This window comes from Citrobacter sp. R56 (assembly GCF_016811995.1).
GTDB classification, from domain to species: domain Bacteria; phylum Pseudomonadota; class Gammaproteobacteria; order Enterobacterales; family Enterobacteriaceae; genus Citrobacter_D; species Citrobacter_D enshiensis.
Genome location: NZ_CP069159.1, coordinates 2,355,079 through 2,412,749 on the forward strand (window position 1 = coordinate 2,355,079; position 57,671 = coordinate 2,412,749).

Below are 57,671 nucleotides of genomic sequence, written 5' to 3' on the forward strand. Positions count from 1 at the left end.
AACCACGTTTGGTCAGGATGATTATCGAAGCCAGGTACCGCGCTTTGCCGCACAAGCGCTGGAAGCGAATGAAAAACTGGTCGTGTTACTGGGCAAACTGGCAGCTGAAAAAGGGGTGACATCTGCGCAAATTGCCCTTGCATGGCTGTTGGCACAAAAACCGTGGATTGTGCCCATCCCAGGAACCACCAAACTGCACCGACTGGAGGAGAATCTGGGTGCCGCAGACATCCCTCTTTCTCAGGATGATTTGCAGCAGATAACCCAGGCGCTTGAAACGGTGAAAATCGTCGGTAATCGTTACTCCCCGGAACATCAGGCTCGTGTAGATCGTTAAACGCAAGCGGGTCTGCTGTGCGCTGCAGACCCGTTATTCAGAGTACCGAAGCGCGTCGATCATCAGTGCGAAAGCTGGCGGATGCTGTTTGCGGTTGGGATAATAAAGGTAGTATCCGGGGAATAATGGACACCACGTCTGCAGAACCTGAATAAGTTCTCCTGATTTTACATACTCCTGAACCCTATCTCCAGGTACACAGGCAAGACCAAACCCGGATAACGCCGCATCAATGCGTTCTGACAACAAATTAAGTGTCAGTTGCCCTTCAACCCTGACGCGCAGCGGCTTCCCTTCCCTCTCGAATTCCCAATGATAAAGACCGCCGGCCGTTGGCAAGCGCATATTGATGCACCGATGATGTTGTAGTTCGTGCGGCGTTTCAGGTGCAGAGTTTGCGGCAAAATAAGCCGGTGCGCCGACCACTGCCATTCTCATATCCGGCCCAATTCTTACTGCGATCATATCCTTATCAACGCTTTCGCCAAGACGAACCCCGGCATCAAAACGCCCTTCAACAATATCGACAAAACTGTTATCAACCACCAATTCGACATTGATTTCCGGGTATTCTCTGAGGAAGGATTTCAGCTTTGGCCATACCAGACTCCGCGCGGCATGTTCACCGGCGGATAGTCGGATATTGCCTGAGGGGGTGCCGTTCATTTGAACGAGCGCCTCGAACTCTTGCTCAAGCTCGGCGATTCGTGGCTCCAGGCAGGCAATAATTCGCTCTCCGACTTCCGTTGGCGCAACGCTTCGGGTGGTTCGCGTTAAAAGACGGATATGTAAACGTTCCTCCAGCGCTTTCATCGCATGACTTAGCGCTGACTGCGAAACGCCAAGCTTAGCGGCCGCTTTAGTAAAACTCCGCTCTCTTGCCACCACCAGAAAAATTTGCAGTTCATTGAAGTTTTCTTTGAGCATTGGCCATTTCCTTATTCAGGAACCCCCTCAAAGAGAAATTATGAAGGGTGTTCATGGGGAAAATCATTTTAGCCCCATTACTAATAATAATGATAATTGATATTCTATATGTATCGAAAATCTTCCTGTATGAACAGAGGCGTGGACATTACTACGCCGATGCTTCACAAGGCAGTTGCAGAAGACGCCACCCTGCTCCATCATCGCTTATGCGATACTGAGTAATACGCCGTAACGAAACAGGTCTTATAGAAAGGGAATTTTTATGAATTCAGATGAGCGACAGTTTTATGAAGACGACGAAGGCATTGCTGTTGATTTAATTCTGCAGGCCTTCGGTCCTGAACCGGTTCAGTGCATAAATCTTGAGGCGGAGTTTGCGGATCAAAAAATGAAGGATGACATCGATTTTCTCGTCAAGACACAAAATGATTTCTGTCAGAAGATCACTGCAGAAGCTAAACAATATTGTGAACGCGTATACGGAGTCAGTGTGAAAAATCTGACACTGGTAAAAATATACCTTTCTCCTGAGAATAAGGATCAATTTGGCTTCATGCTTTCCACTTCCCTTGACCCGGAGCATGGGTTAGGGGTTAAATTTCATGGCATTGAAGTGAAAAAAACAGGAAGTAGTGAAACAGCATTTTTGTGAACCTTCAAACACATATTAAATATTAAATATTAAGGCAGTGATAATAAATGAATTTATCTTCCACCGACGCCACATCAGCCAGTCATACCCCGCCATTGGTCTGGCCAGAATTTACCAATGACAAGGCGCAACTAGAGTGGTGGCTTGCCTGCGTCAAGGCATATCGCGCGGAGTGGGCAAAACCTGCGAGCCTCACGCCAGTTAACGCCCAGGAAATTGATGCGCTTGAACAGCGTCTTGCTTGCCCACTTCCAACGCCGTTACGCACGTATCACGAAAACATTGGTGTACTGGATCTATCCGAAAGTTTGTGTAGCGTGACGCCTGTGAAATACAGCAATATTGAACCACTACTTGATGCTTATCCCGGTATTACAGATATTCTGGAGGATACGCCTGAATCAACCTCGCTATGGACGCTGGTTAATCAACTTATTGTCTTTGGCGACTATCTTGGCAACGGTAATTTATGGTGTTTTCACCGCAATACCGGCGAAGTCTGGTATTTTGATCATGACAGCTCACCTATGCTAACGAAAATGTTTACCGATGTGGGTCAGTACCTCGATATTCTGATGTTCATGTGCCTGTTGTTTATTCATGATGAGGAAGGAAATGAGGAACTACTGCGAGAGCGCCTGGGCGATGAAATCGTAGAAAAATGGATGTATTAGGGGTTCAACGCAGAAAACTATTTTGCTACGCCCCTTAACGACATAATTTGTCACACAGATACCGGTTGACGATCACTAACAACCAATGTGTCCCTACTGAAACGGCCAGGCGACACGTTCCGTTATTTTTGGCTGAGTTGATGCTTTTTCAACAAACGCGGGCCAGGTGTATGATTTAGTAATAAATTTCCATGAGTAATACTCTTTACCCTCATCAATAAACTTCAGGTTCAAAAGCGCCCAATCCTCATCATGGCAGTGTGAGGTTTTGGCATACTCTTCTGCGGTAAAACAGGCCCTGATCATCGCCTTTGATGAAAAAAGGACGTCTTTAAATGCCACCTGAGATGAGCCATCATCATTGAGCATAATAAAATCAGCATACTCTTCTTCACGGCTACCACCGGAATACAATGCCTGCCATTTCGTCACTAAAGCAATGGCCTGTTTTGTTTTGCTCAAGGGATATAAAGCCGGATAGATATAGACCTTATCTTTTATCAGGTCTTCACTCATCGCATTTTCATCGTTATTTTTAACGTCGAACTTCCATTGCCCTTCCTTGATGTAATCGTCATTTTTTTTGCGGAATTTTATCATCTCAAGTGTGGGTTCTATTAAGTAAAAAACATCCTCCAGACCTTTTGCTTTCCAGACCTTTGTTTCTTCCCCACAACGGTTTATAGCGGCCTTACATACACCAGTATACTGCTCACTGCTTTTTTTCAGTGCAATAAAAGCAGTGGGTTTTATTGTGTTGATATTCCCTTGCGCCGCCAGAGGGAAAGAAACTGCTGCAACGAATAAAACCACGCAATTCTTCATGATATTCTTCCTGAACTGAATATTTCACATGAAAGGAACTCCCTTTCACCCGGACGTTTATCGCCATGAACGCCTGGCGCAGATACGATGGTTGTCGATTTTACTATCAAATTGAATGAAAATCCCTTTTCATTTGTTAGAGAATTAAGCCCTTCACGGTTTAACCGGGTAGCTTTTAAATACCCCTGCGACGGCACGTTGGATATCGAGTTCACTGACCTCCTTCGCCTCACCGGGAGATACCTGACTGATGGTACCGCGCCAGACTTGCTGTTTTTTATGCGGGTCAACAACATCAATGTTCAGGCTGTTTTTGGTCCAGTCGCTGACGGACTGATCGTATGTTTGCCAGTCCCACGCGCCGCCCCAGCCAACAAAGGCTGGCGTAAAGGCGACCTCTTTTTCACCTTCCTGTGCAGGATGTGCATAGATCAGCAAATCGGGATTCTCACTCTTTTTATATCCGCGTTGGGTCATTTGCTGAGTTATCGCATCCTGAATATATTTTTGCTGTAGCGTCAGATAATACCCTTTAGCAGGTTTCACAAAATTGAATGTCTGGTACTGACTAAAATCCACGGCATGATCGTAATCGCTTTGAACCTCCGGTTTTCCTGCACAACCGGCAAGGACAACACACAGTAATGTCAGAGAGAAGATTTTGGTTAATCGCATAGTATTTTCCTCATAAAAAATGATGAAACCAGTCTCAGCAACCATTTGATGAGACGGCTTTTTTACTCTAAGGTTTTCAAACACCTTATTTCTTGAATATAGAGTGATGACTACACCAACAGCACCGCGCCCTGACGACAACTTTCAGCTCACGCTGAATAAAATCCTGGCACTCAAGCCGCAAGAAAGTATTCAGCGTTTACTGGATGCCCTGCATCCTGTCGCTGAACAGATGGTTGTTCGCCGCCCCCGTAGTTTTCATAAAAACGGACCCGAAATTTACCTGCTTACCGAGGGGCATTTCTGGCTACACCGTAAACAGGATAATCTGGAACTCAGCATGGCGGCGGCACCGCATATTTTTGGCCTCGCCGAACTGGTTTTGCCGTTTGGCGATACCACCTACGTCCGTTTCGCACCTGAAAGCGATGTGTTTGTCGTTTCCGGGCAGAAGGCGCAAAACGTGTTCCATCATCAGCCCTATCTCTGGGAAGATGTGACCAAAGTGCTCGCTTTTCATCTCCATTTTTCCACCTGGCGCGATCTCCACCTGTTGAATGACAGCGCGTACGATACGGTTCGCGGTAAGTTGCTGGAGCTGGAAAAACAAAATGACGCGTTTCGCCAGGACAATTCCATCCTTAACTATATTCTGTCCACGACAAAACTCTCCCGCAGTACGGTGTTACGGATCCTCAAGGACCTGACCGAAGGCGGTTATGTGGAAGCGCAGCGTGGAAAACTGGTCAGCATTGTTCACCTGCCGTTGCGCTATTAAGCGCTACTTTTTCTTCGCAAAACGGCGCATCACCACCACATAAAATACCGGCACGAAGAAGATGGCCAACAGCGTGGCGCTGATCATCCCGCCCATAACGCCAGTACCGACTGCGTTCTGCGCCCCGCTTCCCGCGCCGTTGCTGATAACCAGCGGCAACACCCCAAGAATAAATGCCAGCGACGTCATCAGGATGGGCCGTAAGCGCATTCGCACAGCTTCAAGCGTGGCGTCCAGCAACGGTTTCCCCTCTTTCACCATCAACTCCCTGGCGAATTCGACGATCAGAATGGCATTTTTGGCTGACAACCCCATCGTCGTTAATAGCCCGACCTGGAAGTAAACATCATTGTTCAACCCACGCAGTGTCGCGCCTGCCAGTGCGCCAATCACACCCAACGGGACAACCAACATCACGGCAAACGGCACAGACCAACTCTCATAGAGCGCCGCCAGACACAAAAACACGACAACCAGCGAGATGGCGTACAGGGCGGGTGCCTGATTTCCCGACTGTTGCTGCTGATACGACATACCGGTCCACTGATAGCCAAATCCCGGCGGCAGTTTTGCCGCGAGTTTTTCCATCAACATCATCGCCTGTCCCGAGCTACGACCCGGCGCGGGTTCTCCGAGGATCTCCATAGAGGACTGGCCGTTGTAGCGTTCAAGGCGGGGGGAGCCATATTCCCAGTGCGCATGGGCAAAGGCCGAAAACGGAACCATCTGGTTATGTTCACCCAGGACATACCAGCTGTTAATATCATCCGGCAACATACGGTAAGCCTGATCCGCCTGAACATAGACCTTCTTCACCCTTCCACGATCAAGAAAATCATTAACATACGTTCCCCCCAGCGCCGTGGAGATCGTGTTATTTATCGCGTCATTGGTGACCCCAAGCGCCTCCGCTTTCTGTTGATCAATATCCAGTTTCAGCTGTGGCGCGTCCTCCAGTCCGTTCGGGCGGACTTTGGTCACCACAGTCGGAAATTTATGCGTCATCATCAATAGCTGGTTACGCGCCTGGGTCAGCGCGGCATGTCCACGGTTAGCTTTGTCGATAAGCTCAAAGTCAAAACCTGTCGCCGTGCCTAAATCGGTGATCGCGGGCAGATTAAAGGCAAAGGCAACACCATCATGAATGGTGCGGGCAAAGGTTTTGTTAGCGCGCTGAATGATCGATTCCACACGGTTTGCCACCCCTTTTCGGGCTGACCAGTCTTTCAGGCTGACAAACGCCAGACCGTTGTTTTGCCCATTCCCATTGAAACCAAATCCCGCGACGGTGAAGACGGAATTCACATTGGCCGCTTCGGTATGCAAGTAATACTGCGTCACTTTATCCAGACTGGCCTGGGTTCGTGATTGCGTCGCTCCGGCGGGCAATTGCACCATATTCATAAATACCCCCTGATCCTCATCCGGTAAGAATGAGGTGGGCAGGAACACAAACATCGCCGTCATGCCAGCCACGATCAGCAGATAGATCGCCATCATGCGGCCGGTCTTACGTACAATTCGCCCGACGCTGTTCTGGTAATGGTCCGTACTGCGATCAAACATCCGGTTAAACCAGGCGAAAAAGCCGCGCTGCGGGGTGTGAGTACCAGGTTTTAGCAGCGTAGCGCACAAGGCTGGCGTCAGGATCATCGCCACGGTGACCGAAAGTACCATTGCGGAGACTATCGTCACTGAAAACTGGCGGTAAATCGCCCCGGTGGAGCCGCCAAAGAACGCCATCGGTACGAAGACGGCACAAAGCACCATTGTGATGCCGACCAGCGCCCCCTGAATCTGCCCCATGGATTTACGCGTGGCGTCCACCGGGGAAAGCCCCTCCTCCTTCATCACGCGCTCGACGTTTTCAACCACCACAATGGCATCATCCACCAATAGCCCTATCGCCAGCACCATACCGAACATGGTCAGCGTATTGATGGAAAATCCACAGGCGGCCAGCACGCCGAACGTTCCCAGCAGCACCACCGGAACCGCAATGGTTGGGATCAACGTAGCGCGGATGTTCTGCATGAACAGGTACATCACCAGGAAAACCAGCACGATCGCCTCAATCAGCGTCTTCACCACTTCGTGAATCGAGATTTTCACAAACGGCGTCGTGTCGTACGGATAGACCACCTTCATGCCCGCAGGGAAAAACGGCTTCAGGGTATTGATCTCCGCTTTGACGGCGCTGGCGGTATCCAGCGCGTTCGCGCCGGTCGCCAGTTTGATCCCCAATCCCGCCGCCGGGCGGCCATTGTATTCAGCGCTGGAACTGTAATTTTCGCTTCCCAGTTCAATGCGTGCGACATCACGTAAACGAACCTGTGAACCATCTTCATTGACGCGAAGAATGATATTGCCAAACTGCTGCGGCGTACTTAATCGGGTTTGTGCGATGATCGACGCGTTAAGACGCTGGGAAGATGGCGCAGGTAACGCCCCTAACTGACCGCCTGCAATCTGGTTGTTCTGCGATTTAATGGCCCTCACGACCTCATCGGTGGTGAGTTGATAGTTATTCAGCTTAGTCGGATCAAGCCACACGCGCATCGCATACTGGGCGCCAAAAAGTTGTACCTGGCCCACCCCCTGCGTCCGGCTAATGGGGTCCTGCACGGTCGAGGCGACATAGTCCGCGAGGTCAGCTTGCGTCAACGCACTGCCTTTCTCACCGGTAAACCCCACCACCATCAGAAAACTACTGCTCGCTTTCTGAACGTTAATTCCCATGCTTTGCACCGTGGCGGGCAGCAACGGCATCGCCAGTTGCAGCTTGTTCTGTACCTGGACCTGCGCAATATCCGGATCGGTGCCGTTGGTAAAGGTCAGCGTGAGGGTGGCATTTCCCATGGCGTCGCTGTTAGAGGACATGTACATCAGTCCATCCAGGCCATTCATTTTTTGTTCGATAACCTGAGTGACCGTGTCTTCCACCGTTTTAGCATCCGCGCCCGGATAGCTGGCGGTGATCTGCACCGCAGGCGGCGCAATGGTCGGATACTGCGACACCGGCAGTTTAAGGATCGAGAGTCCACCGGCCAGCATCAGGATAATCGCAATAACCCAGGCAAAAATCGGGCGGCTGATAAAGAAGTTCGACATCGTTTATCTCCCCGCTCCAGAACCCTGAGCCCACGCCGCCATGCTGTCGTCCTCGGTCGCTGTGACAGGCATACCCGGTCGCAACATCAGTTGCCCTGTAACGATCACCCGATCCCCGGCGGTTAATCCAGACGTGACCCGCCACTGATTACCCATCGCCTGGGCAGCCTGTACACGGCGAACCTGCGCATGGTTATGGCTGTCGACCACCATAGTAGTGGCGTCACCACGTGGGGTTCGGGTAATCGCCTGCTGCGGAACCAGCAGCGCATTCTCGCGCATGCCTTCCGTCAGATGTGCCCGCACGAACATGCCCGGCAACAGCGTATTGTCAGGATTGGGACACTCCGCACGCACAGTGATGGAGCCTGTGGTTTGATCGACAGTGACGTCAGAAAACTCCAGCCTGCATTGCTGGGGATAGAGCCGGCCATTGTCCAGTTGCAGCAACACCTCCGCGTTACCGTTCTGCTGTTTGATCTCCCCTTTTTCCATCTCACTTTTTAAATTAAGGAAGTCGTCGCTGGACTGAGTCACATCGATGTAGACCGGGTTCAACTGTTGCACTGTCGCCAGCGCTGAAGATTGGCTGTCGGTCACCAACGCCCCTTCCGTGACGTTCGATTTACCGATGATGCCGGAAATAGGCGACGTCACCTGGGTGTAATTAAGGTTAATTTGCGCCTGCTCGACGACCGCTTTTTGCGCGACCACCTGCGCGTCGGCCTGCTCCGCGTTGGCAACGGCGGTGTCATAATCTTGCTGGCTGACATAGTGCGTTTTAAGCAGCGCCCGATAGCGATTGGCCGTCAGGTGGGCCTGAGTGGCAGCGGCAGTCGCTTTCGCCAGATCACCTTTGGCGCTATTCAGCGCGGCCTGGTAGGTACTGGGGTCGATCTGATACAACGATTCCCCCGCAGTGACATGGCTGCCTTCAACGAAATGGCGCTTCAGGATGATCCCGTTCACCTGCGGGCGAACGTCGGCTACACGAAATGCCGACACGCGCCCGGGCAACTCGGTCTGGACGGCGAGTGGCTGCGTACGCAGCGTCACCACACCGACCGGATGAGGGGGCTGGGTGACAGACGTCGAAGCCGGGCGATCGCACGCCGTTAAAAGAAGCGAGCAGGAGATAACCAGCCCACCCAATATATACTGGTAACTGTTTTTCATTACATTCTGCCTTTAAGTCCGAAAAATGTTGTTTTAATTTCAGGCCAAAATATACGCCTCAAAATGAATGAATTAAGTTTCATTTTGGACTTCGCAGAATTTGACGAGGATAATTATTTGCGTTTAGAGTTTTTCGGGTGCCTGACCCTGGTAGTCAGGTTTTCTGCAAACCTAGAAAGTCCGATTCCTCTGCCACGGCATATTTGTGGCAGAGTTTTTTTGCGTTCAAAATTACCGACGCAAAAGTTTCATTTTGGACTTTTTAAGGACGATGTTTCGGATACAGTGGTATCCACACAAACACATGGAGAATCATCTGATGAAATTCCCGACCATCGCATTAGGCTTATCAACATTCATTTTTTCTGGTATGACGCTGGCTGCAGAGCCTATACCCCCACAGCCCGAAACCTTCGGGAGTGTTCTGCAACTTGATAAATCGCAGAAAAACCAATTGATACAATTGCACGCCAGTGCACAGGAATGCATGAATAATATTGATGCCAGTCAATTCCACCCGCAGGCATTTTTGAATATGGTAAAAGAAGGCAAAGTGGATGAACAATTATTTAAGCAACAAATGGCAGTACAGAGTAATTTACATGAGCAAGCCGCACGCTGTCGAATCACTTATTACACCAATGTCAGTAAAATGCTGACAAAAGAACAAAAACGGAAACTGGTGGATATGTATCAACAGCAACAGTCGGGGTGATATAAAAACAGGAATTTGTATTTTTATTTAGAGCAGCCTTTTCGGGCTGCTCTATTTGTTTTAGAAATTCGGTAAACCTTTAATCTGCCAGCGCAAAGTTCAGCGCCGCTTTCACCGCCTCAACCTGGGCAATGATACACTCTTCCGGATTTGTTTTTTCACTGTCCGGATACACTTCGGTCGTCGTGGTATAGCGCGCAGCGGTCATGGTTGCACAAAGATGGTAGTGACTATTCGGATATTCAACGACCCCTGGACTCGCGACCCGAAAGCCCAGCATCTTCCCTTCTGCATCGGACGGTGCGATGTGGGTCACTTTCTCAACGGCGGCAATGATCGCCCGTTGGAAATCCAGCTGAGAATTTTCTTCGTCGCTGACCAGGTAAAATCCATCCGGGACGATGTCCGGAATATATTGGCTGCCGTCTCTGGCTGCCAGAGCCGGACGGAATTCACTTTCGTCGCTATCCGTTGTCTCATGGAGATCGATATGTACGCGAAATTGTTCCCGCAGCGGTGCAATCAGCGACATAAGCGCCTGGGACTCTTCCGCTTTACCTTCGGCGTAGAAACTTCTGTTCGGATCGATGAGATGATAGTTCCAGCGTGAGATCCGTTCAAATGCCCACGGACTGACACAAGGCGCGACCAACAGATTCATTTTGCCTTTGTATTCTTGCCCATGTTCTTGTAAAAACCGCAGTGCGCCGAGCACGCCGCTGGTTTCATAGCCATGCACGCCACCGGTGATGAGCGCCGACGGTAAAGATTCATCCCAGTCAACGCTGCGCAGCGCCATTAAAGCATAGGTATCACTGGCACAAGTAATTTCACCGTACTTAACAATCTTATAGTCGTTGCCAAGCGCTCGGATTTGACTTAACACATCGTCATAGGACCGTGACGGTAACTGGTTCTTACGCCATTGCTCGCGCTCAGATTCTCCCCAGGGCTGTCCGGGAGTGCCAATTGGATAGAAATTCGCTGATGTCATGGTTTCTGCTCAATGATCGATAAAAAGTGAATGAGGTATGACGCCCTCTCAGACATCATGTCTTAATTGAACGGAATCACAATAAATCAACAATCGGCAACCATCAATCCCGAACGCCCCCAAAATGCCGATGAATGTTGTTAGCAATCAGTATGTTTGAACGCTCCTCGCCTTTTTTCCACTGAAGACTGGTTGCCTGACAGATCATCTGATAGTGTTTTGAGACACAAATTTCAGGAGATGGGCGATGACGAAAGTGTACACCGGCGGCTGCCTCTGCGGTTTTATCCGTATTAGTGCCCGCTCGCCCAGAAATCCTCACACCTGCTCATGCACGCTCTGTCAAAAGCACACGGGCGCGCACAGCGTCAGATGGTTAGAATTTGATACTCAGGATGTCCAATGGACAGGAAAAGGCGGTAAACCGGCGATGTGGCGCTCATCTGAATTCTCCAGCAGAGCTTTTTGCTCCCGTTGCGGAAGCTCGATAGGCGCGATTGATGATGCGCCCACCATTGCTCTCTTAACCGGCTGTTTTGATGATGCTGTCGATGCGGAATTTACGTCAGCTGATAATGCCGATCGGGGATGTGTTTGACCGGGATAGTTGCCTCATCGTTCATCTGCAACAAATCAATTTCGATGGCATTGCAAATGGCATCCAGCGGCAGATCGTTATTTTCAGTACCAAACGGATCTTCAAGCTCTTCGGCCAGCGTATCGAGCGAAATAAACGTATAGGAAATCAGCACTGAAATAAACGGCGTCATATAGTGCAAATCCATCACCAGCGCGAAGGGCAACATAATACAAAACAGATACACTGTGCGATGCAAAATGAGCGTGTACGCAAAAGGAATGGGCGTATTCGCGATGCGTTCACAGCCTGCCAGCACCGCCGACATATCGTTTAACCTATTGTTTAAACTGTGAAATAATATATCAGACAGTTGTCCTTCCCGCCGACGAACCGCCAGCCACTCCCCCATCAACAGTAAAATGCGGTTTGCCGGTGAATGGGAAGCAAAGACGCGCTGCAGATCCTCGGTACTGAGGTATTTCGCCAGCGGCTCTGCCTGCGGCTGTCGGCGTAACGTCATGCGTAAACAGTGTGCAAAGGCAATTTGCAAACGGACAAACTGCCCTAATTCACGATCGTCTGGCAACGTGGTTTTCACTTCACGCAGTAACGAGCGGGAAGCAATCATCAATTGCCCCCACAAATGCCGGGCCTCCACGTAACGCGCATAGCAGGCATTGTTACGAAAACCCAAAAATATGGCGATGGCGACACCGAGAATACTGAAAGGCGCAAGGGTAAATTTGATACCCAGCATCGTATACCACGGCAGCATGATGATAACCGCGATAGAGAGTATGAAATTCAGTAGCAGTCTGGAGAAGATTTTGGATAAAACGGAGCCGTGCCAGACGAATATCTGTCGGAGCCAGTGCTGTTGAGGTCGAACAATCATGATTATCTTCGGAAAATGGGAAAGCGGGGACATTAAACGTGATCGCGATCAATGTTGCAAGCTTCACTAAAAAGAGAACGCCCCCCTTTTCTTGCTGGCAGACGCCTTCAGCGCAGGTGCTACAAATCGGCTAAGTAAGATACACCATCATTGTATGTTGTAACTAATGATGGTTTATTAAAAAACCCGGCCGCAACCGGGTTAACACTTCAGCGAGGCGCAATTAGCACAGTGGTTTCACCGCGTCGCGCATCCCTTTCGTCAGAATGGCATCCAGGCAGGCACTGACCTGTTCTACCAGACCGGAGACCTGAGTCAGGTCCTGTTCCCAGTGTTCTTCCACCGCCAGCACGGTATTGACCAGCTCATGCGTACTGATCACACCATCGCGATGCTGATTCCACAGTTGCTGGTAACGTTCGATCCAGTGCGCATCGTCCTGAACCGGATAAGACTCCCCGTTACGTTCTGCGCGATAAAACGCAATCAGCGCGGCCAGCGCAAACGTCAGACGCGCAGGTAGTGTTCCTTCGGCCTGCTGCCCTGCCAGTAACTGAGGTAAAATTCGGGTGCGGAATTTCGTCATTCCGTTCAGCGCGATAGAAAGGAGCTGATGCTTGATGTACGGATTACGGAAACGCCCTGTCACCGCACTGGCAAAAGAAATCAGCTCATCACGCGGAAGATCGAGTACCGGGATAATTTCTTCATAAATGGCTTTTTCGACAAAAGCACAGATCTCTGCGTCATTCATCGCTTCGCCAACGGTATCCAGTCCTGCCTGGAATGCCACCGGAACCAGTGCCGTATGTGCGCCATTCAGAATGGCAACCTTACGCTCTTTGTAAGGCTTGATATCATCAACGATCAGTACATTCAGCGGGTATTTATCAAGACGTAACTCAGACGCCAGTGACTTCGGTCCCTGGATCACAAACAGGTAGAAATGTTCAGCGGTGTCGAGAAACGCATCGTGGTAACCCAGCGACTCTTCAAGTTGCGCCACTTCATCACGCGGGTAACCGGTCACGATGCGGTCCACCAGCGTCGAGCAGAAGGCGTTTGCCTGATCCAACCACAGCAAGAATGCCTCAGGAAGCGCCCACTCTTTTGCGTAGCGTTGAACCAGTTCTCGTAACGCATCGCCATTATAGTCAATCAGCTCGCATGGAATGATTATCCAGCCTTTATCAGACGCTCCAGCAAAGTGCGTGTAGCGCTCAAACAGCAGTCGGGTCAGTTTCGCCGGATAACTGACTGCAGGCGCGTCTTCGAATTTATCACCTGCGTGGTAGCTGATCCCGGCTTCTGTCGTGTTGGAGAAAACAAAGCGGATGTCAGGGTTATGCGCCAGTTTCAGGAACTCATCATATTCGCCATACACGCTGATTTCACGGTTCACTGAGCGGATCAGGCGGGCATCGCTGACCGCTTCGCCATTTTCGTTCAAACCGCGAATGATGGTGGTGTAGAGACCGTCTTGCGTACTGAGTGACGGTGGGAATGCGCTTTCGATGGGACGGACAATCACCACACCGGCATTCAAATCGGTATGCTCGTTCAGCAGATCAACTTGCCAGTCAACAAAGGCACGCAGGAAGTTCCCCTCGCCAAACTGAATGATACGCTCAGGATAATGGGCGCCAGGAAAATCGCGACGGTTTAGAGTTTTCACTATGGGTTCCCTTTTGGATTAGTCATACAACCTGATTGAATTGGTAGAACAGGTTAGCAAACTTTAATACAATGAACCCCTGTTTTGATCAACTCTCAAACACAAATCACAGGTATTTGTAGAAAACCGTGGTGCCAGTCAGCTTTCCGTCAGGCATCTGCGCGTAATCGGGTATCTCCCCCGCTTTCTGCCAGCCGCAATTTTGGTAGAACAACTCTGCGTTACTTCCCGTTGCGGTATCCAGCACCAGCAACGATTTCTGATTTTGCTTTGCGCAGTTTTCCAGCATCTCCATTAAACCCCTGGCGACACCACCCCGGCGCGCGGATGAGTGAACCAACAGTTTGGCCACGTCGGCGCGGTGTGGTTGATTTTCAGGTTGATCAAGCAAGAGTTGTACCGTACCGACGATCATCCCCGCGGCATTTTCAGCCGCCAGGACAATGCGCTCGCCACCAGCAACCCCTTGCGCGACGTTCGTCCAGAAAGACAGGGATTTTTCACGACCAAAGGGCAATACAAAACTGACGGACGCGCCTTGATTGACGCAATCCTCAAGCACATCGCTCAGTTCATTGATTCTGTTACGGATACGCTCAGCATCGAGGATAAAGTACGAATGAGTGGCAGCCATAGTGTCTCCTTGATTGACTGCACTACCCTGCACTGATCCTTTTTTCTCTACAAGCGCCACAACCATAGGATTACGTTATGTTTCACCTACACCGCATCATTACCGGGCACAATTTCTGCATTGTCGAACCTGGCGCTGGTTCGGTTACGCCCCTCTTTTTTCGAGCGATATAAACATTCGTCGGCTTCAACGATGAGGGTATTAAACAGATCAGCTAAAGCGTGTGATTCGGTTCTTCCGTTACCCAAACCGATACTCACGGTCAGATAAAGGGTTTGCTGCTGCCAGCTGAAGGGCTGTAATTCAACCGCTTTACGGATTTTTTCCGCCAGTTGTATTCCCTCATTGCTATCCACAGAAGAGGCAACCACAGCAAACTCTTCACCGCCCATTCGGGCCACCAGTCCTTTGTCGCCGACAATTTTTTGCACGTGGCGGGCAAAGGCGCTTAACACCTGATCGCCACACTCATGGCCGAAATTGTCATTAATCTGTTTGAAATAATCGATATCCAGCAGCATTACCGTCACGTGCTGCGGTTTCTGTTGTTCCTGTTTTTTAAGTGCTTCAAATAAACCGGAACGGGAATATACCCGCGTCAAATAGTCGAAATCGGCCCGTAAAGAGACTTGTCTTATCAGCGAATTGATTGCCGAAACGCTGACCGCAACCATCACCGGGCAAATCGCCATCGTGGCAATCCCCAGTCGTGCGGAGAACATGTGCGGCGCCGAAAGCGGTGAAGCCACAGAGATATTGATAATCGAATTAGCAACCAGGATTATCTCAACCGCCCCGGTCATAAAGGTCAACAGACAGGTAACCTGCGTAGGATAACGCACCGCACACCAGATAAGCGCGGGCAGCGGAAAGGCCAGGCTCCCTGCTCCACCAATGATCACCGAGGCCGCCACAGAGACTATTAACGCCACAACCGGCATTATCTGTTCCGGTTTAAACCGTGTAAATGTCCCTGGCAAAGAGAGCGTCAGCATACAGGGTATAATCAATACGCCAGTAGAGAATTGTTCGCTAAACCAATCGGCAAACAGCGGCCAGAATGATTGACGGTCAATGCCAGTCGATCCTGTCGCGCCTATTAACGCACACAGCAAAGCGGCAAACAGGCAATAATTGAACAGACGCAAGGCATTTATTGGTTCATACGTATTGTTACCCCGTCGTTTATCCCACAATATCAGTTGAGCAAAGGTAATAATAAAGGCCATATTAGATAAATTAATGACTAGCGACACCCGTCCCCATTCGGTCGTTATCGCATCATAAGCCAGCATGGCGACATAACATACTGCATAGTAATGAAGACGGTTAAGCCAGACGTAACGGGCAAACACCCCTGCCATCACGCCGTTGAGAGGCCAGAACAGCGATAACTCTTCAACGAGACGCAATTGCGCGCCAATAAAATAAAATAGCGTGGTGACCATAAAAATGGCGAAAGCATTACGTAACGGATTATTTTCCTGAAACAGACGAAATGAGGAGGTAACGAGTGCGTGCATTAAATATCTATCCATATAATTGCCACTGGCAATTATTTCGACATAATGGGGTAATCTAATTAAGCATAGCATGCTTTATTTGCAAAAGTGACTCACCCACGCAGGGGGGCATCACGTTATATTGTAAAATAGAGGAATTGTAACTATTTAAACCACAATATTTTCACGAGTTGTTTTGTGGTTATTACCGGCCCACCGGGAATCGTTTATTTTGTTATGACTGATTCATCTGGATAACTAACCAATGATGAATCACCGCCACAATATACGTTTGCTGCTCCTCGCTGAGCGGCTGCCCCTGAGGGATTTGGTGCCATTTTTCCAGACAGCCGCGACAACAGGTTGCCGTGGCATGCTGGGCAATGAAAACGGGATGACCGCGCATGGGCGTTTGCTTGCCATCATTGGCAGGCATCGCCGGGGCCAGACGTTTTGCCACAAAGTCTGCCGCATGTTGATCGATGACCTGCGCCCCTTTATCCCAACAATACTGTCTCTCTTTCGCGCCAAGATGAAACCGGGAACGAAATGTGGAACGAGATAGCCGGGTAAACAGAGTGTCTGGCACGTTCATCAGTAGACTGAGCGTCCTAATTGTTGAGTCAGTTGTTCAAGTACAGCGATACCTGCCAGGGAGTTTCCGGCGGTATCCAGCTCAGGACTCCAGACGGCGATCGCCATTTCATGCGGCACAATCGCAACAATACCGCCGCCGACGCCCGATTTCGCGGGTAGCCCTACTCGCCAGGCAAACTCCCCAGAGTTCTGATACATTCCGCTGGTTGCCATCAGCGCGTTGATTTGTCTGGCCTGCATCGGCGTCACCACCGGGTCATTAAGATGAAAAGCGTGTCCCTGGTTCGCCAGAAAAACAAACGTGCGGGCCAGTTCAACGCAATTCATTTTCAGCGCGCAATAGTGGAAATAATTCTGCAAAACCGTGGTGACATCATGCTGAAAATTACCGAATGATTTCATCAGCCAGGCAATCGCCGCATTACGCGCCGAATGCTCGAACTCCGAACGGGCCACGGTAGAATCATAGACAATATCAGGAACGCCGCTCAGTACGCGCACCACCTCAAGCATACGCTGACGCGGGGCGCTCAGCCGTCCTTGTAGCATGTCGCAGATAACCAACGCACCGGCGTTGATAAAAGGATTGCGTGGAATGCCCTGCTCCATCTCCAGCTGCACCAGCGAATTGAAGGGAGAACCCGAAGGATCTTTTCCCACCCGCTGCCAGATCTCATCTTCCTGGTAGTGACGCATAGCCACTGCCAGACTCAGCACCTTCGAAATAGACTGAATGGAAAAGCGTTCCTGCGAATCACCGGCCTGATAGAGTTGTCCATCAACGGTACAAATGGCGATACCCAGTTTTGATCCATCGACGGTGGCTAACGCAGGAATATAGTCGGCAACTTTTCCCTGACCAATTAACGGGCGAACCTGCGCCAGAATGGTCTCTAATACTGAATTGTCCATGGCCCTGGCCACACTATGCTCCTTGCCCGCAGGTCTGAATAGGTCTGCGAGTATAACAGAGCTGAATATGCGACGTCAGGCCGGGAGAGACATTTGCGCCTCCTGACGAGGCGCTTCATGCATCAGACGCGGTTTTTCCAGACCGTCTGGACGTTACAAAACTCATGCAAACCAAAATGGGAAAGCTCACGGCCAAAACCGCTTTTCTTCACCCCGCCAAATGCCACCCGCGCATCGCTGGCGCTATAGCCATTGATAAACACGCCGCCGCATTCCAGCTGGCTGGCCATTTCCTGCGCGCGCGTTTCATCGGCGGTGAAAATCGTCGCCGACAGACCGAAATCACTGTCATTGGCAAGTTGTAAGGCATGCCCGGCACTCTTCGCCACCGTGATTGCCGCCACCGGACCAAACAGCTCCTGGCGAAATGCCGTCATTTCAGGCGTCACATCACCCAGAACCGTTGCCGGATAGTAATTGCCTTCCCCGGCGATTTTTTCTCCGCCCAGCAATAAACGCGCACCTTCTGCGACCGACGCCATCACCTGTTGATGCAGTTCATCACGCAAATCAAGACGCGCCATCGGTCCGAGATCGTTTTCCTCGTCAAACGGATTCCCCATTTTCAAGGCGGCGGCAGCCGCAACGAAGCGTTCGGTAAACTCGCGGACAATGCCTTCTTCGACAATAAAACGTTTCGCGGCAGCACAAACCTGTCCGGTATTCTGATAACGGCCAGCAACGGCCGCTTTCACCGCCAGGTCCAGGTCGGCATCGTTCAACACAATAAACGGATCCGAACCGCCCAGTTCCAGCACGCACTTTTTCAGCGCCGCCCCTGCCTGAGCGCCAATAGCAGCGCCAGCGCGAACGCTGCCGGTGACTGTGACCGCCGCAATACGCGGATCATTAATCATCTGGCTGACGCCCGCATTGCTGGCGTTGAGCCAGCCGTAAACACCTTCAGGTATCCCCGCGTCGGCAAAAATATCGGCAATCAGCCCTGCACATCCCGTCACGTTCGGGGCATGCTTTAAGAGATAGCCATTACCCGCCAGCAGGATGGGGATCGCCCCACGCAGCACCTGCCAGAGCGGAAAGTTCCACGGCATCACCGCCAGAATGGTTCCCAGCGGGCGATACTCAATCACCGCTTGCTGATTTTCCACCAGCGTCGGCTCAGGTTTAAGCATTGCAGGACCGTGTTCCGCATACCAGTCGCACAGGCTGGCGGATTTTGCCACTTCGCCGCGCGCCTGGGCGATCGGTTTCCCCATCTCACGCGTAATGCATTGCGCCATCTCTTCAGCCCGCAGTCGCAATGCCTGCCCGACATTGCGCAGTTTCTGCGCCCGGTGCGCGACCGTCGTGCGCTTCCATGCGGCAAAACCACTGGCGGCCAGAGTGAGAGCCTGCTCAATGTCGCTGTCGCTACTCCAGGGCATAGCCGTCAAATGCGCGCCCGTTGCCGGGTCCACTGAAATGGCATGTGTCGCTGATGTCGGGTTCATAGGTTTCTCTCTTTATCACAGGGAATGGCGATATCATGACCCCGTTTACTCTTTCTGAAAATTGAATAATATTAACCACACCGTTCACAAAAAGAGAAAACCATGGATCTGACGCAACTGGAAATGTTCAATGCTGTCGCCCAGACGGGCAGCATTACCCAGGCCGCCGCGAAAGTGCATCGTGTCCCCTCTAACCTCACGACACGCATTCGCCAGCTTGAAGCCGATCTCGGGGTGGATCTGTTTATTCGCGAGAATCAGCGTCTGAGGCTTTCTCCGGCAGGCCATAATTTTTTGCGTTATAGCCAGCAGATCCTGGCATTGGTCGATGAAGCGCGGATGGTGGTTGCCGGTGATGAACCGCAAGGATTGTTCTCCCTCGGCGCGCTGGAAAGTACGGCGGCCGTGCGTATTCCCGCCACACTCGCCGAATATAACCAGCGTTATCCTAAGATCCAGTTTGCCTTATCGACCGGACCTTCCGGCACCATGCTGGAGGGCGTACTGGAGGGTAAACTGAATGCCGCCTTTGTGGATGGCCCCATTACCCACCCCGGTCTTGAAGGGATGCCTGTCTACCGTGAAGAGATGATGATTGTCACCCCGTGCGGTCACCGCGCCGTGCACCGTGCCAGTGATGTTAACGGCAGTAATATTTACGCGTTTCGCGCGAACTGCTCTTACCGCCGTCATTTTGAAAGCTGGTTTCATGCCGATCGCGCCACACCGGGTACGATTCACGAAATGGAGTCCTATCATGGGATGCTGGCATGCGTTATCGCCGGTGCGGGCATCGCGTTGATTCCTCGCACGATGTTAGAAAGTATGCCCGGACACCATCAGGTCGACGCATGGCCGTTAACTGAGGAGTGGCGCTGGCTGAATACCTGGCTGGTTTGGCGACGCGGCGCAATGACCCGACAACTTGAAGCTTTTATTGAACTGCTGCCTCCTCAAACGCGCTCATAGTATTAGCGTATCGCGGGTGTGCGCGGCACAGAGAGCAAGTCAATTTGTGACAACGTCACCACCAGCAATGCGTACACGGAGCGTTCAGAAGTGGTGTCACTTTTTTAGCGACTAAAAAACGTGACACTAATCACAAAGTGATTGTGTTTTCGCCAGAAAACGTTTTAAGATCCTGATCTAACCCTTTCGCAATAAGCCCCATTACTTTTTATGTCAACACGCATTGTTTCCCGTAAAGTCGCGTGGCTACGGGTCGTTACGCTTGCTATTGCGGCTTTTATCTTCAATACCACCGAGTTTGTCCCCGTCGGCTTACTCTCTGATATTGCGCAAAGCTTTCATATGCAGACGGCACAGGTCGGCATTATGCTGACTATCTACGCCTGGGTTGTGGCGCTGATGTCACTTCCCTTTATGCTACTGACAAGCCAGGTGGAACGACGCAAACTGCTGATCTGTTTGTTTGTGCTGTTTATTGCCAGCCATGTGCTCTCATTTCTGGCGTGGAATTTTACCGTTCTGCTCATCAGCCGTATCGGCATCGCCTTTGCGCACGCCATTTTCTGGTCGATCACCGCCTCACTCGCCATCCGCCTGGCCCCTGCCGGTAAACGTGCACAGGCATTGAGTCTGATCGCCACCGGAACCGCACTGGCAATGGTGCTCGGGATCCCTATAGGGCGCATTGTTGGGCAATATTTTGGCTGGCGTACAACTTTCCTGGCTATCGGCATGGGCGCGCTGGTCACGCTCGTGTGTCTGTTCAAGCTCCTGCCCACCTTGCCCAGCGAGCACTCTGGTTCGCTGAAAAGCCTGCCGTTACTGTTTCGCCGCCCTGCGCTGATGAGTCTTTATCTGTTGACCGTGATTGTGGTGACCGCCCATTACACGGCGTACAGCTATATCGAGCCGTTTGTGCAAACCGTAGCCGGGCTGAGCGCCAACTTTGCCACCGTGCTGTTGCTTATTCTCGGCGGTGCCGGGATCGTCGGCAGCGTGGTGTTTGGTAAATTGGGTAATCGGCATGCCTCCTCACTCATTACCTTTGCCATTGTCCTGCTGGTGGGGTGTCTGCTCCTTCTGCGCTCTGCCGCCGACAGCGAAACACACCTGGCGATGTTGAGCATCTTCTGGGGGATTGCCATCATGGTTATCGGTCTGGGTATGCAGGTGAAAGTGCTGGCGCTGGCGCCGGATGCCACCGATGTCGCGATGGCCTTGTTCTCCGGCATCTTTAATATCGGGATTGGCGCGGGCGCGCTGGTGGGTAATCAGGTGAGTTTACACTGGTCGATGTCTGCCATCGGCTATGTCGGTGCCGTTCCGGCGGTTATCGCGTTAATCTGGTCAGTGATAATTTTTCGCCGCTGGCCTGTCTCGCTGGAGGAGCAGCCACAACCGCAGTGAGGAACAGATAAGGCCCGACGTTTTTGCGCCGGGCCGTAGACGTTAATGATAGGTTTTAATAATTTCCAGAATACCGTTAATGATAAACTGTACGCCCATACAGACCAGCAGGAAGCCCATCAAACGCGAAATCGCTTCAATTCCCCCTTTGCCGACCAGACGCATAATTGCCCCGGAACTACGCAGGCTGCCCCACAGAATGAGCCCCACAATCGCAAAGATCAGCGGCGGCGCGACAGCAATAACCCAGCCAGGAAAATCGGAGCCATCACGCACGGTTGAAGCAGAACTGATGATCATTGCAATCGTACCTGGACCCGCCGTACTTGGCATGGCCAGTGGCACGAACGCAATATTGGCCGACGGTTCGTCTTCCATCTCTTCGGATTTGCTTTTCGCTTCCGGCGACTCGTGTGCTTTCTGCTGTGGAAAGAGCATTCTGAAACCGATAAAGGCGACAATTAATCCCCCGGCAATCCGCAGCCCCGGGATCGAAATGCCAAACGTATTCATGACTAACTGACCGGCGTAATACGCCACCATCATAATCGCGAACACATAAATCGACGCCATCATCGACTGATGATTACGCTCTGCGCTGTTCATATTCCCGGCAAGTCCGAGGAACAGCGCCACGGTAGTCAGTGGGTTAGCGAGCGGCAGCAGAACAACCAGACCCAGCCCTATCGCTTTAAACAATTCTATCATTGGTAATCTCTTCTCCAGTCGCTCTTCAGTTAGCGGCAAGTATAAGTTCAAATGAGCGCTGACCGCCATTTCAGCGATGTAAGCATTCATTTTCCCATCTCATCTATAAACTGTAATTATCATTAAGTTATTAAAAGCTAAACCATCAGCGTCATGAACCGTTTTAGCAAATCGTGTCATCACACTATTCATTCGTTTGACTTATACTTGCCTGGGCAATAGTATCTGCCGTGACTAACTACTTGCCGGGGCAACCATCGTGAAAAGCACCAGTGACCTTTTCAATGAAATCATTCCACTTGGCCGCTTGATCTACATGGTAAATCAGAAAAAAGATCGTTTGCTAAACGACTATCTGTCACCGCTGGATATCACCGCCTCGCAGTTTAAGGTGTTGTGTTCCATCCGTTGCGCGGAGTGCATTACCCCGGTTGAACTTAAGAAAGTGCTGTCTGTTGATCTCGGCGCATTGACGCGCATGCTTGACCGCCTGGTCTGTAAAGGCTGGATCGAAAGACTGCCAAATCCCAACGATAAACGCGGCGTGCTGGTGAAACTCACCGAACACGGCGCGACAATTTGTGAGCAATGTCATCAATTAGTAGGACAAGACCTGCACCAGGAACTAACAAAAAACTTAACGGCGGATGAAGTGGCAACACTTGAGTATTTACTCAAGAAAATCCTGCCGTAAACAGAAAGAGGTATGACGATGTCCAGACGCAACACTGACGCTATCACTATTCATAGCATTTTGGACTGGATCGAAGATAACCTGGAATCGCCGCTCTCACTGGAAAAGGTGTCAGAGCGTTCAGGTTACTCCAAATGGCACCTGCAACGGATGTTTAAAAAAGAAACTGGCCATTCATTAGGTCAATACATCCGCAGCCGCAAAATGACCGAGATAGCCCAGAAATTAAAAGAAAGTAACGAGCCAATTTTGTACCTGGCTGAGCGTTACGGCTTTGAGTCGCAGCAAACGCTGACCCGGACGTTCAAAAACTACTTTGATGTGCCGCCGCATAAGTTCCGCATCACCAATATGCACGGCGAATCCCGGTATTTGCTGCCACTCAATCAGTGTCATTGATAATCGCCTGTTAACGACGTAATCGAGGAAATCATGAAATTTTTGTCTTCTGCAATGCTGGCTCTGTTGCTTGTGGTCTCCGGCCAGAGTGTTGCGGAACAAACTGCCCAGCCCACAACACAGACGAATCGCGATGTGATGATCATACCCACTGCGCACGATCAATCCCCTTTCGATTTCAATCATATGGGGGCTGGCAGCGATAAGTCCGACGAGTTAGGCGTACCCTATTACAATCGGTATGACCTCTAATTCGTTTTGCCCCGTCACTGCGGGGCTTTTTTTACCCTCTCGCCGGTGCCGGTTTGCGTAAACGAAAACCGAACACATTGATATACAGCCCCGCCATAATCAGCACCGCGCCCAATAATTGCAGCCCGGTTAACGTTTCATCCAACAGCACGGCTGCACTGGCCAAGCCGACAACCGGAACCAACAGGGATAACGGTGCCACGCGCCAGGTTTCATAACGCCCCAACAGCGTGCCCCAAATCCCGTACCCGACAATGGTGGCAACAAAGGCAAGGTAGACCAGCGATAACACCGTCGTGGTATCAAGGCTGTCCAGGCTTTGCATCATGCGCTCGGAGCCATCCAGAAACAGCGAGGCGAGGAAAAACGGAATAATCGGGATCAACGCGCTCCAGACCACCAGCGACATGACGGCCGGGCGCTGCGCATGCTGCATGATCTTTTTATTAAAGATATTCCCGCACGCCCAACTGAGCGCAGCGGCCAGGGTGAGCATAAACCCGGTCATCGCCACATGTTGCCCGTTGAGGCTGGCTTCAATCAGCACCAGCACGCCAAAAATCGCCAGCGCAATACCTGCCACCTGTTTGCCCTGCAAACGCTCGCCAAACGCAAACGCCCCCAGAACAATGGTGAAAAAGGCCTGTGCCTGTAATACCAGCGACGCCAGTCCGGCGGGCATGCCGAAGTTGATGGCGCAAAACAGAAAAGCAAACTGCCCAAAGCTTATCGTCAGACCGTAGCCCAGCAGAAGCTTAAGCGGGACTTTGGGGCGGGCAACAAAGAAAATCGCCGGGAACGCCACCAGCAGGAAGCGTAATCCCGCCAGCATCAGTGGCGGCATATTGTGCAATCCCACTTTGATGACGACAAAATTCAGCCCCCACACTACCACGACTAATAATGCCAACAGCCCGTCTTTACGTGACATCCCCTGACCTCTGCAATTATTAAATTTTTGTAAACAAGTTAACTTAGCGGAAATCGTTGTCCTGCAACAGATCATTAATTCAGGTAGGCCGTGCAAGGCACTTTCGGACAACTTATTAGGTATACATCACAATTTTGCCGTGCTATTCCTTCCTGATAGTTAAAAAAAACAAAACAACACGCATTGTCGGGCAGGAAAATGAACACCACTCTGAGACGGTCAACCCTTGCATTACTCGCCTCATCGCTATTGCTGACCATTGGTCGTGGCGCCACGCTACCGTTCATGACCATTTATCTGAATCGCCAGTATGCGCTGAGTGTCGACCTGATTGGCTATGCCATGACGGTGGCGCTGACCATCGGCGTGATCTTCAGTCTTGGTTTCGGCATTCTGGCGGATAAATTCGATAAAAAACGCTACATGCTGGTGGCGATTTGCGCGTTTGCCTTCGGGTTTATCGCGATCCCGCTGGTGCATAGCGTCACCCTGGTGGTACTGCTGTTTGCGCTGATCAACTGCGCCTATTCCGTTTTTGCCACCGTACTGAAAGCCTGGTTTGCCGATAACCTCTCTGCTACCGCGAAAACGAAAATTTTTTCGCTCAACTATACCGTGCTCAACATCGGCTGGACCGTTGGGCCGCCGGTCGGCACCCTGCTGGTGATGCAAAGCATTAACCTGCCTTTCTGGCTGGCGGCCGTCTGTTCGGCCTTCCCGTTGGTGTTTATTCAGACATGGGTAACCCGGTCAATGCCCCCTGTCGATAGCATGAACACCGCAGTATGGTCGCCGTCGGTGCTGCTGCGCGACAAAGCATTGCTCTGGTTTACCCTCTCCGCGTTTCTCGCGTCGTTCGTGGGCGGCGCGTTCTCATCCTGTATCTCCCAGTATGTGATGGTCGTCGCTGACGGTGATTTTGCCGAGAAAGTTGTCGCCGTTGTTTTACCGGTGAACGCCGCCATGGTGGTCAGCCTGCAATATGCCCTCGGGCGCAGGCTCAGTGCCGCGAATATCCGCCCGCTGATGGCAGCAGGCACTCTGTGCTTCATTATTGGGCTGGTGGGTTTTATGTTCTCCGGAAACAACCTGATCCTGTGGGGCGTTTCTGCCGCCGTCTTTACCCTCGGTGAAGTGATCTACGCGCCGGGGGAATATATGTTGATCGACAATATTGCCCCAGCAGGAATGAAAGCGAGCTACTTTTCTGCACAGTCGCTTGGCTGGCTGGGCGCGGCCTTTAACCCGTTAGCCAGCGGCATCATTTTAACCACGCTTCCTGCCTGGTCGCTGTTTGCGGTACTGATTGTCGCCATTGCTCTGGCATGGGTGATGATGCTCAAAGGCATGCGCGTTAAACCCTGGCAGCAGCCAGCAACCTGTTAAATCATCAACCACCGTGCAGGCGTCGTGCTTGCACGGTCATGTCGCCATCATTCCTGATAAAGAATGCCTGATTAATACCCACCTTAATTCTCCCAGCATCGCCATTTTGGTTACTCTTTTTCATATTTCGCGCCATCGTACAGTCAAAAAATTTACGCTGAATTTGAAATAATCACCTAATTCATCTTTTGTTTAGGTTCATGCTGATAAGATTAATGTCAACGAGATGCAATAAAGGTAGACGAGGAAACACACCAAAACAGGAGACATCATATGCTGGGTAATATGAACGTTTTTATGGCGGTACTGGGAATTATTTTATTTTCTGGTTTTCTGGCCGCGTACTTTAGCCACAAATGGGATGACTAATGAACGGAGATAACGCTGCGCCGATATGGCCCCTTGTTGCATCACAGCACAAGGGGCCATTTTTTTACCTGGATAACGGGCAAAAAAAACCGCCGGATAAACCAGCGGTCAATGCTTGCATGGATAGATTTGTATTTTGCTTTGTACGTTATCTGGCAATTCCCTGCGAAGACAACGGATCGCATACACCTTATCACTGACAATCTCAATGAAGGTTAAACAATACGGAACTAAGTCAGCCAACAGCCTGTTTTGTAAATGCCGGATAAACGGGTTCGCGACGGATAATCCGGGTAATTTTTTGCTGCTCATCCATAAACATGCAGCGATTTCTGCCCGTCTGTTTACCCTCATACATGGCCCGGTCCGAGCGCCCCAGCACCACATCCAGAGGTTCCCCAGGTTGCGCCCGGGTTACCCCTCCAGTCACAGTGATGTTAATCTCACCACCGGGGTAGTGAATGCTGTTTTCGGCGATTAAGTGGCAGATACGCATTCCGGCCTGACACGCCATGTCGTCGGTCTGTGCTCTGATGATGATAATGAATTCTTCACCACCGTAGCGGTACGCCGTTTCGTCATGCCTGGTCCACGCCGCGAGATTCGCCGCCAGTGTCCGTAACACCACATCGCCAACCAGATGACCATAAGTGTCATTAACGGACTTGAAGCGATCGATATCCAATAAAAACAGATATAAATGAGAGGGGCTAGCATCAATAAGCTGGCGGTCAAAAGACTCATCCAGAACACGTCGCCCCGGTAATCCCGTCAATATATCCATATTGCTCCGGATATTAAGCAGGTATATTTTGTAGTCTGTCACTGCGGCAGTAAACGCTAACAATGCGTCCTGAAATTGCTCAAAATGTTCTGGCAGCCATCTTTTTTCGACAATCGCCAATAGCAAAACACGGCCACTGGCATGCATTTTGGTATGTGCTGCATTTATCTGATAGAGATATCCCGTCTCATCGGTGTCACGTGCTGGATGATTATTCAACCATTTCCCAAACTCGCACAAACAATGTGAGTCAACATGCGTAATTTCTGGCTGAGTTATATCAGATGAAGCCACGCAGCGAAACATTTTGACCAGCCACTTATAGTGGGCATCAATAGATTGATTCAGACTCAGTAAAATTACATCTATTTCGGCGGTTTTTCTAATCATCGTTCCTCCCCACTCATACATCCCTGATGTTATAGAGTCTAGCGATAGAAAAGCATATTTTTGTCAATTTAATCATAGAAACCCAACCATAGAATGAGATCATTCACAACACTATGATTTTAAACAAAAGCTAAACAAAAAAAGTAGATAATCCTAAACCAGTAATAAAAATTCCAGGTAATATCCACCATCGTTCTGGTTACTTGCGCGACAGTCCGAATTAACGAGGAGGTATATAGCAAAATGAATAGTTCAATTTTCGCGCAAAGCATTCACTATTCAATTACTCGATATTTGCAAAATTCATATCAACAATAATATGTTTGTGGAACCACCAGGATTCATGATCGGGTATTACCCCGATCATGCAGAATAAGAACGACTGACTTAACCCGCGATGAAGCAGCATCGAATCAATTCGCGGTTCCTGCCCTCGCCACGCCGAATAGAGCTGTTCCAAATCCGTACTGTTGCCGCGAGACAAAATCACTTCCCGAAAACGCTGGCCATTTTCACGCGTTAATCCGCCATGCTCGACAAACCACTGATAGCCATCATCTGCCAGCATTTGCGTCCAGAGATAGGCGTAATACCCTGCCGCATAACCGCCGCCAAAAATATGGGCGAAGCTCCGAAGGCCGCGCGAGAATGGATGCGGCAGGATAAATACGTCAGCTTGAGTCACGTCTGTCGTTTAGAACTTGACCCTGGAGGTTAGCCACAGGGTCTCACGATCACTAAGTAAGCTCGTCAGGCCAGCATACGAGGAGATCGTCCCGCTTGGTGTCGTCACGAATGGGCCGAAGAAATCGGTGTATTTCAATTCAATCTGATACCTGGACTGCACCATCGCGCTAAGACCAATAGAATAATTGCCCGTGTGCGCATTGCCCCCTAGTGGGACGGCAGATTCGCCTTTGAGGCCGACTGCATATGTCAATGGCATTGCCAGGTCAATCCCAGGGAACACCTGGTCCCAGGTTGGCATAAAGTTCAGGTTCAAACTAAAGAAATCACGAGTAGACTTATCGATGCCGGTGTACGCAGGATTACCACGATATTGCGCATATCCCTCGGTCACCGATAGTAAGCGGTCCCAAGCCAGTTCGGCCACTACCGTAGCGCTATCGAAGAAAGGCGTTTTTCCGATTCCATTCACACCGTTCAACACGGTATGAAAGGTGTTGCCAACCGCCCCACCGGTTTGACCATCCTTTGGCATCGCGCCGATGAAACCAGGCGTGCCTGCTTTAACTGGCGACACCGTGAGGACTTGCTGGCTATTCAGAGGCATGTTTCGGCGGTAGCTCAAATCCAGACCGACTTTCACTCCGGCAATGTCTTTGGACAGGCTAAAGCCGTAGATGTCAATATCGCTCGCATAGGTAATGGAGTATTGATTGGTTTTCTGGTTGAACACTACCGTATCCGGCAACTGATCTGCGGTGCGGCGGAAGAACAGCCCCATCGTACCTCCGAACCAATCAGGGCTCCACTTCACATTCAAACCAAAGTCTCCGACCTTATTTGGTGTTACATCATCGCCATGCGTAGCGAGCTTACCGTTGGGCAGATATACTGTTTCACCGCCGTCTAACGCAAGGTCATACATGCCCATGTACGAACCGGACTCAGGAAAGCGTGCGTGCTGCCAGTCAAGGAAATATTCTGCGCCGAACGACCAGGTGGAGGAGACCACGTAATCAGCAGTCACCTGGTTACGTGGGAGAAATATTTCAGTACGCTCGCTGAGTGGTGAACCAAACATCATTCCGAGATCAATCGGAAACTGGCCGTAGTTGATTCCATGCAGCGGAGCAAACAAGCTATTCCCCCATGACTGCAGGCTTTTACCCACACTGATGTTGAGTTTCTGCTGGCCGAACTCGAAAGTATGATAGGCGTAAGCTTCCAGCAACTGGCCAGATGGGCCTTCCGCAAAGCGTTTAGTGTACGGGCTGAGAGCGCCGGCAGTCGGCTTACCGTCCACCAAAGTGTTCGGAGTATTATTATTACTCTCTGGATTGCTGTAGGCCGGGTCGTACCAGGCCGAACCGCTGACGCGAAACCCCATCTTCTTTTGGTAATCCAACTGGAGTTCGCTTAATAGATTAAGGCGCTCGGTAACCATAGCACCCTTGCCGAAGTTTAGATCTCCATCGTTGCTGTTGGGGCTGTGCGTGATAGCCTGATCTTGCCCACCTATTCGCTTACCCAAATTGAGCCTTACGGTGTTGTTCCAGTGGACGTTCAGATCCGGGTTGTCGATATTGAAGTCGAATGCCAGTGCAGACACCGAGAACAGAGCCGTCGCCACGGCGATGGTCAATTCAGGCAGATACTTCTTGAAGTGCAAAGTGTCGTTTTTCTCTTGCATGGTTTTTCTCCTGCCTGAATGTAGCTAATCGCATTTGAAATCCCGCAAAATCGCATTTACCCTGTCCGGATTGCATTCCATTGCTCTGGCGTCACAATAACTGCATGCCCATCACAAGCATTCTGTCTCGCACCTCTGCAATTTTGGCGATTGGTAATTGACATTCTCCCCGGCCTAAAAAAGCCCGCCCCAGCGAAACCTCACTCTGATTCCCGCCCCCGTATACTCCCGTCGCCAGGCAGCCAGCGACATGCCGTACTGGTTGATGAACCAGCAGCATTGTTGCAAATTTTACAATGAGGTAGAGCTATGTGTGATTGAAAGCCTTATATTTCAAAGACTCTGCTTACCAGACATCTCACCCAGGGGATTACCATAAGAAAACGGCGAGGTCTGGCCTCTGCATAGTGCACGCATCACCTCAATACCTTTGATTGTGCCGTAAGCTCTCTTCGTGGACTTGAATCCCAGCGTGACGCCGATTATCCGTTTCACTTTGCCATGATCGCATTTTATGAAGTTATTACGGTACAAACTGGGCATCCCATAGCCAGGCGGGCAGGCAATTCGGCTGAGCGAGTAGCGCAGGTTCTCCATGTAGCGCAAAACCCGTTCGAGGTGCACTTCGTTGATCAGGTAGCGGGCCTCCTCCAGGTAGTTGGTCAGAGCCGCAATACGAACCATTGGGGTCATGCCGATCGCCTTCTTGTTCTTGTGGCTGCATCGCACCGGGGGTTCTGTCACGAAATGACAGCTGCCGAACCTCATCAGAGCGAGTTTGGTTTGTTCGATGACGATAGATTTTATCGGAAGATTCAGTAAAGCGCGTACGCACTTTTATATGTCACCAAGAGGTGTTGGATGCCGCCGAGAGGCTCTAGCCCGCGTGGTGCGCGGGATCTGGCTGCGGAACCACATGTCGGATGACGTTTGCACTGTCATCAGTTGAAAAGTTCTTGACGTTCAATGTGTAGTTGTAAGTATTCCTGAAATCCGCGCCATTCACTTTTAGAGATCTTCCGACATACTGATTATGCCCCCTGGTTAGGGTTTAGCTGTCATCAATGTTCATCATCTCCATATAGCTAACGGCACTGTTCTAATTCAATGGCATCACGGATCTTTTCCAGAGCCTGGCGCAAATTAGGAATGATCACCGAGCCAAGTGCGATTCTTATAGCCTGAGGCGTCGTGGACGAGGTACAGAAAGGGTCGGCCGCAGAAACCGAAATATTGCTGTTCATCAGATCTTTTACGACCCGATCCGCGCGTGATTCGTCCGGAAGAGGAAGCCAGGCAAAGTACGACACCGGATGTGTTATACAAGGGATATGACCTAAGGTTTCCCTCAGCACAGATTGCCGCTGGCGTGCGTCACGTCTTTTGAGTTTTTCGAAACGAGCCACTGTTCCATCCTGAATCCAGTTACATACCAGGGTAGTCATTACTGAAGGCGTATTCCAGGTTGTCGCGCGAACCGCCCTCTCCAGAGCAGGCTTGTATACTTCGGGGCAGATAACCGCACCCACTCTAAGGCCTGTCGCCACATTCTTCGAAAAACCCGTGACATACACGGTACGCTCAGGGGCAAAAAACGCAATCGGTGGTGGTGTCCTGCTTATCAGATACGCGTAGGCCGCATCCTCAATAATGATCAGGTCGTGGGTGCGGGCTATTTTGACCAGTTCTGTGCGTTGGTTTTGAGTAAGCACCCAACCCAGGGGGTTATGCAGAGTCGGCATAGTATAAACCGCCCGTACATGTCGTTTCTGGCAAAGCTGCCTTAGGGCGGTCAGATCTGGGCCATTGGCATGATAGGGTATAGCGAGAAGCTCAAGATGGTACAGTTCGGCCAGCGCTTTAAATCCCGGATAGGTGAGTGCATCCACTGCCACAACATCTCCTGGTCTTAACAGCCCCATTACCGTCACGGTCAGACCATGCTGCGCGCCATTAACGATGACTACATTGTCTGCTGTGGGCTGAAACCCGTGGCATGAAAGATGACCTACGATAATCTCGCGTTCAGACAGCCTGCCTGCATGAGGTTGATAGCGCAGATGCGATTCAAGATCGCCGACCGCAGATACCTGTCTGAGCGCGTCACGCAACAGCTCCCCCTGGCCGGGTAAAGACGGATAGTTGAAGTTGAGGTCAAGAACGTCCGTCGCCACAGCATGTTGATCAACGCCGTGGCCATATGGCAGTGAAATTTCTCTAACAAACGTTCCTCGACCAGTTTCCCCGCTGACCAGACCCATTGCTTCCAGTTCGCTATATACCCTCGTTGCCGTAGCCAGGGAGATGTGTTCCTGCGCCGAGAGTTCCCTGTGCGTCATCAAACGGGTACCGCCCGAAATATCCCCGTTTCGAATCATATTCGCAAATCTATCCACAATGGCTTTATAACGTGCTTTCACCAAATGTATCCATGACAATTATTTGATTGTATCAGATTGGCGAGATTACCATCCGCCTCACGAACGCTCAAGAATGTGGGCAAAATGTATAAAGTGAGGAAACTATGGTTAATTCAGTGATACATAAAACGGGTTCGGTTTCGGGCTGGCTAAATGGTTTGCTGGGCGTTGTGATTTTCAGTGGTTCGCTGCCGGCCACGCGTGTTGCCGTACTTAATTTCGACCCACTATTTCTTACGTTCCTGCGAGCATCCATTGCCGGCATGCTGGCAATAATGCTGATTTTCGGTTTACGAGAAAGACGCCCACATGCCTCGCAAATTGCGCCGCTGCTCATTGTGTCACTCACCGTTGTCATTGGATTCCCTCTACTGACCGCGATGGCACTGAAACATGTAACCTCAGCGCATTCCATTGTATTTTTAGGGCTTCTGCCTCTTATGACCGCTATCTTTGGGGTTTTGCGTGGTGGTGAGCGTCCCAGACCGGCATTCTGGATCTTCTCGGTCATCGGCAGCCTGCTCGTTATTGGCTTTGCACTCTCAAAGAACGCGTCTGGCTCAGTGACGGATGATCTTCTGATGCTTGCTGCCGTAGTTGCCTGCGGTCTGGGGTACGCTGAAGGCGCAAAACTGACTCGCGTTCTGGGGGGATGGCAGGTTATCAGTTGGGCATTGATTCTTTCGCTGCCTTTTATGCTGACGGCATCCCTTTTTACGATACCTGATACCTTCAGTGGCATAGGCACTTCAGCCTGGATTGCGTTGGGATATGTCTCTCTTTTCAGTATGTTGATAGGTTTTATTTTCTGGTACAAAGGGCTGGCGATTGGTGGTATTGCTGCTGTCGGTCAACTACAGCTTCTACAGCCCTTCTTTGGTCTTGGTCTGTCAGCCACCCTCCTTAATGAAACCGTCAGTCCTCTTATGCTATTCATAACGCTGGGTGTCATTCTGTGCGTTATCGCTTCCCGTCAATTTGCCCGATAACGAACGTCATGATGGAAAACCGGGCATCGCACCCGGCTCTTTTTCAGGCAATAAAATGCCTTATCCGTTTAACCCACGGTTCAACAACATCGGTTCGATTCGCGGATCGTGGCCGCACCACTGGCGATAAAGTTGAGCTAAATCAGTGCTATTGCCCCGTGACAAAATCACCTCCCGGAAGCGCTGGCCATTTTCACGCGTTAATCCGCCATGCTCGACAAACCACTGATAGCCATCATCTGCCAGCATTTGCGTCCACAGATAGGCGTAATACCCTGCCGCATAACCGCCGCCAAAAATATGGGCGAAATAACTGCTGCGGTATCGCGGCGGGACGGCGTGAAGATCTATCTCCTCCGCCGCTAACGCCTGCGGTTCAAAACTGTCCACGCCGGGTACAGAGTCGTCCGCCGACAAGGTATGCCAGCGCATATCCAGTAAAGCGGCGCTCAGTAACTCTGTCATGTCATAGCCTTTGTTGAACAGGCTCGCCTTGCGCATTTTGTCTTGCAGCGCATCAGGCATTTTTTCCCCCGTTTCAACATGCCGGGCGTAACGCGCAAAAACAGCAGGATGGCTCGCCCAGTGTTCGTTGATCTGCGACGGGAACTCAACAAAGTCACGTGGCGTATTGGTCCCGGAAAGCGTCGCGTAACGCTGGGTCGCAAATAGCCCATGCAACGTATGTCCGAACTCATGGAACAGCGTGATCACATCATCCCAGAGCAATAACGCCGGTTGTCCTGCGGACGGTTTTTGGTAGTTACAGACATTGTAAATGACCGGTCTGGTTTCGTTGAGCGTGGACTGTTCGACGAAGTTACCCATCCAGGCGCCGCCGCTTTTTGACTCACGCGCGAAGAAATCACCGTAAAATAACGCCAGTCCGACGCCGTCACTGTCGAATATTTCCCAGACGCGAACATCAGGGTGGTAAACCGGGATATCAAAACGCTCAATAAATTTGATGCCAAACAGCTGGTTTGCCGCCCAGAAAACGCCTTCGTTCAGAACCGTGTCTAAAGCGAAGTACGGCCTGAGCTGCGTTTCATCCAGCGCGAATTTCTCGCGCCGTACCTGCTCGGCATAGAACGCCCAGTCCCACGGTTGCACCGTGAATCCACCCTGCTGTTGATCAATGATTTTCTGGATCTCAGCCTGTTCATCAAGCGCACGCTGACGCGCAGCGGGAACAATAGCCCGCATAAACGCCAGTGCGGCCTCGGGCGTTTTCGCCATCTGATCGGCAATTTTCCACGCCGCATAATGGGCAAAGCCCAGTAGTTTTGCCTGCTGAGTACGAATTTCCACCAGACGCAACACAATGGCGCGCGTGTCATTGGCATCATTTTTTTCTGCCCGGTGCCATGCCGCCTTGAAGAGATTTTCCCGCGTCTGTCGGTCGCACAGCGCGGCGAGCGCCGGTTGTTGCGTGGTGTTAAGCAACGGAATTAACCAACGCGCCGAAAGCCCTTTCTCTGTGGCGGCTTGTGCGGCGAGGGCAATCTCTTCGGCACTTAAACCTTCCAGCGAGTGAGCCGCATCCACCACCAGTCCACCCGATTTGTTCGCCGCCAGCAATCGCTGGTTAAACTGACTGGTTAGCGTCGCTGACTCGGTGTTCAGCCGTTTCAGTTTGTCCTTATCGGCATCACTAAGTTGCGCCCCGGACAGGACGAAGCGCTGATGAATCACCTCCACCAGCCGTAAGGATTCTGCATCCAGTTTCAGCGTTTGACGCTGCTGCCAGACGGCGTCCACGCGCGCAAACAGGGCGCTATTGAGATAGATATCATTCGCCAGCGCGGCGAGTTCGCCGGAAAACGCCTCATCAAGACGCTGCAATTCATCGTTGGTATGCGCCGCCGTCATGGCGAAAAATACGCTGGTGACGCGCGTCAGTAACACTCCGCTTTGCTCCAGCGCTATGCAGGTATTGGAAAAATCCGCAGCCTCGGGGTTGCGTACAATCGCATCGATTTCTGCGCGTTTTTGCCGCATTCCTTCATCAAAGGCGGGACGGTAATGGCGGTCTTCAATCAGATCAAAACGCGGGGCCTGATACGGCAACACACTGTTACTTAAGAATGGATTTGTTAACGACATCTTTCACTCCCGAAAACGATTTCTTGAATAGAGTAGGCCTCCCTGGAAATGACCGCAATCTCGTTAACCAGGATTACCCCCTAACAGATATCGCGTGCTATGGTAGTACAACACAAAAAGCGTTGAGGAACAGTGAGATGATCGTTTTAGTTACCGGTGCAACGGCAGGCTTTGGTGAGTGCATTACACGTCGTTTTATTGCGAATGGTCATAAAGTGATTGCCACAGGCCGCCGCCAGGAACGCCTTCAGGAGTTAAAAGATGAGCTGGGAGAGAACCTGCTAACGGCACAACTGGATGTGCGCAATCGCGCAGCCATTGAACAAATGCTGGCCTCGCTCCCTGCCAACTGGCGCAACATAGATATTCTGGTCAACAACGCCGGGCTGGCTCTCGGGCTTGAACCTGCGCATAAAGCCAACGTTGACGACTGGGAAACCATGATCGATACCAACAATAAGGGCCTGATTTATATGACTCGCGCCGTGCTGCCGGGCATGGTTGAGCGTAATCATGGCCATATCATCAACATTGGCTCCACGGCGGGCAACTGGCCGTACGCGGGTGGCAATGTCTACGGTGCCACCAAGGCGTTTGTTCGTCAGTTCAGCCTAAATTTGCGCACCGATTTACACGGTACCGCGGTTCGCGTCACGGATATTGAACCGGGGCTGGTCGGTGGAACCGAGTTCTCAAACGTTCGCTTCAAAGGTGACGATGCGAAAGCAGGCAAAGCCTATGAAAACACAACGGCATTAACGCCAGAAGATGTGACCGAAGCGGTATGGTGGGTGGCCACATTACCCGCTCACGTGAATATCAATACCCTGGAAATGATGCCCGTAACACAATCCTTTGCCGGACTGAGCGTTCATCGAAACTAATTACGTTACCCGGCCTCTGGCCGGGTATAGCCCACGGCAAATAAATGGTAGAATAACCGGGTTAACTCTCTAAAAAGTAAGAGCACATGACCGTCGAAACGCAACTCAACCCTACACAGCCGGTAAATCAGCAAATATACCGTATTCTTCGTCGTGACATCGTGCATTGCCTGATTGCACCTGGCACACCGCTTTCTGAAAAAGAAGTTTCTGTACGCTTTAATGTTTCGCGCCAGCCCGTGCGAGAAGCGTTTATCAAGCTGGCGGAAAATGGACTGATCCAGATCCGTCCACAGCGCGGTAGCTATGTGAACAAAATTTCGTTGTCGCAGGTGCAGAATGGGTGTTTTGTCCGTCAGGCGATAGAGTGTGCGGTTGCTCGTCGCGCTGCATCAATGATGACAGACAGCCAGTGTTATCAGTTGGAACAGAACCTGCACCAGCAGCGTATTGCGATTGACCGTAAACAGCTTAATGACTTCTTCCAGCTTGATGATGAGTTTCACCAGAAACTGGCGACCATCGCCGATTGCCAACTGGCCTGGGACACCATTGAGAATATTAAAGCGACCATTGACCGTGTGCGCTATATGAGCCTGGATCACGTGTCGCCGCCTGAGATGCTGCTCAGACAACATCACGATATTTTTGCTGCGCTCGAGAAGCATGACGCTGATGCCGTTGAACGTGCGATGACCGTCCACCTGCAGGAAATCGGTGAATCCGTACAGCTTATTCGCCAGGAAAACAGCGACTGGTTTAGCGAAGAATAATTTTCCCCCTCACCCCTCATGGGGTGAGTTCTCTCTCGTTTTTCTCCCTGCACATTCTTACCCAAAAAGCCGTGAGCTTGATCAAAAACAAAAAAAATCCTTCGCAAGAGGCGTATTTATATGACGCCCGTTACGTGGGACTAAAAGCCCGCGGGCTTTGACGGTAAGTTAGAAAGGAGAAAACACCATGATGACATACGATCGTAACCGTAACGCAATCACCACTGGCAGTCGGGTCATGATTAGCGGCACAGGACATACGGGGAAAATTACCTCAATTGACACCGATGGCCTTGATGCAGCACAGATCCGTCGCGGGAAAACCGTGCAAGTTGAAGGTTGTGAGGGTAAGTTTGCGCCCATCGAACTGATTCGTCTCGGCATGAACTAAGGGTGTCAATGCCGCCCCTGGCGGCATAACGATGATGTTACTGCCGGGAAGCGACATCGCTATTCCCGGCTACATCCAACACATTTCGACAATTTCAGTACGGTTATTTCAGTTTCGCGACGTACGTTGCCACGGTCGCTTTCGCGCCATCAGCCAACAAAGACAGATACGCGTCAGTCACTTTACGGGTAAACAGACCTTCATGCGGCAGCTCATTGCCGAAGATCGCGTCAATGCCCAGCAACGCCTGAACGCGGCTTTCACCTTCCTGACTCGCCTGAACCGCTTTCTGAATAACAGGAAGCAGCGGATCGTTGACCTCAATCGCATTGCCCTGCTCGTCCCCCCCCCCGACATAGCGCATCCATCCTGCAATACCCAGCGCCAGTAAATCAAAGCTGCTGTTATGCGCCAGATGCCAGCGCACAGAGTCCAGCATACGCTGAGGCAGTTTTTGACTTCCGTCCATCGCAATCTGCCAGGTCCGGTGACGCAGCGCCGGGTTGCTGTAGCGTTCAATCAGTAAGTCGGCGTAACGTTTGAGATCGACCCCTGTCACTTTCAGGGTCGGCGCCTGTTCCTGCAGCATCAACGCACGCGCTGCGAGACGGTAATTTTCGTCTCCCATACAATCATTGATATGCTGATAACCGGCCAGATAGCCAAGGTATGCCAGGAAAGAGTGGCTACCGTTGAGCATGCGCAGCTTCATCTCTTCAAACGGGATGACATCGGCAACCAGTTCGGCACCGGCTTTTTCCCATTCCGGACGCCCTGCTGCAAAGTTGTCTTCGATCACCCACTGACGGAACGGCTCACACGCTACACCCGCAGGGTCGCGAACACCGGTTAACTGTTCAATTTTGTCCAGCGTATCAGGAGTGACGGCAGGCACGATTCGGTCAACCATCGTGGAAGGGAACGTGACGTTTTGTTCAATCCACTGCGCCAGTTCGGCATTAACGGCACCGGCATACGCGGTCACCACATTACGCATTACATGACCGTTCTCAGGCATGTTATCGCAGGACATCACGGTAAATGCAGGCAAACCTGCCGCTTTACGGCGCGCCAGCGCTTCAACGATAACCCCCGCTGCGGATTTAGGCTGCTGTGGGTTTTGCAGATCGGCGGCGATCATTGGGTGATCCAGCATCAGTTGCCCTGTCGCCGGAGAATGACAATACCCTTTCTCAGTAATCGTCAGGGAAACAATGGCAACCTGCGGCTCGCACATCGCGGCCAGTACAGCGTCCAGACCATCAACCTGGGCATGAAGAGCAGTTTTCACCACGCCGACAACTCTTGCCGTCCACGCATCTGCCGACATTTCTGCCACGGTATACAGGTTATCTTGTTGTTTCAGGTCGGCAATCTGCTGCTCCCCGCCGATCAGATTGACTTCACAATATCCCCAGTCACTGTTGTGCTCTGCTGCCAGAATATCGGTGTAGACTCCCTGATGCGCACGGTGAAACGCACCAAATCCCAGATGAACAATACGCGGCACCAGTTTGGTACGATCGTATTCCGGAAGCGCAGCCTTTGCCGTTAAGAGCTTGTTTTGCATTGTATGACCTACTTTTTAATGAAATCAGGACCGTCTCAGAGTAACGCCTGTATGGTTGTATGTTTTGATTTGAATTAAGCTTTTAGCAATTGGTATGACATCGTTTTGAAGTTATCTGACATCCCTGACTCACGCCAGGGATGTCTTTTATTAACTCATCGTGATGGTTGAGTGCGTTTTCTTGACAGCCGTCTTATCCGTTTCGCACCACAGCGCGTCATAAGAATACCCCGTCAGGTCTTCGACAATGCGGCGGGTTTCAGGGTCCACATCCTGCTTCGCACCGTGGGCTTTTAAACGATCAACTTCATCGACAAAAATTTTGTGGGTTCGTTTATTCAGATGGAAGGTTACCGCCTGCCACAGCGCCAGAATTAACAGCCCCGCAGTCCCTGCAAACAGCAGCGTAGCAATGGTATTAACGGCTTGTTCAGGCTGAACCTGACTCCCCTTCACAAATCCGCCACTCTGCAACATCAACCCCACGATGAAGGTCGCGATAGCAACTGTCGTCTTACGGGAGAAGGTCATCACTGCCGCAAACAGACCTTCACGACGTTGGCGGGTGATCATTTCATCAATGTCCGGAATGAACGGGAAGACGTTCCATGGCGTGAACTCCAGCACGCAACGCCCCACCTGATACACCGCAGCAAGAACCACCAGCAATGTGACTTTGTTATCCCCCGGGAACTGGTACACCATAAAGAGGCCGATGAGACACAGCATCATCAATGTGTAGGCAAAAACATAAAGCCGTGATGGACCGTATTTAATGATCGCGACCCCTGCCAGAAGTGTGACGGGTAATCCAACGATGCTCATTGACAACAATGTCCCTGCCAGTGCTGAAGAAACGTTCAGGCAGTAAACACAGAAAAAGACAAAGACGGTGTTGTAGACATCTTTCGCGGTAAAGGAAAAAAGGTAAATGGCCAGATGTTTTCTGAACGCACGCACTTTTAACGTTGAGGCATATTCTTTGAACAGTCGTCCTACCATCGCCACCTTTTCCGCAAGTGTAGTGGGTTGACTACTGCGCTCAAGTTCTGCCTGCATTTCCGGCGTTAACTCACGTTCCCATGTCACTTTCCAGGAAATAAATACGCAGACCATAAACATCACAGCAAAGACCACGCCGTTGATAAAATAGGCATTCGGGTCATGTTCCCCGAAATGACCGATCAACAACCCCGGAATGAAGGTCGCGAGAAAAGTCCCGGTTGCAGAAAGAAACATACGACAGGTGGAAAGCTTCGTCCGTCCGTTAAAATCCTTTGTCATTTCCGAAGGCAATGTTTCCCACGGGATCAGGACCATCGCAGCGATAATTTCAAACGCCAGGTATACTGAAAGGTAGAACCAGAAATTCATTCCAGTCACCCACAGTAAAATATAAACCAGCATTAATGGCGCGCCAATGAGCAAGAAGAAACGTCTTCTGCCAAATTTTTTACCCAGCGCATTTTTATAAAAGTGGTCAGTAAAAGAGCCCATAAATAAGCTAACAATCGCATCGACTATCCTTGCGATCGCCACTATTGATGCAGCCTCAACTGGCGACAGACCAACAAAAGTGGTATAGAAAAAAAGGAGCCATGCGCCAATAACCGTAAATGCGCCGCCTCCCATGATATCGGTCATGCCATAGCCGATACTGGTTGGAATCGTTATTTTTCTATTGGTACGAGTCATGTTCTATCCTCAACAAAACGTCTCAGAATTTAAAATAATTATTGGCATTATCGTGGCAAATATTTCTAATCATTCGCGTCAGGATTTGTTGGTTATTCGGCACCTCACCTTTTTCGACCCATCCGCCGATAAGATTGCAGAGTATTCTGCGAAAATAGTCGTGCCGGGTATAGGAAACAAAACTACGTGAGTCCGTCAACATACCGATGAAATGCATCAGTAATCCCTGATCGGCCAGGCTATTTAACTGATTCTCCATCCCGCGTCGCGTATCATTAAACCACCAACCGGAACCAAACTGCATTGGCGAATTAACGCCGTATTCCGCACTCTGGAAATTAGCGATAGTCGTCGCAACCACATCGTTATAGGTCGCATTGAGGTTATAAAGGATCGTTTTCGGCAACGCGTTTGCCTTTGCCATTGCATCCAGCAACTGATTGAGAGATGACGCCAGAGAAGACTGATCGTTAATCGAATCAAAACCCGTATTAATGCCCAATTGCTGACGCTTTTGACTGTTATTATTACGGATCGCACCAAAGTGAATCTGCATCCCCCAGTCTCTGGCCTTGTAGTGCCCGGCAAGCATGACAAAAATCGCGCTATTGAGCTGCGCTTCTTCTGCCCCCGTCAGGAGCACGCCTCCCGCCTTCCGTGAAAAAAGGAGATTCACATGTTCCGGTTCACTTGCCTGATAATCAATACTGACCGGACCATGATCGGAAATACGACAGCCGTTCACATGAAACCAGTCAATACGTTTGCCAATGGCCTCGGCAAAACTTCCGAACGAGTCTATCCCAACATCCGTAAGATGAGAAAGTTGCGTAATAAAATGTGCAAACTCAATTGCGTTTTCATTAAACACATCATCCGGGCGAAATGTCGGTAGAACCTTAATAGAAAAGGTTTTATCCTGTTTTAATAATCGATGATACTCGAGAGAATCCAGCGGCGCATCGGTTGTACAAATAGCCTCTACGTTTGAATACTCCATTAAATAACGTGGTTTAAAATTGTTTTGTTTAATAACCCGATTACAATGTTCCATCACTTCACGCCAGTTCTGGCTATCGAGGTTCACATTGCAGTCAAAATATTTACTCAGTTCCAGATGAGTCCAGTGATAAAGTGGATTACCAAAAGCAGCTTCTACTGTTTCGGCCCATGCCTGGAATTTCTCTTCAGCACTTGCATCACCGGTAATAAAACGCTCATCTATGCCATTTGCCCGCATCGCACGCCATTTATAATGGTCGCCAGCAAGCCAAAGCTGGGTAATATCTTCAACGCTTTTATTTTCGTAAATATCTTTTGCTTCAAGATGGCAATGATAATCGATGATCGGCAGATCTTTTGCGACGTCTTGATACAACCGAGCACCGACTTCATTGTCGATCATAAAGCGATCATTAATGAAGTCCATGTTTAATATCCTGTATTAACTAATTCGCTTAAATTACCAGTTCCACAAAGTGCCATCTTCCAGACGTGCTACAGGCAAATAGGCCGGTTCGTAGGGATATTTCGCCGCCAGTTTTTCATCAAACTCAATACCCAGACCCGGTTTATCGCCAGGGTGCATATAACCGTTGTCAAACGTCCAGTTATGCGGGAAAACTTCCAGCATTTGCTCGGAATATCCCATGTATTCCTGAACCCCGAAATTCGGCACCCACAGGTCAAAGTGCAGCGCAGCTGCCATACAAACCGGTGAGAGATCGGATGGACCATGTGAACCGGTACGAACCTGATACAGTGAGGCAAAATCAGCAATACGCCGCATGCCAGTAATGCCGCCCGCGTGTGTAATCGTGGTGCGAATGTAGTCGATCAGTTGCTCTTCAATCAGCTGCTTACAATCCCAGATGCTGTTAAAGACTTCGCCGACCGCGATAGGCGTGACCGTATGCTGGCGGATCAGGCGGAAACATTCCTGGTTCTCCGCAGGTGTGGGATCTTCCATCCAGAACAGGCGGTGATCTTCAATGCTCTTACCAAAACGCGCCGCTTCGATGGGCGTCAGGCGGTGATGCATGTCGTGCAGTAAGTGCTCATCAAAACCAAATTTGCTGCGCACGGCTTCAAACAGTTTGGGGGTAAAGTCGAGGTATTTCTCAGTTGACCACAGTTGCTCTTCCGGCCACTGCCCTTTTGTCGCAGGCTCGTAAGCCAGCCCTTTCCCCTTCGCCATGCCGTAGGTGGTTTTCATACCCGGTACACCGCACTGCACGCGGATCGCTTTAAACCCCATCTCTTTATGACGCGCATAATCTTCCAGCACATCGTCGACCGTATGACCGGTAGTGTGGCAATACACCATCACGCCTTCTCGAGAAGCACCTCCCAGTAACTGATACAGCGGCATGTTGGCGGCTTTCGCTTTGATGTCCCACAGCGCCATATCAACAGCAGAGATGGCCGACATCGTGACCGGGCCACGACGCCAGTAGGCGCCTTTGTAAAAGAACTGCCAGATATCTTCGATGCGGTGCGCGTCACGGCCAATCAGTTGAGGGCAAAGATGATCTTTCAGATACGATGCGACCGACAACTCACGGCCATTCAGCGTGGCGTCGCCAAGACCGGTAATACCGTCTTCCGTCGTAATCTTCAGCGTAACAAAGTTACGTCCCGGACAGGTGACAAAGACTTCAGCCCCTACAATCTTCATTTTTATTCCTTACATCTCTTGTGTGATGCAGGGAATTTACCGGACTGAGCTACTACCATACAAGTATAGCGATCAAAAAATCGCTCATTCGTCACAAAATGGGACGCTTAAACGCGCCCCCAGCCTGCCACGATGATCAACATGCCACAGAGCGCGACCGCTGCGCCTGACCAGTCATAGACACTGAGCTTTACGCCGTCGACAAAACGCAGCCACAGCAAGGCCGTGCAAACATAGACACCGCCATAGGCCGCATAGACTCGTCCGCTGGCCGCCGGATGCAATGTCAGCAACCAGACAAACAGCGCCAGTGAAACGCCCGCCGGGACCAGCAACCAGGCCGTTGCGCCCCGCTTAAGCCAGAGCCAGGGTAAAAAGCAGCCGATAATTTCGCAGAGCGCGGTGACAAAAAAGAGTAGCGTGATTTTTAACATTATGGATATTGAGTGACCGTTGATTTAACCATGATACGTCAGAATATCCTCAGCGTATCCATGCCCTTAAGGCGGGTATGCCCTGCGCGCCGAAATAGTGTAGAATTTGGACGCATTAATTTGCTTTTAGCCCATTCATTTAAAGGAACTGACAATGAACAAAACACTTAGCAAACGCCTGTGCCTGACGGCAATGCTTACGCTGGGTGCCGTCATGTACACCACTTGTGCAATGGCAGAAACCAGCAAACTGGTGATTGAATCCGGTGACAGCGCACAAAGCCGTCAGCAGGCCGCGATGGAAAAAGAGCAGTGGAACGACACGCGTAAGCTGCGCAATAAAGTGAATACACGCACAGAAAAAGAGTGGGACAAAGCTGACGCGGCGTTTGATAAGCGCGATAAATGTGAACAAAGCGCGAATATCAACGCGTACTGGGAACCGAATACCCTTCGCTGCCTGGATCGTCGCACCGGTCGCACTGTTGCACCTTAAATAAAAGTTCACGAAGGAATGTAAGGATATCGTATGACAAGCGCCCAGAGTGTCAAACTACGCCCGCTTGAGCGCGAAGATTTACGCTTTGTACACCAGCTCGATAATAACGCCAGCGTGATGCGTTATTGGTTTGAAGAACCCTATGAAGCCTTTGTCGAGCTGTCAGATCTGTATGACAAACACATTCATGACCAGAGCGAGCGCCGCTTTGTCGTGGAATGCAACGGCGAGAAAGTCGGTCTGGTTGAACTGGTCGAAATTAACCATGTGCATCGCCGGGCCGAATTCCAGATCATTATTTCTCCGGATTATCAGGGGAAAGGTCTGGCCTCTCGCGCAGCAAAACTGGCGATGGATTACGGTTTTACCGTGCTCAACCTCTACAAGCTGTACTTGATCGTCGATAAAGAAAACGAGAAAGCGATTCACATCTATCGCAAATTAGGATTTATGATAGAAGGTGAATTAATTCATGAGTTTTTTATCAACGGCGAATACCGCAATACCATTCGGATGTGTATCTTCCAGCAGCAGTATTTGGCGCAACACAAAACGCCAACGTCTAACCTGCTAAAACCCACCGCGCAGTAAACTGCGGTTTAGTAATACTCAATGGTATTTTTAATGGTGTAACTCCGTTCAACTGCTGGTTTAGCGCTTTCATCGACAATAATAAGCTGGCAGTTGACCGGGTTGGCGTGGGCGTCATATTCGCAGGTTTGCTTCACATTCCCCACGGGCCGGTCGTTAAGCAGAGTCACGGCGGTATAATCCATTTTTTTTAGCGGGTCCGCAGACGGTTTAGAATTGACCGACAATTTATTGTCTTTGGTGACCGTGGTCTTACCCAACGGATATCCATCGGCGTCGTAGCGGTACTGTACGTTCATCTCTTTACCCGCTGCGCTAACGACGAAACCGTTATCATCGGTATCCCAGACAACCCCTGCCGAAGGCAATTCCGCCAGTTGGCATTTCCCCTGCAAGCGCACCCTTTTTTCCAGCGTTTCGGCATCTCGATAAAAATTGGCGTCAAGCACTAATGCCAGGCCGGTATTGTTTTCCACATCGTGAAGTTCAAGCGTATCAAAGCAGCCTTCCTGCGATAACGTGCCGCTGACCCGTTTCGCCACTTCGCCTTTATCATTCATTAACGTCTGGCTGAAATCTTTGACCGGGCCACGTAACGGATCAAAATCAAATTCATTGGAAAAGCTGGCCATTTCCGGCGTGTACGAAACCAGACTTGTTGCGTTGTCACATCCAGCAAGCATCACACACAGAAAACTCAGGAGCGCCTTGTTCGTCACATTATTCACCGCGTTACAGGGAAGATTCTCAATCATATTAGCAAATACAGAGGGTTACACCATAGTTTTGTCCACAAAGAAAAGGCCCACGCCGAAGAATGGGCCCTCTACACGATGATGAATGATGATCATCGTACAGGTCTTTTTTGCATTATGGCGAGTCAGTACAGCCGCCCTCTTTATGCCTGGCCCAGTCGACCATTCCCTGGAAGTCAACAATGACCACCGGTTCATCCCCCACCACCCAGGCATCGTGGCCGGGGGGAATGCGTGACAAATTACCGGGCAGACAATCGAATTCAGAACCATCGTCCATTTTTACCCGCAGCACCCCGGCAACGTGATACTGAAAATGAGGTGCTTCACAACTCTTCGTTCCCGCGATGGGCTGCACGGAGGTCGACCATCGCCAACCTAGCTCCAGCACCGCACGACCGACTATCGCTCCCCCGATATTCAGGAGTTCCAGTCGTCCATTCGGAAACTCGCGAACTTCGTCTGGCGTACCGAATGATTTCACTTCTGCTATGTCCATTGCGCACCTCCTTAGATTGAATACGCGCATGGTCGCTCTCAAAGTATACCAACGGCGGTTGTTTTTTGTTCGCGATCAGGGCAACTCGTCGCAATAAGTCTGGGGGCACACGGGCGGTATCGTTTTGGCGATATTTGGGGAAGCGGCGTTATTTTTAAGAACCTTCAATGGGTTGCGTTCAAATGCAGAGGGGTATACTACAAATGCTATGCTTTATTTATCGTTTTCTACAGAAGGAGTGAATGATGAACCTAACCAGAGGAATTGCCGTCTTATTACTGGTGACCGCGTCCCCGTGGGTCATGGCTGCACCGGAATCGTGCGAAAGAGTCAAAAGCGATATTGAGCAGCGGATCATCAACAACGGGGTGGCAGAATCGAGTTTTACCTTAAACATCGTGCCGAACGATCAGGCCGATCAGCCTGATTCGCAGGTTGTGGGGCATTGTGCAAACGACACCCACAAAATCCTCTATACCCGTACAAGTAGCGGAAACGCCCCTGCAAATAGCACTCCTGCTCAGGATGGGCACACCGTCGAACCGCAGTGATCCCCCTTTCGCCCTCCGCTCCCGGAGGGCATCCCTTATATTGACGTGGATTAATACCCCTTCATTACACAAGGGTAAACTCATTGCATCATTAGCAGGGTACTAATTCCCATATAAAACAATTTATATAACGATTGCGATAATGGAGTGAGTGATGTCCAGAGTTGAGCAACATGGAGGCATTAGCCGCAGAACGTTGGTGAAATCCACAGCCATTGGCTCACTGGCGCTCGCCGCAGGTGGCCTCTCTTTACCCTTCGGAGTTCGTACTGCGGCGGCAGCTGTGCAAAAAGCAATGCAGCCGGAGGACGATAAAGTCGTCTGGGGCGCCTGCTCAGTTAACTGCGGCAGTCGTTGCGCTCTGCGCCTTCACGTCAGGGACAATGAAGTCTGGCGGGTTGAAACCGACAACACGGGCGACGACATTTACGGCGATCATCAGGTACGCGCCTGTTTGCGCGGACGCTCTATTCGTCGACGTATTAATCACCCGGACCGCCTCAATTACCCAATGAAACGCGTGGGCAAACGAGGTGAAGGAAAGTTTGAGCGGATCAGTTGGCAAGAGGCGCTTGATACTATTAGCCATAGCCTCAAAAACACCGTAGACAAATACGGTAATGAGGCCGTGTATATCAATTACTCCTCCGGCATCGTCGGCGGCAATATTACACGCTCCTCGCCTTATGCCTCGCTGGTGGCCCGCCTGATGAACTGTTATGGCGGTTTTCTCAGCCACTATGGCACTTACAGCACGGCGCAAATCGCCGCTGCCATGCCTTATACCTACGGTTCAAATGACGGCAACAGTACCTCAGATATTGAAAACACCAAACTGGTGGTGATGTTTGGCAATAACCCTGCTGAAACCCGGATGAGCGGCGGCGGTGTTACCTATTTCCTTGAACAAGCCAGGGAACGCTCGAATGCCAGGATGATCGTCATTGATCCCCGTTACACCGATACCGCAGCGGGTCGTGAAGATGAGTGGATCCCCATCCGGCCGGGTACAGACGCGGCGCTGGTTGCGGGAATCGCCTGGGTGTTGATCACTGAAAATCTTGTCGATCAGCCTTTTCTCGACACCTGTTGCGTCGGCTACGATGAAAAAACACTCCCCGCTGACGCGCCAGCCAACGGGCATTACAAAGCCTACATTCTGGGTCAGGGGGAAGACGCCACCGCCAAAACGCCACAGTGGGCATCGCACATTACCGGCATCCCGGTCGATCGCATTGTGAAACTCGCCCGTGAAATTGGCACCGCCAAACCGGCCTATATTTGCCAGGGATGGGGGCCACAGCGCCAGGCGAATGGCGAGTTAACCTCACGCGCGATTGCCATGCTGCCGATTCTGACCGGCAACGTGGGGATCCACGGGGGCAACAGCGGTGCGCGCGAATCCACGTACACCATCACGATTGAGCGCATGCCGCTGCCGAAAAATCCGGTTAAAACGCAAATTTCCTGTTTTAGCTGGACAGACGCCATCGTCCGCGGCCCGGAGATGACGGCCATACGTGATGGCGTTCGTGGTAAAGATAAGCTGGACGTGCCGATTAAATTTATCTGGAACTATGCCGGCAACACCATCACCAACCAACACTCGGATATCAATAAAACGCACGAGATTTTGCAGGATGAATCGAAATGCGAAATGATCGTCGTGATCGAAAACTTCATGACCTCTTCGGCAAAGTATGCCGATATCCTGCTACCCGACCTGATGACCGTCGAGCAGGAAGATATTATTCCCAACGAATCGGCCGGGAATATGGGGTATTTAATTTTTATCCAGCCGACCACTGCGCCTAAATTTGAACGTAAGCCGATTTACTGGATTATGAGCGAAGTGGCAAAACGCCTTGGCCCGGATATTCACCAGCGGTTCACCGAAGGACGGACACAGGAGCAGTGGCTGCACTATTTGTATGCCAAAATGCTGGAAAAAGATCCGGCACTTCCCGCCTATGACGACTTAAGGAAAATGGGCATTTATAAACGTAAAGACCCGAATGGTCATTACGTCGCCTATAAAAAATTCCGCGAAGATCCACTGGCGAACCCGCTCAAAACCCCGTCGGGAAAAATCGAAATCTACTCCAGCAGGCTGGCAACCATTGCTAACACCTGGGAGCTGGAAAAAGGCGATGTCATCAGCCCTCTGCCGATTTATGCCTCCACGTTCGAGGGGTGGGACGACCCTAAACGGAGCATATTCCCACTTCAACTCTTTGGTTTTCATTATAAATCCAGAACGCACTCCAGCTACGGAAACATTGACGTTCTGAAAGCAGCCTGCCGACAAGAGGTCTGGATCAATCCGATAGACGCCCAAAAACGCGGCATCGCCAACGGCGATATGGTGCGCGTATTTAATGACCGTGGTGAACTTCGTATTCCCGCGAAGGTTACGCCGCGCATTCTGCCTGGCGTAAGCGCCATGGGCCAGGGTGCCTGGCATGACGCCGATATGTCAGGCGATAAAGTTGACCATGGCGCTTGTGTCAACACGCTGACCACGCACCGCCCTTCACCGCTGGCAAAAGGGAATCCACAGCACACCAATCTGGTGGAAATCGAGAAAGTCTGAGCCCTGTCACTGCGTCGCCGCTGGCGTTTCAGCGGCGCGTTTGGTTTCTGTCGGGGGCAAATTCTGGTCGTGGCGGGCGATTCCCGCTAAAATGCTGCAAAACCCTGGCTAAACTGCGGTTACTGGCCCACACGATTCAGGATGCCCGGTATGGCAGTTACAGGTTAATAAACTCGTGCGGGAAACTCGCACCTTTCAGGATATTTTTGCATGACCTCATTTTCACAATCTAACGAATTCTCGATGGCGGCGCGGGTGCTTGGTGCCCTGTTTTACTACGCCCCCGAAAGTAGCGAAGCCACCCCGCTGGTCCACGCATTAACCACTGAGAGCTGGCAGGCGCAGTGGCCGCTTTCGCAGACGCTGCTAACGCCGCTGGTGACCTCTTTTCAGGCTGAGTGCGATGAATCGCTGTCTGAGGCCTGGCAGAGATTATTCGTTGGTCCGTGGGCGCTGCCTTCACCGCCCTGGGGTTCCGTCTGGTTAGACAGAGAAAGCGTGCTTTTTGGCGACTCCACGCTGGCGTTACGCCAGTGGATGCGAGACAACGGCATCCAGTTTGAGATGCAGCAAAATGAACCCGAAGATCATTTTGGCTCCCTTCTGCTGCTGGCCGCATGGCTCGCTGAGAATGACCGCCACACGGAATGCGAACAGCTTCTGGCCTGGCATCTGCTGCCCTGGTCGAGCCGTTTTCTGGAAGTTTTCATTGAGAATGCCAACCATCCATTTTACCAGGCATTAGGCGAACTGGCGCAGCATACGTTAGCCAGTTGGCAGTCACAGTTGTTGATCCCCGTCGCGGTAAAACCGCTGTTCCGGTAAATTTGCCAGGAAACGGGCTGGGCGTCGCGAACGCTTATCGTCTCTATGGGTCGGTAAGCGTTAACGTCCTCCGCTAACCACGGAAATCGACACGGACGGTTTTGCTTCTTTTCGCATTTCACCGCAAACTACCGTTATCAAAATCACATCACACTGCGATTATTCATGCATCGTTTACATGCTTACCCCGATCTTCGCACCCTGTTTCGCCGTTTATGGCTTGCCGCATTAATGGGAATTTTTGCCGCGCTGGCGGTGAGCGGATTTCGCCATGCGATGCTGCTCCTCGAAAAGCTATTTTTGAGTAATGACACCGGGAGTCTGGTCAATGCGGCAGCCGGGCTGTCGCCGCTAAGGCGTTTACTCACCCCAGCCCTCGGTGGGTTCGTTGCCGGAGCCCTGCTATGGGGCTGGCAAAAAATGAACCAGCAACGCCCACATGCGCCTACCGATTACATGGAAGCCCTGCAGACGGATGACACCTTTGATTACCGCTCCAGCCTGGTGAAATCGCTGGCGTCGTTGCTGGTGGTTGCCACGGGGAGCGCCATTGGTCGTGAAGGTGCCATGGTGCTGCTGGCTGCGCTGGCCGCCTCTGCCTTTGCGCAACGTTTTGCCCCCCGTAAGGAGTGGAAACTCTGGATTGCCTGCGGTGCCGCAGCGGGTATGTCGAGCGCTTATCATGCACCGCTGGCCGGAAGTCTGTTCATCGCGGAGGTTCTCTTCGGCACATTAATGCTGGCGTCACTGGGACCGGTCGTGATCTCCGCCGTTGTCGCGTTGCTAACCACCCACGTACTCAATGACAACAGCGCGCTGCTTTATACGGTTCACCTGTCACTCGACCTACATGTGCGGGAGTACGCCCTGATTATCAGTATGGGGCTGGTCGCCGGTCTCTGCGGTCCGTTGCTGACGTGGTCAATGACGGCGGCTCACAATGTTTTTTTACGGCTTCAGCTAACGCCGCCCTGGCAACTGGCGTTGGGGGGACTGGCGGTCGGATTACTTTCTCTGTTGACGCCAACCGTCTGGGGAAATGGCTATAGCGTAGTGCAATCCTTTTTGTTATCCCCACCGCTGCTTTCCGTGATTGCCGGGATCTTCATCTGTAAATTGTTGGCCGTGCTTGCCAGTAGCGGTTCCGGCGCACCTGGCGGCGTGTTTACCCCCACCCTGTTCGTCGGTCTGTCAATCGGTATGCTGTTTGGTCGTTTGTGGGGGATCTGGCTTCCGGGCCCGGATGAAATAGCGATTCTGCTGGGATTAACGGGGATGGCGACGCTACTGGCGGCCACTACGCATGCGCCAATAATGTCTACGCTGATGATTTGTGAAATGACCGGGGAATATCGTTTACTCCCCGGACTGCTGATGGCTTGCGTAATCGCGTCGGTATTATCGCGAACGTTACGCCACGACTCTATCTACCGACAGCACGCTGCCAAGCATTGACATGCGGATGTACTGCCCTAGTTCACGCTGCTCTGCGCGAGGAAGATACGGCAGTTCGCCAATCAAAGGCGCAGGGATTTTTTTACCGAGCACATCAATGATCCCTGCATAATGCGCAAGACCTGGGTTGATACGGTTTGCGACCCATCCCATTAAAGGCAGCCCATCATTGGCAATGGCCTGGGCCGTCAACAGCGCATGGTTGATGCAGCCTTCCTGGATCCCCACCACCATCAGTACCGGGAGTTGCTCCTGCACGACCCACTCGGATAATGGACGAAGGTCGTTCATCAGACTCCGCCACCCGCCAGTGCCTTCCACAACAACGTGATCCACCTTTTCGCTCAGACTCGCCAACCCATTGGACAGCAAGGTGTAATTGACAGGACCACTGTGCGCCACGCTACTTTCATCTTCGTTTAACGCAATCGGGTTGATGGCCTCATAAGGCAATTCAATAGAAGAGACACTCTGCAGCACCAGCGCATCTTTGTTGCGCAACCCTTCGGGGGTCTCTTTGCTTCCTTTGGCGACCGGTTTGTAACCCGCGACAGTTTTACCCCCTGACGCTAACGCTTGTAGTAATGCGCGGGAAACCACTGTCTTCCCAACAGAAGTGTCTGTACCTGTAATAAAGAAACGCTTCAGCATCACTAACTCCACCGTTATGCTTCAAAAATATAAGCCAGGAAAATAATACAGTGGAGAAAGTCTAAGGTATGACAAGGGGAATCGGCTTGAGATAGCGCAATTTTTCTTACGACAGTGAAAAAATGTTAACCCTGTAATAGACGAATCAACAAAGAGCCGTTATACATCGCGTCTTTTACCAGCGCCGCGCCCGCCATCGTTCCCTGATTTGAAAACTGCGTGCTCTCCACGACAATGTTCTTACTGTAGGCCGGGAGCGCTTGCTGGCGAATGCTGTCGGCAATGGCGGGGAAAAGAATATCCGCCGCTTTGCTTAATGGAGAACCGATCAGGATTTTTTGCGGGTTAAATAAATTCACCATGATGGCCAGAATACGCCCCACATGGCTTCCGACGCCGCTGATGATGTCCTTCGCCAGTAAATCCCCTTCGAGGGCGGCCTGACACAGCGAATCCACCGTTAATGGCTGACCGTGCAACGTAGAACTCATCGACTGATTGAGGCGTAATTGCGCCAGTTCGAGGACGCTGTCCACGCTGGCAATGGTTTCCAGACAGCCGTGATTACCGCAATAGCAGCGTTTACCGTAGGGATCCACCTGCGTATGACCGATCTCAACCAGGCTACTGCTCCCCGCATGCAGCAAATGACCATCGGTGATGACGCCCGCCCCCACGTTGTGATCAATCACCACCTGAATAACATCGCGCGCGCCGCGTGATGCACCGAACAGCGCCTCGGCCATCGTCCATGCGCTGATATCATGCTGAATATAGACTGGCACACCGGTATGCTGTACCAGCGTTTCACCCAGCGCCATCTCTTTGACGTCATCATAAAACGGCATACGGTGGACGATGCCATTCTCAGTATCAATAATGCCTGGCATGGTGACGGCGATAGAGGTTAACCGCTCAAGTTGCTGTTGATGACGGATAAAAAACTGATCGACCAGCGTGATGATACGATCAAGCAGCGGAAGGTCGGCAACAAGTGGAAGTTCAAGACACTCCTCCACAACCAGCTTGCTACTCAGATCGCGCAAGGCGAGGAAAATCTCTCCGCGACTGATGCGGATAGACAGGTAGTGCCAGGCTTCGGTTTCCACCATCAACCCAACAGCAGGACGACCACGGCTACCCGCTTCTTTGATCTCCAGCTCCTGCACTAAATGCGCTTCAAGCATTTCGCGGACAATTTTTGTAATACTGGCAGGCGCCAATTGCGCAAGGCGAGAAAGATCAATACGCGATACCGGTCCGAGCTGATCAATCAGGCGATACACCGCGCCCGCGTTGGTCTGCTTGATTTGATCGATATGCCCAGGCTGACTATCAGCAACCACCTCTGACTCCCTTTATTTTCGCGCTCCGAAATAATCTGTAGGCTATGGTGAAGGACTTCAACACTTGCCGTCAAATTTTTGCGTAGCCGTGTGATTTACCGCACGTTTTTACCGCTTTTTAAACTAAATTAAGCACGACTTACTGCGGATAACAACTGATGACGAAACCGTTGCGCGGCATGACTTTGCTCATGGTGTTTCGGCCAGACCAGCCACATTTCCGACACAGCATCGGCTTCAGCGATCGGTATCCAGCACATTTCCTCAATCTGCACGCGTTTAAAGGAGGCGGGCAGAATCGAAACGCCCAGCCCCGCCGCCACCAGCCCAATGATAGTCATGGCCTCCCCAACCTCCTGGGTGATGACCGGCGTCAGGTTATAGCGACGCATCAGCCCGAGGATATCGTCATACAGACCTGTCCCGACGTGGGGATCAAAAAAGACAAACGGCTCTTTCGCCAACTCAACCAACGTCACCATCGGTTTTTGCGCCAGACGATGCTCGCGCGGGATCATCGCCATCAACGGTTCATGCAATATCACCTCCCGGTTCAGCGTATCCGGAAGCAGCGTATTGCGCAGCAATCCCATATCCAGCGCCCCCTCACTCAACGGCGCAATCTGCTCACGGGTATTCATTTCGCGGGTCTGCATGTGTACATCAGGAAATTCCAGGCGAAACCCGGAAAGGGTATCGGAGACCGCCTTAATAAAGGGCGCAGAGGAGGTGAAACCGATGCGTAATTCGCCCGCTTCTCCCTGATGCAGACGCTCCGCCCGCGCCGCAGCCTCATTGACCAGCCCCAAAATTTGCCGACTGTCGGCCAAAAACTGCCGCCCGGCGGCCGTCAACGCCACGCTGCGATTGGTTCGCGCCAACAGCCGTGCCCCAACCTGCTGCTCAAGGATCTGAATTTGCTGGCTCAGCGGCGGTTGCGAAATATTAAGACGGGCGGCGGCACGACCAAAATGCAGTTCTTCCGCAACCGCCACAAAATAGCGTAAGTGACGCAACTCAATATTCATATTTTAAAAGTATTATTTGAGATTATTAATATATTAGACAGAATATTTTGATTTTCCTACTCTTAAGTCTGATTCTTCAGCCGTTATAGTTACAGCCCGTCTGGATAGGGGATGGACACATTCCCAGGCCCAAATGGCGCGAAAAATGGCGTAAGGAGTCAGTTTTACAGGTGGTCATGCCCGTCACCTCAACTACGGGGATGCTAAGCAAGGATTTCACGTGAGCCGTACTACTATTGTCGATACCGCCCCGGCAAGCGATGTTGATGAACAGATTATTTCCCAGCCAAATCAATTTATAAAACGCGGCACCGCCCCGTTTATGCGCGTCACACTGGCGCTTTTTTCTGCCGGACTGGCGACTTTCGCCCTGCTCTATTGCGTACAGCCAATTTTGCCTGTGCTGTCCCATGAGTTTGGCGTATCGCCCGCCAACAGCAGTATCTCACTTTCCATCTCGACCGCCATGCTGGCCGTTGGTTTGCTGTTTACCGGCCCACTTTCCGATGCCATCGGCCGCAAACCGGTGATGGTGACCGCTCTGCTTCTCGCCTCCTGCTGTACGTTACTGTCAACCATGATGACCAGCTGGCATGGCATTCTGATCATGCGGGCATTGATTGGGTTGTCGCTAAGCGGCGTTGCGGCGGTGGGAATGACCTACCTGAGTGAAGAAATTCACCCCAGTTTTGTGGCGTTTTCTATGGGGTTGTACATTAGTGGCAACTCCATTGGTGGAATGAGCGGACGCCTGATCAGCGGGGTCTTTACCGATTTTTTCAACTGGCGAATTGCGCTGGCGGCGATTGGCTGTTTTGCGCTCGCCTCGGCATTAATGTTCTGGAAAATATTGCCGGAGTCCCGTCATTTCCGTCCCACCTCGCTACGACCTAAAACGCTGTTTATCAACTTTCGTCTGCACTGGCGTGACCGGGGTTTACCGTTACTGTTCGCCGAAGGCTTTTTGTTGATGGGGTCATTCGTCACTCTGTTTAACTATATCGGCTACCGGTTGATGCTCTCGCCCTGGGAACTGAGCCAGGCCGTTGTCGGGCTGCTTTCCGTTGCTTACCTCACAGGGACCTGGAGCTCGCCAAAAGCCGGTGCCATGACTACCCGCTATGGTCGCGGGCCGGTGATGCTATTTTCGACGGGTGTGATGCTGGTGGGTCTGTTAATGACACTGTTCAGCGCTTTATGGTTGATCTTTGCCGGTATGCTGCTTTTTTCTGCCGGTTTTTTTGCCGCGCACTCTGTCGCGAGCAGTTGGATTGGCCCTCGCGCGCGGCGGGCGAAAGGTCAGGCATCGTCGCTTTATCTCTTTAGCTACTACGTAGGTTCTAGCGTTGCCGGGACGCTCGGCGGCATATTCTGGCATGACTACGGCTGGAACGGCGTTGGCGGGTTTATTGCGCTAATGCTGGTGCTGGCGATTCTGGTCGGCGCGCGCTTACACCATCGATTACACGCCTGAAGATAAGAAACCCGGGCATCGCGCCATGTGTAAAACGCTATGCCCGGGTATTCTTCCTGTCTCGACTAACAACCAACTACCACATTCCCAGGATGGAGGATGCCCCCACCATTTCCCTGATGGCGTCCAGTGCCAGAAGAGCAAATACAACCCAAATGATCGGATTCATAATGCTGTATGTGTTTGTTTTTATTTTCGAGGGGCGATTCTACCGCTTCGCAGACTAAAAAAATGTACCGCTAAGCAAAACGCCCTATTATGGTAGGAGTCATGACCCGCACACTCCGCCGAAGAGGATACATGGACAATAAAAACTATCAACAACTCACCCGCACCTTTTTGCGTTTATCCCGTTTTTCCCATCTCTCTGCCATCGCCAGTTGGGATATGTTTGCCATGATGCCTCCCGGAGGAAGCCGCGCCAGAGGCGAAGCGCTGGCAGAGCTGAGCGTTCTGGAGCATCAAATCATTACCGACCCCACCGTGGCACAGTGGATTGCCGCTGCCGGGCAAGAGGATCTCGACGAGATTGAACACGCAAACCTTCGCGAAATGACACGCCTGCATCATCAGGCTTCACTGCTGCCAGAGTCGCTGGTAGAGGCCAAATCTCTGGCGGGAAGCCGCTGTGAACATGCCTGGCGCAGCCAGCGTCCGGCAAATGACTGGCAAGGCTTTTCAGAAAATCTCAAAGAGGTGGTGAAATACAGCCGTGAAGAGGCGCGCTTACGCGCGCAAGCCAAAGGCTGCACACCCTACGATGCGCTATTGGATGTCTTTGAACCGGATATGACCAGCGCGCAACTGGATGTGCTGTTTGCGGATGTGAAAAGCTGGCTTCCCGACCTGCTGAATAAGGCAGTTGCCAAACAGTCTCAGCGCCCACTAGTTGCGCCGGTTGGGCCATTCCCAACGTCGGTTCAGCGCGAACTGGGACTGGAAACCATGGCGTTGCTGGGTTTTGATTTCAACGGCGGACGTCTGGACATTAGCGCCCATCCTTTCTGCGGCGGCGTACCGGAAGATGTGCGGATCACTACGCGTTACGATGAAAACGAACTCCTCAGCGCACTATTTGGCGTCATCCACGAGACAGGACACGCGCGCTACGAGCAAAACCTGCCGCGTAACTGGCCCGGACAGCCCATCGCGCTCGCACGCTCTACCGCTATCCATGAGTCCCAGAGCCTGTTTTTTGAAATGCAGTTGGGTCGCAGTCAGGGATTCCTGAAGCAGTTGATCCCAATGGTTAAACGCCACTTTGGCGATCAAGCCGCCTTTGATGAGGCGAACTTTATGGCCTGGAATCAGCAGGTGAAGCCTGGATTCATCCGCGTGGATGCCGATGAAGTCAGCTACCCTGCGCATGTGATTTTACGCTATGAAATTGAGCGGGCGCTGATCAACGGCGACATCGACGTTGACGACATACCGGCGCTGTGGAATGAGAAAATGCAGGCCTGGCTGGGACTGTCGACCGACGGTAATTACCGCGACGGGTGCATGCAGGATATTCACTGGACCGATGGCGGATTTGGCTACTTCCCGTCCTATACGCTGGGCGCGATGTATGCCGCGCAGCTGTTCAGCGCCGCAAGCCGGGCGTTACCGAATCTGAACGCACAC

Annotated in this window: 54 protein-coding genes and 3 pseudogenes (2 of these 57 only partly in view); 25 read left to right on the forward strand and 32 right to left on the reverse strand. The window is 51.3% G+C overall.

Annotation, left to right across the window (positions count from 1 at the left end; translation table 11 throughout):
• A pseudogene (locus tag JM656_RS11195) lies at positions 1-337 on the forward strand (aldo/keto reductase); its annotated part reaches 29 nt to the left of the window's first position; the annotation flags it as partial.
• A 33-nt stretch (positions 338-370) separates the two neighbouring features.
• Here the strand turns inward: JM656_RS11195 and JM656_RS11200 are convergent.
• On the reverse strand, positions 371-1,264 hold the full coding sequence (locus JM656_RS11200) for a LysR family transcriptional regulator (protein ID WP_203357857.1): 894 nt from the start codon (positions 1,262-1,264) through the stop codon (positions 371-373).
• A 265-nt stretch (positions 1,265-1,529) separates the two neighbouring features.
• Between JM656_RS11200 and JM656_RS11205 the strand changes: the two genes are divergently transcribed.
• Both JM656_RS11205 and JM656_RS11210 read left to right on the forward strand, forming a co-directional pair.
• Complete coding sequence (locus JM656_RS11205; protein ID WP_203357858.1) at positions 1,530-1,919, forward strand: hypothetical protein; 390 nt, start codon at positions 1,530-1,532, stop codon at positions 1,917-1,919.
• Between the two features lie 47 nt (positions 1,920-1,966).
• Positions 1,967-2,593: an SMI1/KNR4 family protein gene (locus tag JM656_RS11210; RefSeq protein WP_203357859.1), complete on the forward strand. Its 627-nt coding sequence runs from the start codon at positions 1,967-1,969 to the stop codon at positions 2,591-2,593.
• 93 nt (positions 2,594-2,686) lie between these two features.
• Here JM656_RS11210 and JM656_RS11215 read toward each other — a convergent pair whose 3' ends face one another.
• Positions 2,687-3,418 carry a hypothetical protein gene (locus JM656_RS11215; protein ID WP_203357860.1) on the reverse strand — a complete coding sequence of 244 codons (732 nt, stop codon included), beginning with the start codon at positions 3,416-3,418 and terminating at the stop codon, positions 2,687-2,689.
• A gap of 153 nt (positions 3,419-3,571) precedes the next feature.
• On the reverse strand, positions 3,572-4,093 hold the full coding sequence (locus tag JM656_RS11220) for a DUF4136 domain-containing protein (RefSeq protein ID WP_203357861.1): 522 nt from the start codon (positions 4,091-4,093) through the stop codon (positions 3,572-3,574).
• Between the two features lie 106 nt (positions 4,094-4,199).
• Here JM656_RS11220 and JM656_RS11225 point away from each other — a divergent pair, with 106 nt between their 5' ends.
• Positions 4,200-4,871 (forward strand): helix-turn-helix domain-containing protein, encoded by a 672-nt coding sequence (locus tag JM656_RS11225; RefSeq protein ID WP_203357862.1) that lies wholly within the window; start codon positions 4,200-4,202, stop codon positions 4,869-4,871.
• A 3-nt stretch (positions 4,872-4,874) separates the two neighbouring features.
• Here the strand turns inward: JM656_RS11225 and JM656_RS11230 are convergent, their stop codons facing one another.
• Complete coding sequence (locus JM656_RS11230; protein WP_203357863.1) at positions 4,875-7,982, reverse strand: efflux RND transporter permease subunit; 3,108 nt, start codon at positions 7,980-7,982, stop codon at positions 4,875-4,877.
• Between the two features lie 3 nt (positions 7,983-7,985).
• On the reverse strand, positions 7,986-9,158 hold the full coding sequence (locus JM656_RS11235; RefSeq protein WP_203357864.1) for an efflux RND transporter periplasmic adaptor subunit: 1,173 nt from the start codon (positions 9,156-9,158) through the stop codon (positions 7,986-7,988).
• A 319-nt stretch (positions 9,159-9,477) separates the two neighbouring features.
• Between JM656_RS11235 and JM656_RS11240 the strand changes: the two genes are divergently transcribed.
• Positions 9,478-9,873 carry a hypothetical protein gene (locus JM656_RS11240; protein ID WP_203357865.1) on the forward strand — a complete coding sequence of 132 codons (396 nt, stop codon included), beginning with the start codon at positions 9,478-9,480 and terminating at the stop codon, positions 9,871-9,873.
• A 79-nt stretch (positions 9,874-9,952) separates the two neighbouring features.
• Here the strand turns inward: JM656_RS11240 and JM656_RS11245 are convergent, their stop codons facing one another.
• Positions 9,953-10,867: a M14 family metallocarboxypeptidase gene (locus JM656_RS11245; RefSeq protein WP_203357866.1), complete on the reverse strand. Its 915-nt coding sequence runs from the start codon at positions 10,865-10,867 to the stop codon at positions 9,953-9,955.
• A gap of 247 nt (positions 10,868-11,114) precedes the next feature.
• Between JM656_RS11245 and JM656_RS11250 the strand changes: the two genes are divergently transcribed.
• Complete coding sequence (locus JM656_RS11250; protein ID WP_203357867.1) at positions 11,115-11,465, forward strand: GFA family protein; 351 nt, start codon at positions 11,115-11,117, stop codon at positions 11,463-11,465.
• Here the strand turns inward: JM656_RS11250 and JM656_RS11255 are convergent.
• From JM656_RS11255 to sad, 7 genes are all read right to left on the reverse strand, one after another.
• Complete coding sequence (locus tag JM656_RS11255) at positions 11,428-12,342, reverse strand: bestrophin family protein (protein ID WP_304521073.1); 915 nt, start codon at positions 12,340-12,342, stop codon at positions 11,428-11,430. The two genes, JM656_RS11250 and JM656_RS11255, sit on opposite strands and share 38 nt — an antisense overlap.
• Positions 12,343-12,565: 223 nt before the next feature.
• Complete coding sequence (locus JM656_RS11260) at positions 12,566-14,017, reverse strand: tagaturonate reductase (protein WP_203357869.1); 1,452 nt, start codon at positions 14,015-14,017, stop codon at positions 12,566-12,568.
• 106 nt (positions 14,018-14,123) lie between these two features.
• A complete protein-coding gene (locus JM656_RS11265) occupies positions 14,124-14,651 on the reverse strand; it encodes a GNAT family N-acetyltransferase (protein WP_203357870.1) in 528 nt (175 codons plus the stop codon).
• Positions 14,652-14,737: 86 nt separating this feature from the next.
• The gene (locus tag JM656_RS11270; protein WP_238929139.1) at positions 14,738-16,174 is read right to left on the reverse strand and encodes a GGDEF domain-containing protein; all 1,437 of its coding nucleotides are present in this window, start codon (positions 16,172-16,174) and stop codon (positions 14,738-14,740) included.
• Between the two features lie 214 nt (positions 16,175-16,388).
• Positions 16,389-16,748, reverse strand: coding sequence for a DUF4186 domain-containing protein (locus tag JM656_RS11275; protein ID WP_203357872.1), 360 nt, complete (start codon positions 16,746-16,748; stop codon positions 16,389-16,391).
• Complete coding sequence (gene glsB / locus JM656_RS11280) at positions 16,748-17,674, reverse strand: glutaminase B (RefSeq protein ID WP_203357873.1); 927 nt, start codon at positions 17,672-17,674, stop codon at positions 16,748-16,750. Before glsB ends, JM656_RS11275 begins: the two co-directional genes overlap by 1 nt.
• Before the next feature lie 110 nt (positions 17,675-17,784).
• Positions 17,785-19,173, reverse strand: a complete 1,389-nt coding sequence (sad, locus tag JM656_RS11285; RefSeq protein WP_203357874.1) for a succinate-semialdehyde dehydrogenase — start codon at positions 19,171-19,173, stop codon at positions 17,785-17,787.
• A gap of 102 nt (positions 19,174-19,275) precedes the next feature.
• On the opposite strand from sad, the gene JM656_RS11290 reads away from it, so the two are divergent.
• Together JM656_RS11290 and JM656_RS11295 are read left to right on the forward strand one after the other, a co-directional pair.
• On the forward strand, positions 19,276-20,142 hold the full coding sequence (locus tag JM656_RS11290; protein ID WP_203357875.1) for a LysR family transcriptional regulator: 867 nt from the start codon (positions 19,276-19,278) through the stop codon (positions 20,140-20,142).
• A 210-nt stretch (positions 20,143-20,352) separates the two neighbouring features.
• Positions 20,353-21,549 carry a sugar transporter gene (locus JM656_RS11295; protein ID WP_203357876.1) on the forward strand — a complete coding sequence of 399 codons (1,197 nt, stop codon included), beginning with the start codon at positions 20,353-20,355 and terminating at the stop codon, positions 21,547-21,549.
• A gap of 42 nt (positions 21,550-21,591) precedes the next feature.
• Here JM656_RS11295 and JM656_RS11300 read toward each other — a convergent pair whose 3' ends face one another.
• A complete protein-coding gene (locus JM656_RS11300; protein ID WP_192612175.1) occupies positions 21,592-22,257 on the reverse strand; it encodes a MarC family NAAT transporter in 666 nt (221 codons plus the stop codon).
• Positions 22,258-22,516: 259 nt separating this feature from the next.
• Here JM656_RS11300 and marR point away from each other — a divergent pair, with 259 nt between their 5' ends.
• The 3 genes from marR to marB are packed head-to-tail and all read left to right on the forward strand — an operon-like array spanning position 22,517 to position 23,602.
• Complete coding sequence (gene marR, locus JM656_RS11305) at positions 22,517-22,951, forward strand: multiple antibiotic resistance transcriptional regulator MarR (protein ID WP_203357877.1); 435 nt, start codon at positions 22,517-22,519, stop codon at positions 22,949-22,951.
• A gap of 18 nt (positions 22,952-22,969) precedes the next feature.
• On the forward strand, positions 22,970-23,350 hold the full coding sequence (marA, locus tag JM656_RS11310; RefSeq protein WP_192612173.1) for an MDR efflux pump AcrAB transcriptional activator MarA: 381 nt from the start codon (positions 22,970-22,972) through the stop codon (positions 23,348-23,350).
• A gap of 33 nt (positions 23,351-23,383) precedes the next feature.
• A complete protein-coding gene (gene marB / locus JM656_RS11315; RefSeq protein ID WP_203357878.1) occupies positions 23,384-23,602 on the forward strand; it encodes a multiple antibiotic resistance protein MarB in 219 nt (72 codons plus the stop codon).
• A 31-nt stretch (positions 23,603-23,633) separates the two neighbouring features.
• Here the strand turns inward: marB and eamA are convergent, their stop codons facing one another.
• Positions 23,634-24,533, reverse strand: coding sequence for an O-acetylserine/cysteine exporter (gene eamA / locus JM656_RS11320; RefSeq protein WP_203357879.1), 900 nt, complete (start codon positions 24,531-24,533; stop codon positions 23,634-23,636).
• Between the two features lie 198 nt (positions 24,534-24,731).
• Between eamA and ydeE the strand changes: the two genes are divergently transcribed.
• Complete coding sequence (gene ydeE / locus JM656_RS11325; RefSeq protein ID WP_203357880.1) at positions 24,732-25,919, forward strand: efflux MFS transporter YdeE; 1,188 nt, start codon at positions 24,732-24,734, stop codon at positions 25,917-25,919.
• Between the two features lie 273 nt (positions 25,920-26,192).
• On the forward strand, positions 26,193-26,288 hold the full coding sequence (gene mgtS / locus JM656_RS11330) for a protein MgtS (RefSeq protein WP_000901367.1): 96 nt from the start codon (positions 26,193-26,195) through the stop codon (positions 26,286-26,288).
• A 235-nt stretch (positions 26,289-26,523) separates the two neighbouring features.
• Here mgtS and JM656_RS11335 read toward each other — a convergent pair whose 3' ends face one another.
• From JM656_RS11335 to JM656_RS11355, 5 genes and pseudogenes are all read right to left on the reverse strand, one after another.
• On the reverse strand, positions 26,524-27,462 hold the full coding sequence (locus JM656_RS11335) for a diguanylate cyclase (protein WP_203361279.1): 939 nt from the start codon (positions 27,460-27,462) through the stop codon (positions 26,524-26,526).
• Between the two features lie 382 nt (positions 27,463-27,844).
• Positions 27,845-28,090, reverse strand: a pseudogene (locus JM656_RS11340) (M3 family metallopeptidase); the annotation flags it as partial.
• Between the two features lie 66 nt (positions 28,091-28,156).
• A complete protein-coding gene (locus tag JM656_RS11345) occupies positions 28,157-29,839 on the reverse strand; it encodes a DUF1302 domain-containing protein (protein ID WP_203357881.1) in 1,683 nt (560 codons plus the stop codon).
• A 326-nt stretch (positions 29,840-30,165) separates the two neighbouring features.
• A pseudogene (locus tag JM656_RS11350) lies at positions 30,166-30,370 on the reverse strand (IS6 family transposase); the annotation flags it as partial.
• Positions 30,371-30,924: 554 nt separating this feature from the next.
• The gene (locus JM656_RS11355) at positions 30,925-32,259 is read right to left on the reverse strand and encodes a PLP-dependent aminotransferase family protein (RefSeq protein WP_203357882.1); all 1,335 of its coding nucleotides are present in this window, start codon (positions 32,257-32,259) and stop codon (positions 30,925-30,927) included.
• A gap of 104 nt (positions 32,260-32,363) precedes the next feature.
• On the opposite strand from JM656_RS11355, the gene JM656_RS11360 reads away from it, so the two are divergent.
• Complete coding sequence (locus tag JM656_RS11360; protein ID WP_203357883.1) at positions 32,364-33,248, forward strand: DMT family transporter; 885 nt, start codon at positions 32,364-32,366, stop codon at positions 33,246-33,248.
• 60 nt (positions 33,249-33,308) lie between these two features.
• On the opposite strand, the gene dcp is transcribed toward JM656_RS11360, so the two are convergent.
• The gene (dcp, locus tag JM656_RS11365) at positions 33,309-35,354 is read right to left on the reverse strand and encodes a peptidyl-dipeptidase Dcp (protein WP_203357884.1); all 2,046 of its coding nucleotides are present in this window, start codon (positions 35,352-35,354) and stop codon (positions 33,309-33,311) included.
• Positions 35,355-35,491: 137 nt separating this feature from the next.
• On the opposite strand from dcp, the gene ydfG reads away from it, so the two are divergent.
• The 3 genes from ydfG (at position 35,492) to ydfZ (ending at position 37,402) form a co-directional block, all read left to right on the forward strand.
• The gene (gene ydfG / locus JM656_RS11370; protein WP_203357885.1) at positions 35,492-36,238 is read left to right on the forward strand and encodes a bifunctional NADP-dependent 3-hydroxy acid dehydrogenase/3-hydroxypropionate dehydrogenase YdfG; all 747 of its coding nucleotides are present in this window, start codon (positions 35,492-35,494) and stop codon (positions 36,236-36,238) included.
• A gap of 86 nt (positions 36,239-36,324) precedes the next feature.
• The gene (locus tag JM656_RS11375) at positions 36,325-37,011 is read left to right on the forward strand and encodes a GntR family transcriptional regulator (protein WP_203357886.1); all 687 of its coding nucleotides are present in this window, start codon (positions 36,325-36,327) and stop codon (positions 37,009-37,011) included.
• A 187-nt stretch (positions 37,012-37,198) separates the two neighbouring features.
• The gene (gene ydfZ, locus JM656_RS11380; RefSeq protein ID WP_203357887.1) at positions 37,199-37,402 is read left to right on the forward strand and encodes a putative selenium delivery protein YdfZ; all 204 of its coding nucleotides are present in this window, start codon (positions 37,199-37,201) and stop codon (positions 37,400-37,402) included.
• A gap of 103 nt (positions 37,403-37,505) precedes the next feature.
• Here the strand turns inward: ydfZ and JM656_RS11385 are convergent, their stop codons facing one another.
• The 5 genes from JM656_RS11385 to JM656_RS11405 form a co-directional block, all read right to left on the reverse strand.
• The gene (locus JM656_RS11385; RefSeq protein ID WP_203357888.1) at positions 37,506-38,972 is read right to left on the reverse strand and encodes a mannitol dehydrogenase family protein; all 1,467 of its coding nucleotides are present in this window, start codon (positions 38,970-38,972) and stop codon (positions 37,506-37,508) included.
• A 150-nt stretch (positions 38,973-39,122) separates the two neighbouring features.
• On the reverse strand, positions 39,123-40,667 hold the full coding sequence (locus JM656_RS11390) for an MFS transporter (protein ID WP_203357889.1): 1,545 nt from the start codon (positions 40,665-40,667) through the stop codon (positions 39,123-39,125).
• A 22-nt stretch (positions 40,668-40,689) separates the two neighbouring features.
• A complete protein-coding gene (gene uxaC / locus JM656_RS11395; RefSeq protein ID WP_203357890.1) occupies positions 40,690-42,096 on the reverse strand; it encodes a glucuronate isomerase in 1,407 nt (468 codons plus the stop codon).
• 33 nt (positions 42,097-42,129) lie between these two features.
• Complete coding sequence (rspA, locus tag JM656_RS11400; protein ID WP_203357891.1) at positions 42,130-43,344, reverse strand: starvation-sensing protein RspA; 1,215 nt, start codon at positions 43,342-43,344, stop codon at positions 42,130-42,132.
• A gap of 107 nt (positions 43,345-43,451) precedes the next feature.
• Positions 43,452-43,778, reverse strand: a complete 327-nt coding sequence (locus JM656_RS11405) for a YnfA family protein (RefSeq protein ID WP_203357892.1) — start codon at positions 43,776-43,778, stop codon at positions 43,452-43,454.
• 154 nt (positions 43,779-43,932) lie between these two features.
• Between JM656_RS11405 and JM656_RS11410 the strand changes: the two genes are divergently transcribed.
• A complete protein-coding gene (locus JM656_RS11410; protein ID WP_192612160.1) occupies positions 43,933-44,274 on the forward strand; it encodes a DUF1283 family protein in 342 nt (113 codons plus the stop codon).
• Positions 44,275-44,307: 33 nt separating this feature from the next.
• Positions 44,308-44,868: a spermidine N1-acetyltransferase gene (gene speG, locus JM656_RS11415; RefSeq protein ID WP_203357893.1), complete on the forward strand. Its 561-nt coding sequence runs from the start codon at positions 44,308-44,310 to the stop codon at positions 44,866-44,868.
• A gap of 8 nt (positions 44,869-44,876) precedes the next feature.
• On the opposite strand, the gene JM656_RS11420 is transcribed toward speG, so the two are convergent.
• Together JM656_RS11420 and JM656_RS11425 are read right to left on the reverse strand one after the other, a co-directional pair.
• Positions 44,877-45,551, reverse strand: coding sequence for a YnfC family lipoprotein (locus JM656_RS11420; protein WP_238929243.1), 675 nt, complete (start codon positions 45,549-45,551; stop codon positions 44,877-44,879).
• Positions 45,552-45,738: 187 nt separating this feature from the next.
• Positions 45,739-46,122, reverse strand: coding sequence for a cupin domain-containing protein (locus tag JM656_RS11425; RefSeq protein WP_203357895.1), 384 nt, complete (start codon positions 46,120-46,122; stop codon positions 45,739-45,741).
• A gap of 245 nt (positions 46,123-46,367) precedes the next feature.
• Here JM656_RS11425 and JM656_RS11430 point away from each other — a divergent pair, with 245 nt between their 5' ends.
• From JM656_RS11430 to clcB, 4 genes are all read left to right on the forward strand, one after another.
• A complete protein-coding gene (locus JM656_RS11430; protein WP_370552334.1) occupies positions 46,368-46,673 on the forward strand; it encodes a DUF1161 domain-containing protein in 306 nt (101 codons plus the stop codon).
• A 154-nt stretch (positions 46,674-46,827) separates the two neighbouring features.
• On the forward strand, positions 46,828-49,266 hold the full coding sequence (gene ynfE / locus JM656_RS11435) for a selenate/tellurate reductase subunit YnfE (RefSeq protein ID WP_203357897.1): 2,439 nt from the start codon (positions 46,828-46,830) through the stop codon (positions 49,264-49,266).
• A 210-nt stretch (positions 49,267-49,476) separates the two neighbouring features.
• On the forward strand, positions 49,477-50,091 hold the full coding sequence (gene dmsD / locus JM656_RS11440) for a Tat proofreading chaperone DmsD (RefSeq protein ID WP_203357898.1): 615 nt from the start codon (positions 49,477-49,479) through the stop codon (positions 50,089-50,091).
• Positions 50,092-50,256: 165 nt separating this feature from the next.
• Positions 50,257-51,546 carry a voltage-gated ClC-type chloride channel ClcB gene (gene clcB, locus JM656_RS11445; RefSeq protein WP_203357899.1) on the forward strand — a complete coding sequence of 430 codons (1,290 nt, stop codon included), beginning with the start codon at positions 50,257-50,259 and terminating at the stop codon, positions 51,544-51,546.
• On the opposite strand, the gene bioD is transcribed toward clcB, so the two are convergent.
• From bioD to JM656_RS11460, 3 genes are all read right to left on the reverse strand, one after another.
• Entirely contained in the window at positions 51,502-52,197 is a 696-nt protein-coding gene (gene bioD / locus JM656_RS11450; RefSeq protein WP_203357900.1) for a dethiobiotin synthase, read from the reverse strand. The genes clcB and bioD overlap by 45 nt on opposite strands.
• Positions 52,198-52,322: 125 nt before the next feature.
• Entirely contained in the window at positions 52,323-53,543 is a 1,221-nt protein-coding gene (gene mlc, locus JM656_RS11455) for a sugar metabolism global transcriptional regulator Mlc (RefSeq protein WP_203357901.1), read from the reverse strand.
• A gap of 128 nt (positions 53,544-53,671) precedes the next feature.
• Positions 53,672-54,571: a LysR family transcriptional regulator gene (locus JM656_RS11460; RefSeq protein WP_203357902.1), complete on the reverse strand. Its 900-nt coding sequence runs from the start codon at positions 54,569-54,571 to the stop codon at positions 53,672-53,674.
• A gap of 220 nt (positions 54,572-54,791) precedes the next feature.
• Here JM656_RS11460 and JM656_RS11465 point away from each other — a divergent pair, with 220 nt between their 5' ends.
• The gene (locus tag JM656_RS11465; RefSeq protein ID WP_203357903.1) at positions 54,792-56,045 is read left to right on the forward strand and encodes an MFS transporter; all 1,254 of its coding nucleotides are present in this window, start codon (positions 54,792-54,794) and stop codon (positions 56,043-56,045) included.
• Between the two features lie 76 nt (positions 56,046-56,121).
• Here JM656_RS11465 and JM656_RS22515 read toward each other — a convergent pair whose 3' ends face one another.
• On the reverse strand, positions 56,122-56,214 hold the full coding sequence (locus JM656_RS22515) for a KPN_01571 family protein (protein WP_370552269.1): 93 nt from the start codon (positions 56,212-56,214) through the stop codon (positions 56,122-56,124).
• 131 nt (positions 56,215-56,345) lie between these two features.
• Between JM656_RS22515 and JM656_RS11470 the strand changes: the two genes are divergently transcribed.
• Positions 56,346-57,671, forward strand: the 5' portion of a protein-coding gene (locus JM656_RS11470) for a carboxypeptidase M32 (protein ID WP_203357904.1). 171 nt of this gene lie beyond the right edge of the window; the window shows 1,326 of its 1,497 coding nt (coding positions 1-1,326); the start codon lies at positions 56,346-56,348; its stop codon lies beyond the right edge, outside the window.

Excerpts from the sequence above, each read along its gene's own strand:
- JM656_RS11200 (WP_203357857.1), bottom strand. The coding sequence starts at position 1,264 with ATGCTCAAAGAAAACTTCAATGAACTGCAAATTTTTCTGGTGGTGGCA.
- JM656_RS11205 (WP_203357858.1), top strand. The coding sequence starts at position 1,530 with ATGAATTCAGATGAGCGACAGTTTTATGAAGACGACGAAGGCATTGCT.
- JM656_RS11210 (WP_203357859.1), top strand. The coding sequence starts at position 1,967 with ATGAATTTATCTTCCACCGACGCCACATCAGCCAGTCATACCCCGCCA.
- JM656_RS11215 (WP_203357860.1), bottom strand. The coding sequence starts at position 3,418 with ATGAAGAATTGCGTGGTTTTATTCGTTGCAGCAGTTTCTTTCCCTCTG.
- JM656_RS11220 (WP_203357861.1), bottom strand. The coding sequence starts at position 4,093 with ATGCGATTAACCAAAATCTTCTCTCTGACATTACTGTGTGTTGTCCTT.
- JM656_RS11225 (WP_203357862.1), top strand. The coding sequence starts at position 4,200 with ATGACTACACCAACAGCACCGCGCCCTGACGACAACTTTCAGCTCACG.
- JM656_RS11230 (WP_203357863.1), bottom strand. The coding sequence starts at position 7,982 with ATGTCGAACTTCTTTATCAGCCGCCCGATTTTTGCCTGGGTTATTGCG.
- JM656_RS11235 (WP_203357864.1), bottom strand. The coding sequence starts at position 9,158 with ATGAAAAACAGTTACCAGTATATATTGGGTGGGCTGGTTATCTCCTGC.
- JM656_RS11240 (WP_203357865.1), top strand. The coding sequence starts at position 9,478 with ATGAAATTCCCGACCATCGCATTAGGCTTATCAACATTCATTTTTTCT.
- JM656_RS11245 (WP_203357866.1), bottom strand. The coding sequence starts at position 10,867 with ATGACATCAGCGAATTTCTATCCAATTGGCACTCCCGGACAGCCCTGG.
- JM656_RS11250 (WP_203357867.1), top strand. The coding sequence starts at position 11,115 with ATGACGAAAGTGTACACCGGCGGCTGCCTCTGCGGTTTTATCCGTATT.
- JM656_RS11255 (WP_304521073.1), bottom strand. The coding sequence starts at position 12,342 with ATGATTGTTCGACCTCAACAGCACTGGCTCCGACAGATATTCGTCTGG.
- JM656_RS11265 (WP_203357870.1), bottom strand. The coding sequence starts at position 14,651 with ATGGCTGCCACTCATTCGTACTTTATCCTCGATGCTGAGCGTATCCGT.
- JM656_RS11270 (WP_238929139.1), bottom strand. The coding sequence starts at position 16,174 with ATGCACGCACTCGTTACCTCCTCATTTCGTCTGTTTCAGGAAAATAAT.
- JM656_RS11275 (WP_203357872.1), bottom strand. The coding sequence starts at position 16,748 with ATGAACGTGCCAGACACTCTGTTTACCCGGCTATCTCGTTCCACATTT.
- sad (WP_203357874.1), bottom strand. The coding sequence starts at position 19,173 with ATGAACCCGACATCAGCGACACATGCCATTTCAGTGGACCCGGCAACG.
- JM656_RS11290 (WP_203357875.1), top strand. The coding sequence starts at position 19,276 with ATGGATCTGACGCAACTGGAAATGTTCAATGCTGTCGCCCAGACGGGC.
- JM656_RS11295 (WP_203357876.1), top strand. The coding sequence starts at position 20,353 with ATGTCAACACGCATTGTTTCCCGTAAAGTCGCGTGGCTACGGGTCGTT.
- JM656_RS11300 (WP_192612175.1), bottom strand. The coding sequence starts at position 22,257 with ATGATAGAATTGTTTAAAGCGATAGGGCTGGGTCTGGTTGTTCTGCTG.
- marA (WP_192612173.1), top strand. The coding sequence starts at position 22,970 with ATGTCCAGACGCAACACTGACGCTATCACTATTCATAGCATTTTGGAC.
- marB (WP_203357878.1), top strand. The coding sequence starts at position 23,384 with ATGAAATTTTTGTCTTCTGCAATGCTGGCTCTGTTGCTTGTGGTCTCC.
- eamA (WP_203357879.1), bottom strand. The coding sequence starts at position 24,533 with ATGTCACGTAAAGACGGGCTGTTGGCATTATTAGTCGTGGTAGTGTGG.
- ydeE (WP_203357880.1), top strand. The coding sequence starts at position 24,732 with ATGAACACCACTCTGAGACGGTCAACCCTTGCATTACTCGCCTCATCG.
- mgtS (WP_000901367.1), top strand. The coding sequence starts at position 26,193 with ATGCTGGGTAATATGAACGTTTTTATGGCGGTACTGGGAATTATTTTA.
- JM656_RS11335 (WP_203361279.1), bottom strand. The coding sequence starts at position 27,462 with ATGATTAGAAAAACCGCCGAAATAGATGTAATTTTACTGAGTCTGAAT.
- JM656_RS11345 (WP_203357881.1), bottom strand. The coding sequence starts at position 29,839 with ATGCAAGAGAAAAACGACACTTTGCACTTCAAGAAGTATCTGCCTGAA.
- JM656_RS11360 (WP_203357883.1), top strand. The coding sequence starts at position 32,364 with ATGGTTAATTCAGTGATACATAAAACGGGTTCGGTTTCGGGCTGGCTA.
- dcp (WP_203357884.1), bottom strand. The coding sequence starts at position 35,354 with ATGTCGTTAACAAATCCATTCTTAAGTAACAGTGTGTTGCCGTATCAG.
- ydfG (WP_203357885.1), top strand. The coding sequence starts at position 35,492 with ATGATCGTTTTAGTTACCGGTGCAACGGCAGGCTTTGGTGAGTGCATT.
- JM656_RS11375 (WP_203357886.1), top strand. The coding sequence starts at position 36,325 with ATGACCGTCGAAACGCAACTCAACCCTACACAGCCGGTAAATCAGCAA.
- ydfZ (WP_203357887.1), top strand. The coding sequence starts at position 37,199 with ATGATGACATACGATCGTAACCGTAACGCAATCACCACTGGCAGTCGG.
- JM656_RS11385 (WP_203357888.1), bottom strand. The coding sequence starts at position 38,972 with ATGCAAAACAAGCTCTTAACGGCAAAGGCTGCGCTTCCGGAATACGAT.
- JM656_RS11390 (WP_203357889.1), bottom strand. The coding sequence starts at position 40,667 with ATGACTCGTACCAATAGAAAAATAACGATTCCAACCAGTATCGGCTAT.
- uxaC (WP_203357890.1), bottom strand. The coding sequence starts at position 42,096 with ATGGACTTCATTAATGATCGCTTTATGATCGACAATGAAGTCGGTGCT.
- rspA (WP_203357891.1), bottom strand. The coding sequence starts at position 43,344 with ATGAAGATTGTAGGGGCTGAAGTCTTTGTCACCTGTCCGGGACGTAAC.
- JM656_RS11405 (WP_203357892.1), bottom strand. The coding sequence starts at position 43,778 with ATGTTAAAAATCACGCTACTCTTTTTTGTCACCGCGCTCTGCGAAATT.
- JM656_RS11410 (WP_192612160.1), top strand. The coding sequence starts at position 43,933 with ATGAACAAAACACTTAGCAAACGCCTGTGCCTGACGGCAATGCTTACG.
- speG (WP_203357893.1), top strand. The coding sequence starts at position 44,308 with ATGACAAGCGCCCAGAGTGTCAAACTACGCCCGCTTGAGCGCGAAGAT.
- JM656_RS11420 (WP_238929243.1), bottom strand. The coding sequence starts at position 45,551 with ATGCTTGCTGGATGTGACAACGCAACAAGTCTGGTTTCGTACACGCCG.
- JM656_RS11425 (WP_203357895.1), bottom strand. The coding sequence starts at position 46,122 with ATGGACATAGCAGAAGTGAAATCATTCGGTACGCCAGACGAAGTTCGC.
- JM656_RS11430 (WP_370552334.1), top strand. The coding sequence starts at position 46,368 with ATGAACCTAACCAGAGGAATTGCCGTCTTATTACTGGTGACCGCGTCC.
- ynfE (WP_203357897.1), top strand. The coding sequence starts at position 46,828 with ATGTCCAGAGTTGAGCAACATGGAGGCATTAGCCGCAGAACGTTGGTG.
- dmsD (WP_203357898.1), top strand. The coding sequence starts at position 49,477 with ATGACCTCATTTTCACAATCTAACGAATTCTCGATGGCGGCGCGGGTG.
- clcB (WP_203357899.1), top strand. The coding sequence starts at position 50,257 with ATGCATCGTTTACATGCTTACCCCGATCTTCGCACCCTGTTTCGCCGT.
- bioD (WP_203357900.1), bottom strand. The coding sequence starts at position 52,197 with ATGCTGAAGCGTTTCTTTATTACAGGTACAGACACTTCTGTTGGGAAG.
- JM656_RS11460 (WP_203357902.1), bottom strand. The coding sequence starts at position 54,571 with ATGAATATTGAGTTGCGTCACTTACGCTATTTTGTGGCGGTTGCGGAA.
- JM656_RS22515 (WP_370552269.1), bottom strand. The coding sequence starts at position 56,214 with ATGAATCCGATCATTTGGGTTGTATTTGCTCTTCTGGCACTGGACGCC.